The organism is Mesobacillus jeotgali, assembly GCF_031759225.1.
GTDB classification, from domain to species: domain Bacteria; phylum Bacillota; class Bacilli; order Bacillales; family Cytobacillaceae; genus Mesobacillus; species Mesobacillus jeotgali_B.
In genome coordinates this window covers 1,052,501-1,110,171 of record NZ_CP134494.1, presented here as the reverse complement: position 1 = coordinate 1,110,171, position 57,671 = coordinate 1,052,501, and the positions used below count along the sequence as shown (strand labels likewise).

The 57,671-nt window shown below is 43.2% G+C and carries 53 protein-coding genes, 5 tRNA genes, 1 pseudogene and 1 riboswitch (1 of these 60 cut by a window edge); of the genes and pseudogenes, 16 read left to right on the top strand and 43 right to left on the bottom strand.

All coding sequences use genetic code 11. The annotated features are described in order from the left end of the window. Positions 1-471, top strand: coding sequence for a thioredoxin family protein (locus RH061_RS05525; protein WP_311074501.1), 471 nt, complete (start codon positions 1-3; stop codon positions 469-471). A 58-nt stretch (positions 472-529) separates the two neighbouring features. Here RH061_RS05525 and RH061_RS05520 read toward each other — a convergent pair whose 3' ends face one another. Continuing rightward, positions 530-928 carry a YhcU family protein gene (locus tag RH061_RS05520; RefSeq protein ID WP_311074500.1) on the bottom strand — a complete coding sequence of 133 codons (399 nt, stop codon included), beginning with the start codon at positions 926-928 and terminating at the stop codon, positions 530-532. Positions 929-1,127: 199 nt separating this feature from the next. On the opposite strand from RH061_RS05520, the gene RH061_RS05515 reads away from it, so the two are divergent. Continuing rightward, positions 1,128-2,048 carry an RluA family pseudouridine synthase gene (locus tag RH061_RS05515; RefSeq protein WP_311074497.1) on the top strand — a complete coding sequence of 307 codons (921 nt, stop codon included), beginning with the start codon at positions 1,128-1,130 and terminating at the stop codon, positions 2,046-2,048. Positions 2,049-2,100: 52 nt separating this feature from the next. Here RH061_RS05515 and RH061_RS05510 read toward each other — a convergent pair whose 3' ends face one another. Both RH061_RS05510 and RH061_RS05505 read right to left on the bottom strand, forming a co-directional pair. Next, complete coding sequence (locus tag RH061_RS05510) at positions 2,101-2,358, bottom strand: GlsB/YeaQ/YmgE family stress response membrane protein (protein WP_311074495.1); 258 nt, start codon at positions 2,356-2,358, stop codon at positions 2,101-2,103. 434 nt (positions 2,359-2,792) lie between these two features. After that, a complete protein-coding gene (locus tag RH061_RS05505) occupies positions 2,793-3,623 on the bottom strand; it encodes an aldo/keto reductase (RefSeq protein ID WP_311076287.1) in 831 nt (276 codons plus the stop codon). 365 nt (positions 3,624-3,988) lie between these two features. Between RH061_RS05505 and RH061_RS05500 the strand changes: the two genes are divergently transcribed. Both RH061_RS05500 and RH061_RS05495 read left to right on the top strand, forming a co-directional pair. Next, a complete protein-coding gene (locus RH061_RS05500; protein ID WP_311074492.1) occupies positions 3,989-4,606 on the top strand; it encodes a DUF47 domain-containing protein in 618 nt (205 codons plus the stop codon). A gap of 12 nt (positions 4,607-4,618) precedes the next feature. Then, on the top strand, positions 4,619-5,617 hold the full coding sequence (locus RH061_RS05495; protein ID WP_311074490.1) for an inorganic phosphate transporter: 999 nt from the start codon (positions 4,619-4,621) through the stop codon (positions 5,615-5,617). Between the two features lie 101 nt (positions 5,618-5,718). Here the strand turns inward: RH061_RS05495 and RH061_RS05490 are convergent. The 3 genes from RH061_RS05490 to RH061_RS05480 form a co-directional block, all read right to left on the bottom strand. Then, positions 5,719-6,881 (bottom strand): IS3 family transposase gene (locus RH061_RS05490; protein ID WP_311074489.1). Its coding sequence is split into 2 segments (ribosomal slippage): positions 5,719-6,605 and positions 6,605-6,881, totalling 1,164 coding nucleotides; the frame shifts between segments, so codons are not numbered across the junction. A gap of 108 nt (positions 6,882-6,989) precedes the next feature. Continuing rightward, a complete protein-coding gene (locus RH061_RS05485; protein ID WP_311074486.1) occupies positions 6,990-7,373 on the bottom strand; it encodes a DUF302 domain-containing protein in 384 nt (127 codons plus the stop codon). 158 nt (positions 7,374-7,531) lie between these two features. Beyond that, the gene (locus RH061_RS05480; protein WP_311074485.1) at positions 7,532-7,714 is read right to left on the bottom strand and encodes an H-type small acid-soluble spore protein; all 183 of its coding nucleotides are present in this window, start codon (positions 7,712-7,714) and stop codon (positions 7,532-7,534) included. A 148-nt stretch (positions 7,715-7,862) separates the two neighbouring features. Between RH061_RS05480 and RH061_RS05475 the strand changes: the two genes are divergently transcribed. The 3 genes from RH061_RS05475 to RH061_RS05465 all read left to right on the top strand — a co-directional run bounded on the left by RH061_RS05475 (position 7,863) and on the right by RH061_RS05465 (position 12,416). Beyond that, positions 7,863-9,683: a dihydroorotate dehydrogenase gene (locus RH061_RS05475; protein WP_311074484.1), complete on the top strand. Its 1,821-nt coding sequence runs from the start codon at positions 7,863-7,865 to the stop codon at positions 9,681-9,683. Between the two features lie 703 nt (positions 9,684-10,386). Then, the gene (locus tag RH061_RS05470) at positions 10,387-11,688 is read left to right on the top strand and encodes an NCS2 family permease (RefSeq protein ID WP_311074482.1); all 1,302 of its coding nucleotides are present in this window, start codon (positions 10,387-10,389) and stop codon (positions 11,686-11,688) included. 152 nt (positions 11,689-11,840) lie between these two features. Next, entirely contained in the window at positions 11,841-12,416 is a 576-nt protein-coding gene (locus RH061_RS05465) for a YitT family protein (RefSeq protein WP_311074481.1), read from the top strand. 112 nt (positions 12,417-12,528) lie between these two features. On the opposite strand, the gene RH061_RS05460 is transcribed toward RH061_RS05465, so the two are convergent. The 8 genes and pseudogenes from RH061_RS05460 to RH061_RS05430 all read right to left on the bottom strand — a co-directional run bounded on the left by RH061_RS05460 (position 12,529) and on the right by RH061_RS05430 (position 24,680). Further along, complete coding sequence (locus tag RH061_RS05460) at positions 12,529-13,881, bottom strand: L-cystine transporter (protein ID WP_311076285.1); 1,353 nt, start codon at positions 13,879-13,881, stop codon at positions 12,529-12,531. 244 nt (positions 13,882-14,125) lie between these two features. Beyond that, positions 14,126-14,347: pseudogene (locus RH061_RS23080) on the bottom strand (glutaredoxin family protein); the annotation flags it as partial. A 210-nt stretch (positions 14,348-14,557) separates the two neighbouring features. Next, the gene (locus RH061_RS05455; RefSeq protein ID WP_311074480.1) at positions 14,558-17,002 is read right to left on the bottom strand and encodes an ATP-binding protein; all 2,445 of its coding nucleotides are present in this window, start codon (positions 17,000-17,002) and stop codon (positions 14,558-14,560) included. Next, positions 16,980-17,360, bottom strand: coding sequence for a response regulator transcription factor (locus RH061_RS05450; RefSeq protein WP_311076284.1), 381 nt, complete (start codon positions 17,358-17,360; stop codon positions 16,980-16,982). Before RH061_RS05450 ends, RH061_RS05455 begins: the two co-directional genes overlap by 23 nt. Then, positions 17,360-20,611 carry a hypothetical protein gene (locus RH061_RS05445; protein ID WP_311074478.1) on the bottom strand — a complete coding sequence of 1,084 codons (3,252 nt, stop codon included), beginning with the start codon at positions 20,609-20,611 and terminating at the stop codon, positions 17,360-17,362. Before RH061_RS05445 ends, RH061_RS05450 begins: the two co-directional genes overlap by 1 nt. Beyond that, on the bottom strand, positions 20,608-22,011 hold the full coding sequence (locus RH061_RS05440; protein ID WP_311074476.1) for a glycosyltransferase family 2 protein: 1,404 nt from the start codon (positions 22,009-22,011) through the stop codon (positions 20,608-20,610). Before RH061_RS05440 ends, RH061_RS05445 begins: the two co-directional genes overlap by 4 nt. Further along, entirely contained in the window at positions 22,008-23,054 is a 1,047-nt protein-coding gene (locus RH061_RS05435; protein ID WP_311074474.1) for a HEAT repeat domain-containing protein, read from the bottom strand. Before RH061_RS05435 ends, RH061_RS05440 begins: the two co-directional genes overlap by 4 nt. Then, positions 23,055-24,680 (bottom strand): GGDEF domain-containing response regulator, encoded by a 1,626-nt coding sequence (locus tag RH061_RS05430; RefSeq protein ID WP_311076283.1) that lies wholly within the window; start codon positions 24,678-24,680, stop codon positions 23,055-23,057. A gap of 295 nt (positions 24,681-24,975) precedes the next feature. Between RH061_RS05430 and RH061_RS05425 the strand changes: the two genes are divergently transcribed. Beyond that, complete coding sequence (locus RH061_RS05425) at positions 24,976-26,250, top strand: ATP-binding protein (protein WP_311074472.1); 1,275 nt, start codon at positions 24,976-24,978, stop codon at positions 26,248-26,250. Between the two features lie 15 nt (positions 26,251-26,265). Here RH061_RS05425 and RH061_RS05420 read toward each other — a convergent pair whose 3' ends face one another. Further along, positions 26,266-26,445, bottom strand: coding sequence for an H-type small acid-soluble spore protein (locus RH061_RS05420; RefSeq protein WP_311074470.1), 180 nt, complete (start codon positions 26,443-26,445; stop codon positions 26,266-26,268). Between the two features lie 78 nt (positions 26,446-26,523). Beyond that, positions 26,524-27,555 carry a sporulation integral membrane protein YtvI gene (ytvI, locus tag RH061_RS05415; protein ID WP_311074469.1) on the bottom strand — a complete coding sequence of 344 codons (1,032 nt, stop codon included), beginning with the start codon at positions 27,553-27,555 and terminating at the stop codon, positions 26,524-26,526. Between the two features lie 181 nt (positions 27,556-27,736). Here ytvI and RH061_RS05410 point away from each other — a divergent pair, with 181 nt between their 5' ends. Together RH061_RS05410 and RH061_RS05405 are read left to right on the top strand one after the other, a co-directional pair. After that, positions 27,737-28,354 (top strand): DNA-3-methyladenine glycosylase, encoded by a 618-nt coding sequence (locus RH061_RS05410; RefSeq protein WP_311076282.1) that lies wholly within the window; start codon positions 27,737-27,739, stop codon positions 28,352-28,354. An 11-nt stretch (positions 28,355-28,365) separates the two neighbouring features. Continuing rightward, entirely contained in the window at positions 28,366-28,893 is a 528-nt protein-coding gene (locus RH061_RS05405) for a D-glycero-alpha-D-manno-heptose-1,7-bisphosphate 7-phosphatase (RefSeq protein WP_311074468.1), read from the top strand. Positions 28,894-29,313: 420 nt separating this feature from the next. Here RH061_RS05405 and RH061_RS05400 read toward each other — a convergent pair whose 3' ends face one another. From RH061_RS05400 to RH061_RS05375, 6 genes are all read right to left on the bottom strand, one after another. Continuing rightward, positions 29,314-29,859 carry a 2-oxoacid:ferredoxin oxidoreductase subunit gamma family protein gene (locus RH061_RS05400; protein WP_311076281.1) on the bottom strand — a complete coding sequence of 182 codons (546 nt, stop codon included), beginning with the start codon at positions 29,857-29,859 and terminating at the stop codon, positions 29,314-29,316. Then, entirely contained in the window at positions 29,859-30,617 is a 759-nt protein-coding gene (locus RH061_RS05395; protein WP_311074466.1) for a thiamine pyrophosphate-dependent enzyme, read from the bottom strand. Before RH061_RS05395 ends, RH061_RS05400 begins: the two co-directional genes overlap by 1 nt. Then, complete coding sequence (locus RH061_RS05390) at positions 30,614-31,678, bottom strand: 3-methyl-2-oxobutanoate dehydrogenase subunit VorB (RefSeq protein WP_311074465.1); 1,065 nt, start codon at positions 31,676-31,678, stop codon at positions 30,614-30,616. Before RH061_RS05390 ends, RH061_RS05395 begins: the two co-directional genes overlap by 4 nt. A gap of 16 nt (positions 31,679-31,694) precedes the next feature. Further along, a complete protein-coding gene (locus tag RH061_RS05385) occupies positions 31,695-31,925 on the bottom strand; it encodes a 4Fe-4S binding protein (protein WP_031307999.1) in 231 nt (76 codons plus the stop codon). Positions 31,926-31,939: 14 nt separating this feature from the next. Continuing rightward, positions 31,940-32,617 carry a nucleotide-binding protein gene (locus tag RH061_RS05380; protein ID WP_311074463.1) on the bottom strand — a complete coding sequence of 226 codons (678 nt, stop codon included), beginning with the start codon at positions 32,615-32,617 and terminating at the stop codon, positions 31,940-31,942. 158 nt (positions 32,618-32,775) lie between these two features. After that, positions 32,776-33,096 carry a hypothetical protein gene (locus RH061_RS05375; RefSeq protein WP_311074462.1) on the bottom strand — a complete coding sequence of 107 codons (321 nt, stop codon included), beginning with the start codon at positions 33,094-33,096 and terminating at the stop codon, positions 32,776-32,778. Between the two features lie 993 nt (positions 33,097-34,089). After that, a riboswitch (purine riboswitch) is annotated at positions 34,090-34,191 on the top strand. A 104-nt stretch (positions 34,192-34,295) separates the two neighbouring features. On the opposite strand from RH061_RS05375, the gene RH061_RS05370 reads away from it, so the two are divergent. Beyond that, positions 34,296-35,588, top strand: coding sequence for an NCS2 family permease (locus RH061_RS05370; RefSeq protein ID WP_311074460.1), 1,293 nt, complete (start codon positions 34,296-34,298; stop codon positions 35,586-35,588). A gap of 44 nt (positions 35,589-35,632) precedes the next feature. Here RH061_RS05370 and RH061_RS05365 read toward each other — a convergent pair whose 3' ends face one another. Together RH061_RS05365 and RH061_RS05360 are read right to left on the bottom strand one after the other, a co-directional pair. Then, entirely contained in the window at positions 35,633-36,541 is a 909-nt protein-coding gene (locus RH061_RS05365; RefSeq protein WP_311074459.1) for a Gfo/Idh/MocA family protein, read from the bottom strand. A 97-nt stretch (positions 36,542-36,638) separates the two neighbouring features. Beyond that, positions 36,639-37,484: a DegV family protein gene (locus RH061_RS05360; RefSeq protein WP_311074458.1), complete on the bottom strand. Its 846-nt coding sequence runs from the start codon at positions 37,482-37,484 to the stop codon at positions 36,639-36,641. Positions 37,485-37,689: 205 nt separating this feature from the next. Between RH061_RS05360 and RH061_RS05355 the strand changes: the two genes are divergently transcribed. Continuing rightward, positions 37,690-38,355: a phospholipid phosphatase gene (locus RH061_RS05355; protein ID WP_311074457.1), complete on the top strand. Its 666-nt coding sequence runs from the start codon at positions 37,690-37,692 to the stop codon at positions 38,353-38,355. Between the two features lie 14 nt (positions 38,356-38,369). Here RH061_RS05355 and RH061_RS05350 read toward each other — a convergent pair whose 3' ends face one another. Next, positions 38,370-38,597 (bottom strand): thioredoxin family protein, encoded by a 228-nt coding sequence (locus tag RH061_RS05350; RefSeq protein ID WP_311074456.1) that lies wholly within the window; start codon positions 38,595-38,597, stop codon positions 38,370-38,372. Positions 38,598-39,102: 505 nt separating this feature from the next. On the opposite strand from RH061_RS05350, the gene RH061_RS05345 reads away from it, so the two are divergent. Both RH061_RS05345 and RH061_RS05340 read left to right on the top strand, forming a co-directional pair. Further along, positions 39,103-39,933 (top strand): aldo/keto reductase, encoded by an 831-nt coding sequence (locus RH061_RS05345; RefSeq protein WP_311074454.1) that lies wholly within the window; start codon positions 39,103-39,105, stop codon positions 39,931-39,933. Positions 39,934-40,423: 490 nt separating this feature from the next. Then, positions 40,424-41,389: an NAD(P)H-dependent flavin oxidoreductase gene (locus RH061_RS05340; protein ID WP_311074452.1), complete on the top strand. Its 966-nt coding sequence runs from the start codon at positions 40,424-40,426 to the stop codon at positions 41,387-41,389. A 35-nt stretch (positions 41,390-41,424) separates the two neighbouring features. Here the strand turns inward: RH061_RS05340 and RH061_RS05335 are convergent, their stop codons facing one another. The 4 genes from RH061_RS05335 to RH061_RS05320 form a co-directional block, all read right to left on the bottom strand. Then, positions 41,425-42,195: an NRDE family protein gene (locus RH061_RS05335; protein WP_311074451.1), complete on the bottom strand. Its 771-nt coding sequence runs from the start codon at positions 42,193-42,195 to the stop codon at positions 41,425-41,427. A 79-nt stretch (positions 42,196-42,274) separates the two neighbouring features. Then, positions 42,275-43,489 carry a NupC/NupG family nucleoside CNT transporter gene (locus tag RH061_RS05330; protein ID WP_311074450.1) on the bottom strand — a complete coding sequence of 405 codons (1,215 nt, stop codon included), beginning with the start codon at positions 43,487-43,489 and terminating at the stop codon, positions 42,275-42,277. A gap of 270 nt (positions 43,490-43,759) precedes the next feature. Continuing rightward, positions 43,760-44,698: a DNA-binding transcriptional repressor DeoR gene (locus RH061_RS05325; RefSeq protein ID WP_311074449.1), complete on the bottom strand. Its 939-nt coding sequence runs from the start codon at positions 44,696-44,698 to the stop codon at positions 43,760-43,762. Positions 44,699-44,916: 218 nt separating this feature from the next. Further along, positions 44,917-46,434, bottom strand: coding sequence for a glycine betaine uptake BCCT transporter (locus RH061_RS05320; RefSeq protein ID WP_311074447.1), 1,518 nt, complete (start codon positions 46,432-46,434; stop codon positions 44,917-44,919). Between the two features lie 349 nt (positions 46,435-46,783). Between RH061_RS05320 and RH061_RS05315 the strand changes: the two genes are divergently transcribed. Further along, positions 46,784-47,587: a C39 family peptidase gene (locus tag RH061_RS05315; protein WP_311074446.1), complete on the top strand. Its 804-nt coding sequence runs from the start codon at positions 46,784-46,786 to the stop codon at positions 47,585-47,587. Between the two features lie 80 nt (positions 47,588-47,667). Here RH061_RS05315 and yhbH read toward each other — a convergent pair whose 3' ends face one another. The 9 genes from yhbH to queG all read right to left on the bottom strand — a co-directional run bounded on the left by yhbH (position 47,668) and on the right by queG (position 56,011). Continuing rightward, a complete protein-coding gene (gene yhbH, locus RH061_RS05310; RefSeq protein ID WP_311074445.1) occupies positions 47,668-48,837 on the bottom strand; it encodes a sporulation protein YhbH in 1,170 nt (389 codons plus the stop codon). Positions 48,838-48,966: 129 nt separating this feature from the next. Then, on the bottom strand, positions 48,967-49,635 hold the full coding sequence (locus tag RH061_RS05305; protein WP_311074443.1) for a hypothetical protein: 669 nt from the start codon (positions 49,633-49,635) through the stop codon (positions 48,967-48,969). Further along, entirely contained in the window at positions 49,632-49,943 is a 312-nt protein-coding gene (locus RH061_RS05300; protein WP_311074441.1) for a hypothetical protein, read from the bottom strand. Before RH061_RS05300 ends, RH061_RS05305 begins: the two co-directional genes overlap by 4 nt. Positions 49,944-49,989: 46 nt before the next feature. Next, the gene (locus RH061_RS05295; protein ID WP_311074439.1) at positions 49,990-50,172 is read right to left on the bottom strand and encodes a hypothetical protein; all 183 of its coding nucleotides are present in this window, start codon (positions 50,170-50,172) and stop codon (positions 49,990-49,992) included. A gap of 85 nt (positions 50,173-50,257) precedes the next feature. Continuing rightward, the gene (locus tag RH061_RS05290; protein ID WP_311074437.1) at positions 50,258-52,153 is read right to left on the bottom strand and encodes a PrkA family serine protein kinase; all 1,896 of its coding nucleotides are present in this window, start codon (positions 52,151-52,153) and stop codon (positions 50,258-50,260) included. A gap of 337 nt (positions 52,154-52,490) precedes the next feature. Beyond that, positions 52,491-53,240 (bottom strand): oxygen-insensitive NADPH nitroreductase, encoded by a 750-nt coding sequence (gene nfsA, locus RH061_RS05285; RefSeq protein ID WP_311074436.1) that lies wholly within the window; start codon positions 53,238-53,240, stop codon positions 52,491-52,493. A 57-nt stretch (positions 53,241-53,297) separates the two neighbouring features. After that, complete coding sequence (gene trmL, locus RH061_RS05280; RefSeq protein ID WP_167831988.1) at positions 53,298-53,777, bottom strand: tRNA (uridine(34)/cytosine(34)/5-carboxymethylaminomethyluridine(34)-2'-O)-methyltransferase TrmL; 480 nt, start codon at positions 53,775-53,777, stop codon at positions 53,298-53,300. A gap of 90 nt (positions 53,778-53,867) precedes the next feature. After that, the gene (locus RH061_RS05275; protein WP_311074434.1) at positions 53,868-54,764 is read right to left on the bottom strand and encodes an amidase domain-containing protein; all 897 of its coding nucleotides are present in this window, start codon (positions 54,762-54,764) and stop codon (positions 53,868-53,870) included. Between the two features lie 89 nt (positions 54,765-54,853). After that, a complete protein-coding gene (gene queG / locus RH061_RS05270) occupies positions 54,854-56,011 on the bottom strand; it encodes a tRNA epoxyqueuosine(34) reductase QueG (RefSeq protein WP_311074433.1) in 1,158 nt (385 codons plus the stop codon). A 105-nt stretch (positions 56,012-56,116) separates the two neighbouring features. Between queG and RH061_RS05265 the strand changes: the two genes are divergently transcribed. Further along, positions 56,117-56,785, top strand: a complete 669-nt coding sequence (locus RH061_RS05265) for a B3/B4 domain-containing protein (RefSeq protein WP_311074432.1) — start codon at positions 56,117-56,119, stop codon at positions 56,783-56,785. Positions 56,786-57,187: 402 nt separating this feature from the next. Here RH061_RS05265 and RH061_RS05260 read toward each other — a convergent pair. The 5 genes from RH061_RS05260 to RH061_RS05240 form a co-directional block, all read right to left on the bottom strand. Then, a tRNA-Gly gene (locus RH061_RS05260) sits at positions 57,188-57,261 on the bottom strand. 52 nt (positions 57,262-57,313) lie between these two features. Next, positions 57,314-57,398: transfer RNA gene (locus tag RH061_RS05255), tRNA-Leu, on the bottom strand. A gap of 42 nt (positions 57,399-57,440) precedes the next feature. Continuing rightward, positions 57,441-57,515: transfer RNA gene (locus RH061_RS05250), tRNA-Cys, on the bottom strand. 9 nt (positions 57,516-57,524) lie between these two features. Further along, positions 57,525-57,599, bottom strand: a tRNA-Gly gene (locus RH061_RS05245). 5 nt (positions 57,600-57,604) lie between these two features. Further along, positions 57,605-57,671: transfer RNA gene (locus RH061_RS05240), tRNA-Gln, on the bottom strand (it continues 8 nt past the right edge of the window).

Genomic DNA, 57,671 nt, shown 5'->3' with positions numbered 1-57,671 from the left:
TTGAAAAAGGTCATTATTTTTCTAGTAATCATCATTGGTTTATTTGCAGCATTATTTTTCCTGAATAAAGCACAAAACGAGGAACAAGCCGAAGGAAATCCATACGGCAAGGACACGCTTCACCCAGAGACGGTCAAACAGCTGGATGACCCAAACTATCAAAACATCGTCCTGCCTGATGAGCTGGATAAGAAGCTTGAAAACGGCGAGGATGTTACGGTTTACTTTTACAGTCCAACATGCCCTCACTGTGTCCGTACCACACCAATTGTGGCACCACTAGCACAGGAGATGGATGTGGATCTTATTCAATACAATCTTCTTGAATTCGAACAGGGCTGGAATGACTACGGAATCGAATCAACTCCAACCATCGTCCAGTACAAGGATGGAAAAGAAGTCAACCGAATCGTCGGCTATCAGGAGGAAGCAACTTTCGAAGATTGGTTCAACGAGAACACATTGAAGTAAATACAAAAACGCCTGCGAATCGCAGGCGTTTTAATTTGTTTTTGATAGTAGTTTTGGATTATAACAGCAGTCTATTGGCGGCTTTTGTGTAAGTACTGATATAATCAAGATGAACATGCCTCGAATCAGAGAATTGACTGTAATTAAACGGGAAACAAATTCCGTAGTCTGTCAATGTCTGGACATTTTTACGGAACATCGACTGATATTTTTCAGGAATATGGCCAGACTCCAGAATAGAGATCAATGTCTGCATGCTCGTGATCACCTGGAATGCATCGCCAAGTGTACTGAATCTCTCGAACTGTTCGGGTCTCGTATGTAATACTTCAAGCCTTTCAAATTCATGAATATCTTCGTCCGTAAAGTATAATGGAAAAATATCAGTGTAAAAATACTTTGCCAGTTCTACTACTTTCTCTTCTTGTCCGGGTGTAGACGCAAATACAATTTTCAATGATCGACCCACCTTTATTTACCCTTGTAATCTATTCGTAATATATATACCTAGAATAACATATTCATTCCAATTAACTGGGTGGTAATTATGCCCATGCATGCGGTAAAAGTTGACAGATTCTCTCGTATGAAAACGTGGTTTTTTTGAAGTACTTCACCTAATCCAATAAAAAAATCAATCAAGTCAGGAGATCAGTATGATACACACTACTAAAAAAGGCGAATGGTGTGAACTCGTCATCCCCGCTGAATGGGAAAGCCACACTCTTGAAACACTTTTCAAGGACTTTTGGAAAGCACCGAAAAAAATGGTCCATCTATTTAGGATGGAAAAGAACGTCCTGATCAACGGCCAAGTTCCAGATTGGACAATCCCCCTCAAAAAGAGTGACCGCTTAAGCATGAAGCTTTTTACTGAAGAAGAGCAGACTGTCAGCCCTGAATACTTGAATGCAGATATCATCTATGAAGATGACTATCTGATTGTCTTCAACAAGCCAGCGGGCATGGATACCCATCCAAATGTAAGCGGCCAGGGCGGTACCCTTGCGAACGCAGCTGCTTTCCATATGCTGTCCAATGGTGAAGGCAACCGGCCGCGACATATCCACAGGCTTGACCGCGAGACAACTGGTGCCGTACTTTTTGCCAAAAATCCGCTCATTACAGCCATTCTTGATAAAATGCTGGAGGAACGGAATATCAAAAGAACCTATTTGGCTTTAGCCGACGGAATCATCCATCAGAAAAAAGGGACAATCAATAAACCAATCGGCCGGGACCGTCATCACCCAACCAGAAGAAGAGTATCGGAGACAGGCCAGCAGGCCATCACTCACTTCAAAGTATTGGACAAAATAAAGCATGAAAACCTTACGCTTGTACAATGTTCACTCGACACCGGCAGGACTCACCAAATTCGTGTGCACTTCAGCTCAATTGGGCACCCGCTTGCTGGAGATGCACTATACGGCGGAAGCGATACATTTCACAGGCAAGCACTGCATGGTGTGAAAATGGAATTCACCCACCCGTTCACACAGGAAAAAATAATATGCCACGCACCTTTTATCGACCAACCGCCCATATTTCTTAACATCGATCCTTATGAGATTTAAAAAATTCCACAAAAAAATCCTTCCGTTTTGGAAGGATTTTTTATTATTACTATTAGTCAGCTTTACGCATGCTCTTCATTACAAGGCTGACGATGAATACTAATGCAATCGCACCGATCAATGCCGGAATAATCGCAAAGTCAGCAACTACAGGTCCCCAGTCTCCTAAGATTGCTTGTCCAATCCAAGCACCTACGAAACCAGCGATGATGTTACCGATAATACCGCCAGGAATATCTCTGCCCAAGATCAATCCTGCTAACCATCCAATAATACCACCAATAATTAATGCCCAAAGAAAACTCATCATAATGTAATTCCTCCTTAAAAGTAGATGTATTTTACAAGTAGTAATAGTGCTAAGGGGTTTCACACCCTTTAAAGAGTTCAAACTGCAGTGAAATAAATTTAGCCTATGCTGATTTGATTTGCTTCCCGGGAGCTAACCAGCTTGCTCTAACCTTATCTTACCTCAGAAACCATGGTGTTAAACCAGGTTGTTCTGCAGTCTAACAAGCAGAGTCTACGATGTGAAATCATGTTGTTTTCTGCTTGTACACCTACATTACCACCCCTGGATTATTTTAAAACCTACCAGGATTCAATTAATCCTCTAACAGCTTTCAGCATGCAGTTTTTCTCTTTCTTTTAATGTATCCATTTTCACAAATAAAAAACGGACTGATTGCAATTCAGTCCGTCTTAAAAAATTTATTGTTTAGCATTTGGTTTGCCAGCTGCACCTCAAAAATCAATATGGTCAGGATCGGCTCCAAAACGCTGATCCTTATTAAGTCCATTGATCTCTTCCATTTCTCTTTGGTCGAGCTTAAAATCAAATAGCTCTGCATTTTCCTTTAACCTTGATGGTGTGACAGATTTAGGGATCGGGATAATTTGATTTTGCAGATGCCATTTTAGTATAACCTGAGCCGGTGTCTTGGCGTGATGTTGCGCAATCTTCCCTAGAACAGGTTCATCAAGAAACCTGCCTCTGGACAACGGGGACCAAGCCTCTACTTTGATGTCATGTTCCTGGCAGAAATTGCGCAATTCGACTTGCGACAGCAGCGGGTGGAGTTCGACTTGATTGATTACTGGCTTTTCTTTGCCATGGCTTAGAAGATCCTGCAAGTGGTGTATTTTAAAATTGCTGACACCAATTGCCTTCACCCTGCCTTCCCTGTACAGCTGCTCAAGAGCACGCCATGTGTCCAGATATTTGCCTTTTACTGGCCAGTGGACGAGATATAAATCCAAATAATCCAGCCCTAACCTGTCCATGCTTTCATCGAAGGCTTTCAGCGTATTTTCATACCCCTGTTCAGAATTCCATACCTTCGTAGTGATAAATAACTCTTCCCTCGGAATACTGCTATTGCGGATCGCTCGTCCAACACCTTCTTCATTCTGGTAAAAAGAAGCTGTATCTATGAGCCGATATCCAAGGTCAAGCGCCGTCTGGATTGTTTCCTCAATTTGTTGCCCATCCTCAACCTTATAGACCCCAAGGCCAAAAGCCGGGATTTTCACACCGTTATGTAATTCCACCGTATCAAAAATACTCACCGTGATCTCCCTCCTTTTACATCCATTGTATCCCTCAGCAAGGTTGAAGACAAATCAAAACGGCTGCCATCCAGACAGCCGCTAAATCTATATAAACGGCTCATCGGCCGAAGTTTTCTTTTTGATTAATGTTTAAGTTCCCGGCAAAAAATTGTCCTAAACAGCCGGACAATCCATTTTTTCAAAATGGGCTCGTTCCTTTGAAAGTTGGGATGTAAATCCATGATAACGGGAATGAAACACTATGCTTTTCCTTGGAGATAACAACAATCATGAATTTTTTTCATCAAACATCTTCTTATTTCGACAATAATAAGCTAAAATTAATTTCGCTTATAAAAATGAAAAAGGTTAAATGTGGAGGTTATATTATGGTTTTCCGCAAAAAAGACAAGTTTGCAATTTTGCTCACGGACATTTCCGTGAATCTTAAAGAGAGCAGTGAGTATTTTGCTGATTACAAACTGAACAATGCAAGCGACTTAAAAATCTTCACGGAAAAAATGAAGGATATGGAGACGAAGGGTGACAATCTGATCCATGAAGTGATCATGGAACTGAACAATGCCTTTATTACTCCTATAGAAAGAGAAGATATCCTTGCCCTTTCAATGACAATGGATGATGTACTTGATGGCATGGAACATTGCGCGAACCTGTTTGACATGTATTCGATCACAAAAGCAGACAACTTCATGATGGAGTTCGTGGCAGCAATCAAAAGTGCTTCCTTTGAGATTGAGCAAGCCGTCCAGCTATTGACTACTAAAAAACTTAAGCAGGTAAGGGATCATGCAATCCGCATTAAAGACCTGGAGTCAAAGTGTGATGGTGTACTTCGCCAATCCATCAAACACCTATTCTCGGTCGAAAAAGACCCGATCAGGATCATTCAGTACAAGGAGATTTATGAAGGTCTTGAAGAAATCGCAGACAGCTGCCAAGATGTTGCAAACACACTTGAAAGCATCGTCATGAAAAACGCGTAAGGAGCCTGAGAAATGGATGTAGTTTTTATCGTAACAGTATTGATTGTTATTGGGGCTCTTGCATTTGACTTCATTAATGGTTTTCACGATACAGCAAACGCGATCGCCACTTCTGTATCAACAAAAGCTCTTAAACCTCGCCACGCTATTATCATGGCTGCCATCATGAATTTTGTTGGTGCCATGACTTTTACTGGAGTAGCCAAAACCATTACTAAAGATATTGTAGATCCTTTTACACTGGAAAATGGATCCATCGTGATTTTGGCCGCATTGATTGCTGCAATTTTTTGGAATTTATTGACTTGGTATTATGGAATACCAAGCAGCTCTTCACACGCAATTATCGGTTCTATTGCCGGTGCTGCTCTAGCAGCCGCAGGATTTGATGCCCTGAATTACAATGGTTTCTTGAAGATTCTTCAAGCATTGATCATTTCACCGCTTCTTGCATTTGCAGTAGGATTCATTGTTTATAGTATTTTTAAGATTTTATTCAGGAATAACAACCTCACAAGAACGAACCGGAATTTCCGTTATTTCCAGGTTGCTACCGCGGCATTGCAGTCTTTTACACACGGAACGAATGATGCACAAAAAGCCATGGGGATCATAACCATGGCATTGATTGCGAATAATTATCTCACTACAAGTGACATTCCATTCTGGGTTCAATTTTCATGTGCTCTTGCCATGGGTCTTGGAACATCAGTTGGCGGCTGGAAAATCATCAAAACTGTAGGCGGAAATATCATGAAAATCCGTCCAGTGAACGGTGTGGCAGCAGATCTTACAGGTGCCCTGATCATCTTTGGAGCAACTTACATTCACTTGCCTGTAAGTACTACGCATGTCATTTCTTCCTCCATTCTTGGTGTGGGCTCTGCGCATCGAGTTAAAGGCGTGAAATGGACAACAGCTCAGCGCATGATCATTACATGGGTGATTACATTGCCAATCTCAGCCACTGTTGCGGCTATTTCCTACTTTATACTGAATGCTATTTTTTAAAAAAGATATTTAGTCGTTTGTTGACTACATTATGTACGACCTTATAAAAAGCCCAAGGAATTGAACTTACCTAGCTAAATGAGACAAACATAAAACACCCTTTAGGCTGCCTTTCTTCCATACTCTTTGGGAGTAAGGTAGCCTAATTTTTCTTGTATTCTTTCCTCGTTATAATGTTTTATAAAGTTATCCACTTTCTTGACGACTTCAATATTGGGCAAGGAATTAAACTTACAGTATTGAAATTCCTCACTCTTTAAATTTGAATGAAACGATTCAATCACCGCATTATTCCAACAGTTTCCCCGTCTGGACATACTGCTTACCAAATTGCGTTCTTTCACGAGATTCTGAAAGGCATAGGAAGTATAGACACTGCCTTGATCGCTATGAATAATGACATCTTCTGGCTGGTTGCGCTTCTCCAATGCTTCCTTTAATGTATCGATTACAAGGGGCGCCTGTTGGTGGTTATAAAGTTTATAAGTAACAATCTCATTATTGTACAAATCCAAGATTGTAGAGAGATACAAAGTGATGCTTCCATACTGAATATAGGTAATGTCGGTTACCCACTTTTCGTTCGGTTTCGAAGCGGAAAAATCCCTGTTAAGAAGGTTTGGGGCAATCACTTCACTTTCTCCCTGCGACTTCCACTTTCTCTTTGGTTTCACTTTGCATTGTAGATGATGCTTCTGCATGATTCTTTGGACTGTATTCCGGTTCAGGTTAATCTTATGTTCATGTTTTAAGATGGCCTTTATTTTGCGGTGTCCATTTCTGTATTTCGTGTCTTTGCAGATCTGAATAATGAGGTCTTCATGTACATTTTTATGTTCCCTTATACCTTTAAGCCAGCGATAGTAAGTAGAACGGGGAACGCTTAAAACGCCCAGAATTGCTTTAACAGTATATTTCTTACCTAATAGTTCAACCAGTTCGATTACTACTCTTTTATCCACTCCTTTTTCATCGCCAAATACTTTTTTAAAATTTCATTCTCCATTTTCAAATGGGTTAGCTGATTATTTAGTCGCTCGTCTTTAGTGGAAAATTCAGGACCGTGTCCATATGAGTACTGCTTTCCGATTGGCTGGTCAAATCGATGCATCTGGCCATCTCGATACCATTTCATCCAAGTTTTAATCTGAGTGGTATTCTTAATCCCATACTTCTCCATAATCTCTTTGTTCGTTAATTTTCCTTCGATCTTTGCCTTAACTACCGCCCATTTGATTTCTCCTGAATATACGTTTTTGCCCACGCAAAAACACCTCCGATAAATGTTCTGTTTACAGTTTAACATTTAGGAGGTGTTTTATATTGTCTCAAATGATTAGGTTAGTCCAAATTTTCCTTGGGCTTCCTTGTTCTATTTAATATTGTCTATTGCACCGATCAGCCGTTTTTCAATGTCTGCCGCAATGGTTTGCAGTTCATCATTTTCAACAAATTTAATCAGTTCAGTTGGCTTAGGCAAGCCGACCTTGGTCTTATCGTTCTCTTTGTACACGACAATTTTACAAGGGAGAAAATAGCTTACGATCGGATTCTTTTCAAGTACTCTTTTCGCCTCATGCGGATTGCATACTTCAAGGATGATATAGTCACCGTCAAGCTCCACGCCTTTACCAGCTAAAGTTTCCTTCATATTCAGGGACCAAAGGACACCGAACTTCTCCTCTTTCAAACTTGCTTCAAGTGCAGATACTGCTTCATTCATTGACTTGTCCACTTCAATTGTATGATGGAACATTTTCATCTCTCCTTTCGATTTTAAAAGAATACCTCTCTTTCAAAGCGGATAAACCACTATAGGTATTATAAATATTGTGCCATAGAGAAAAACCGCCGTACACTATTTTGCACTCCGGCGGTCATTAGGGTCCTATAGTCTTTTTTCAGGATATATGCTTACGATCTCTCCTGCAGCTCTGAGATTTCAACAGTTGTCCTTTCTTCCAGCGGCCCGCGCAAATGGACAGTAGCAGTGCGTCCGTCCTCATTTAAATGATCAATCCACACAGATGCACCATTATATACAACATCGATTTCTGCCGACGAAGACAGTATTTGCTTTATACGATTCAAATCCATTTCTGTTACCTCCGCAATCATTTTTTCTCCACTATTTTAGCTAGAAGCTTTTCTTTTTATTCGCCCCTGAAAATTAAATGAGCTAACTGCCACGAACATGATTATTTACGATAGAATAAAAGTAATGCCATAAATACTGGAGGTCATTATGCCTGATTGGTCCTATCACCCATTATTTAAACCATGGCTGCCTCTTTTACCTGGAAACGCAGGACGGGAATTCATCCACCGAGGGATGTCCTTCCTTTCTCAAATTCCTGGAGGGAGGCCATTTATCGAATTCCTTGGGCATATGTCTCCCTCGGAAAAATTATCGCGTACCCTTTTTGGGCTTCATTTTGACAGTCCGGTCGGATTAAGCGGAAAGATTGACCCAAAATTATCAGGAATCAATGTTTTCGGGAGTCTTGGATTTGGGGCAATTGAAGTTGGTCCGATCACCAAACTACCGAGAGGGCCAGGAACAGCTGCAGGCCTTTCAAAAACAAAAGATGCCCTGGTCCTGCCAGAAGAGACCGAGACAATTGGACTTATTGCCACGAAAAGCAAAATAACAAATACACGGACAGTCCCGATTTTAATTCGGCTAGAGGAACCGCTTCACATTGCCGAGCATTTGAAGGATACGGGCGATGCTTTCATAATCGAACTTGATCAAATACATAGCATCGATGATCTTTCATATATAAAATCACTCTTGGAAAACAAAGCTGTTCTTATAGCAATCAGCCATTCGATAGTAGCTGATCATCTCCCGAAGCTGCATGCAGCAGGCCAGCTTGCAGATGGCTTCATGATTGAAGAAGACTCTATCGTAACTGACGGGGAACAGGTCTTGCCTCTCCAGCAGACGGCCGGGATGGTTGATGCCGTAATGCGGATGAAAAAAGAATTCGATTTACCTGTCATTACCTCAGGGGGAGTTGTCCAGCCTGCTGATGCACTTGCCCTGTTTGAAGCCGGTGCCGAGCTAGTCTTCCTTTCCGGCGGCTATGTTGCCTCGGGGCCGGGGTTGCCTAAAAGAATCAATGAGGCCCTCATGGACGATCTGGGAGAAGAGCGCAAAGTGCTTCCTGGCTGGATCTGGTATTGGCTGTTTGGATTATTCATCCTGCTTGGAGGAGCAGTGGTCTTATTTTTCAGTTTCACGAAGGTCATCCTCTTCTATGATGAAGCCTTCATGCAAATGACCCGGCTTGAGTTGATGGCCTACAACCCCAATCTTTTTAAATTCATGTCACATGACAGGATGACTCTCGCAGGAACAATGATTTCCGGGGGATTCATCTACATGCAGCTGGCCCGCCACGGAATACGATACGGACTTCACTGGGCAAGAAGAGCATTCAACATCGGGGCCATTACTGGCTTCCTTGGCATCTTGCTTTTTCTTGGATTTGGTTATTTTGACTGGCTACACGGTTTATTCTGGCTCCTCCTGTTGCCTTTTTATATCGTGGGGTACAGAAAGACACGCCCAGCCAATCAATCGCCTTCTTCAAAAAATCGCGAAAACAGTCCTTCTTGGAAAAAAGCAGTATATGGCCAGCTTCTTTTTGTCATCCTTGGCTTCTCGTTCGTGATTGGCGGTATTGTGATATCGACAATTGGCGCTACAACTGTCTTTGTCGATACCGACCTGACCTATATTTGCATGACACCAGATCAAATGAATCAATTGAACGAGAAGCTGATCCCCGTCATCGCACATGACCGTGCCGGATTCGGCAGCGCACTCTTCAGCGTTGGGCTGCTAGTGCTGACGCTCTCGCTGTGGGGATTCCATGAAGGTTCAGCGTGGGTGTGGAGAACCTTCTTGTTCGGTGGAATTCCAGCATTTGCAGCAGGGCTTCTCACCCATTTCTATATCGGTTATATTGATTTTATCCACCTGCTTCCAGCCTATTTCGCACTTGCGCTGTACATTGCAGGCTTGGCGTTAACGAAGGATTATTTTAAAAAAAGATGACACATTATATACTGTAGACGAAACCTGGAAAAGGGGTATGTCTGCAGTTTTTTTCGGGAGAAATACGGCTTAAATGTCCTCACTCTGTAAATGGGGAATTCCAAAATATTACCTTTCGGCTTGATTGGTACCCTTAGGGGATTAATATTGATGCATTAGGGGATCGTTACCGTCGAACGGGACCCTTACGAAGAGGAAAATCCTCTCATAAGGGTATCTTTCACCTCGAACGGTACCCTTATGGAGAAGAGAATCCTCACATAAGGGTATCTTTCACCTCGAACGGTACCCTTATGAAGAAGAGAATCCTCGCATAAGGGTATCTTTCACCTCGAACGGTACCCTTATGGAGAAGAGAATCCTCACATAAGGGTATCTTTCACCTCGAACGGTACCCTTATGAAGAAAAAAAACTCGCATAAGGGTATCTTTCACCTCGAACGGTACCCTTATGGAGAAGAGAATCCTCACATAAGGGTATCTTTTACTTCGAACGGTACCCTTATGAAGAAGAAAACCGGTGCTTAAGGTTATCTTTCGAATCAATCCCCATCTTTAAGGGGAACATAATGCATGCTTACCAGTATAAACCCTCCCGTCTGTTATTATTTGATTTTCTTTAATTTCCCCCTTGTAAAACTCTCTAAAAACGAATATTATATTTATTGTGTTTAAAAATCGTTCGTATTTTTTGGAGGAACTCATGTTTAAATTAAAAGAGAACAACACGAATGTAAAAACAGAAATGATGGCTGGTTTAACGACCTTCTTTACGATGGTCTATATCGTGGTCGTCAATCCTATCATCCTCGCTGATGCCGGTGTTCCTTTCGAACAAGTTTTCACGGCGACAATCATCGCTGCTGTGATCGGTACGCTTTGGATGGCTTTATTTGCTAATTACCCTATCGCGATTGCTCCGGGTATGGGGCTTAACGCTTACTTTGCCTACTCTGTTGTTGGCAACCATCAAAACATTTCGTATGAAACTGCTTTCGCTGCAGTTTTCATCGCAGGTTTAATATTTGTTATCTTGTCTTTGACTCCTTTCCGCGAAAAATTAATCGAAGCAATCCCACCCAACCTAAAGCACGGTATCACTGCCGGGATCGGGCTGTTCATTGCTTTTATCGGCTTGCGCCTGACAGGAATCATCACCAGCCACCCTTCAAACCTTGTTGGACTTGGTGACTTGCATTCTCCATCTGCCTTGCTTGCTCTTGTTGGCCTTGCGATTACGCTTGTCTTAATGGTGCTAAAGGTTAATGGGGCTCTGTTCCTTGGAATGGTCGTTACCGCGATCATTGCCTTCTTTACCGGCCAACTTGAATTTAATCAAGGGTTTATGTCGATGCCATCTCTTCCTGAAGGAATGATTGTGCTGAATCCTTGGACAGCCTTGATGGATGTTATTCAGAACAGCTTATACGCTGTAGTGTTTTCTTTTATCCTTGTGACCATTTTTGATACTACTGGCACAATGATCGGCGTCGCTCACCAAGCTGGATTGATGAAAGGAAATACGATGCCTCGCGCTAGGGAAGCTTTGCTTTCCGATTCGATCGCCACTGCTGCTGGTGCCATGTTCGGGACAAGCCCGACGACAGCTTATATTGAGTCGTCTTCAGGTGTTGCAGCAGGAGGACGTACCGGGCTAACCTCACTGACGGTAGCTGGGCTGTTCATCGTCGCTGCTTTCTTCGGTCCGCTTGTAAGTGCAGTTTCCGGATTGTCAGCTATAACTGCTCCTGCATTGATCATTGTTGGAAGCCTGATGATGGGAAGCATCTCTCAAATCAGCTGGGATGAAATAGATGAAGCCTTCCCTGCTTTCCTGATCATCCTGAGTATGCCGCTTACATCAAGCATTGCAACAGGAATCGCACTTGGCTTTATTTCTTATCCTTTACTAAAAGTTGTAAAAGGGCAATGGCGTGAAGTCCACCCGCTGCTCTATGTTTTCGCAGTGCTGTTCTTTTATCAGCTTGCATTCCTGCCACACTAAGATATTGCTACAACAGGACCTGCCAAATGGCGGGTTCTGTTTTTTTATCCCCCTGATGGTTCCTTCATGAATATAACGCTTATATTCCGAGTTCTAACGCTTGTCTTTCTACATAAAAATAATGGGAGAAGGGACAAGGCTGGTGATCTCGAATGCTGGGTAAAATTCTTGCTGTACTTGTAGGAAGCATACTGCTTGGAGTTGGCGTGAATGGATTTTTGGTCCCTCACCAACTCCTGGACGGCGGCATGATTGGGATTGGATTGATCATTCATTATTTTCACGGGTTTCCCACGGGTCTTACGATGATCCTCCTGAGTATCCCTCTTTACGTTTTGGCATGGATACTGGAACGGAAATACTTTTTTCACAGCCTGAATGGTTTATTGGTCTCAAGCTTCTTCATCGATTTGTTCGCACCTGTTGAAAAAGGAATCCATCTTGGCATAATCCCAAGCGCAATCCTCGGAGGAGTATTGGTCGGCTGCGGAATTGGCTTGATGCTCCGCTATGAAACGAGCACTGGCGGGACTGATTTATTAGCTCAATTGGTTCAAAAGTTTTTTCCTGTTAATGTTGGGATCTTGATTTTCCTCATTGATGGAATTGTGGTTATGTCGGGGTTAAAGGTGATTGGCATGGAAAAATTCATCTATTCCCTGCTTACGATCGCCTGTGTGGGTTTGTTGACATCTTTGTGTGTGATTAAAAAGGATATTGTTCATTGATTTTCTTCCGGATATAAGTCAATGCAAAAAAGCCAGCCAAAGTTATCCCTTGGCTGGCTTCTGCTGTTTCTTTATCTCAATTATACGCCCTGTAGTGCTTGCACTTTTCTAATTAAGCTTCTGCTTCGATCTTTTGATTCATATCTGTATAGACGGATGAATCGATTTCTTTTGTGATTCTGCTTGTCAGGATGCCTGAAGTCATCGAGCCGCTTACATTTACTGCGGTACGTCCCATATCAATTAGTGGTTCAATTGAAATCAGCAATCCGGCAAGTGCCACTGGCAGATTCAATGCTGATAGAACGAGAAGTGCAGCGAATGTGGCGCCCCCTCCGACTCCGGCAACTCCGAAGGAACTGATCGCTACGATTGCAATGACGGTTGCGATGAACGACGGTGTCAGCGGGTCAATACCAACTGACGGTGCAATCATGACTGCGAGCATCGCTGGATAAATCCCTGCACAGCCGTTTTGTCCGATCGATAGGCCGAAGGATCCGGCAAAGTTTGCGATTCCTTCTGGAACTCCAAGCGAGCGCTGTGTTTTAACGTTCAATGGCAGTGCCCCGGCACTCGTTCTTGAGGTGAAGGCAAACGCAAGCACCGGAAATGCTTTCTTCACATAAGTGACCGGATTCAAACCGGCAATGGTCAATAATAACAAATGAATGATGAACATGATCGCTAGCGCAACGTAAGAAGCGACTACGAACTTACCTAATTTCAGTATTGCATCGAAATCACTTAAGGCTACAGTCTTCGTCATGATCGCCAGGACACCATATGGAGTCAGTCTCAGGATCAGCGTAACAACCCTCATGATGACGGCATAGAATGCGTCCACAATCTTGGCAAAAAGCTCTGCCTGGTCAGGTGATTTTCTTCTGACTCCAAGGTAGGCAATCCCAAGGAACGCTGCAAAAATCACAACTGAAATCGTTGAAGTTGGCCTTGCACCAGTGAAGTCAAGGAAGGGGTTCGCAGGCAAAAGGTCCAGAATTTGCTGCGGCATTGTACGCCCTTCGATTCCTCCATACGTTTCCTCTAGCTTCTCTGCACGTGCCTGTTCTGCCTCACCCTGAGTAATTTGCACCGCTTCAAGGTCGAAACCGACTGCAGTAGCAATCCCCACAGCAGCCGCTACAGCCGTCGAGCCAACCAGCAAGCCGAGAATCAATGTAGAGATTTTACCAATGTTATTTGTCAGCTTTAGCTTCGTGAAGGCTGCCAAAATGGATATAAATACGAGTGGCATTACGATCATTTGTAAGAACTTTACATATCCGCTTCCGACAATCGAGAACCAATCGGTACTCTTGGCAAGGATTTCAGAACCTGCTCCATAAATGAATTGCAGCGCGAAACCGAAGATAATCCCGATTCCTAATGCAATGAATACTCTTTTAGAAAATGATACATGTTTCTTTTGTAAGTAAAATAAAACAGCAATAATGCCCAGCATGATTGCAATATTTAGAATCACTAATCCAGTGGTCACTGATTTTCCCCTCCTAAGTATCTTTCTCGAATAATATATTACATGTATTCTGATAAGTCAACTCGGAATTAAAATATTTGTCCTCCTTCTCATAGATTTATATATTATAATTTATGTTGCTCTGGATGGTTCCATGCTAGTGAAAATTTTGACTCCAATATAAAAAGGTGTCCAAAAAATACATGGACACCCTGAGCCTGCCTCTCATTCACTTCAATTGCTCAACCAGTTTCTCTATTTCCCTCCTGTTATTTTCAAATCCGATCAAAACCTTTTTGTCCTTCAAGAAATAGAGCTTCTTGCTTGTGAAAATAAATGCAGGAACAATCGCAGTACCCGTCACTTCTTTAAGCTTTTTCTCCTGTTCAGGTTCTCCCTGGACATTGATTTCTTCATACTCTACCTTATTCTGCGAAAGAAACTCCTTCGCGTCCTGGCAGTCTGTTCACATTGGCCTTGTGAATAAGGTTAATGAGGTTTTTGCCATAGAGATTCCTCCTCTGCTTTGTTTCAGTACAAATAGTATATCTCCTGCCCTCAGCGTACATCCACTATTTCGCCTGCAATCCCTTTTAACCTGCCTGCCGCAACAGAAAAGACGGCATTTCTGCCGCCTTTACTCTTTCCCCCTGCATTCAGCTTAAACCGTCTGGCTGTCTGAAACAGGGAGAGAGATGGTGAAAGTACTTCCTTTTCCAAATTGTGATTTAACGCTTATATCTCCACCGTGATCATGGATGATTTCCTTCACAATGGCAAGCCCCAGGCCTGTCCCTCCAATGGACCTGCGATCAGAATTATCCACTCGATAGAACTTTTCGAACAGCCTATCAAGGGCTTCAGGAGGGATCCCCAGGCCTTCATCCTGGATTTCTATCTTAACCCGGCCGTCTTTTTCAAAAACAACCACCCCGACCCTGCCGCCTTCCGGTGAATATTTTATTGCATTATGGATCAGGTTTGTCAGTGCCTGCTCTAATTTTCCGGCATCCCCGATGACAAAATCACGGCCACCCAGGAACTCAAGGCTTAATTCATGGCTTTCTGAATGGACCTTCTGAAGCTCGATTACCTTCTTGATGATTAGCAGCATGGCCAGCTGTTTTTTCTCGTACTCCTGCTTTCCTGATTCCATGCGCTGTATATCAAGAAAATCATTGATTAAATCAGTCAGCCTTCCTGCTTCATTGTGAATAGTTGATAAATATTTTTTCTGGCGGTCGAGTTTTAACTCTCGGTTTAACATTAATTCGGTAAAGCCAAGAATGCTGGCCAGCGGTGTTCGGAGTTCATGGCTGACGGTGCTGACAAATTCGGATTTGATCCTGTCTACCTCGAATTCTTTTGTTATATTGCGATGTACGAATATTGTGCCCAACTTCGTATTTCCATCGAAAAGTCCTTCACAATATACCTTGAATACCTTACCTTCTTTATTTTTATAAATGAATTGCTCCTCGTTAGAAGAATATTTTTCCTGACTGGCAACTTCTGATTTCAGGAAATTAATGAACTCACCAGCCTCTTCAATCGAATCCTCCAAAAGGACAATCCAGTCGGCCCATGAACACCCATCCATTTCTCGAAGCTTTTCCGGGCAGCGGAATAGCTCACAGAACTTTTTATTGACCTGGAGAATTTTCCCCTCCGTATTGACTAACTGGACACCCTCCTGAATTGTGTCAAGGATATCCTGGTTCAAGCGTCTGGCTTCTTCAGATGCTTGATATAAGTTAACCTTGTCCATCGCAATGCCGACATTTTTGGCCATTGCCTCATACTCTTCCATCAGCCGGTTATCAAAAGGCGCATCATTGCGGCTGAATGCCATAACGGCAATCAGTTTCTTCCCTGATAAAAAGATCGGGATATACAAGTCAAATGAAAGGAGGTTTTCCGTATGGAAACCTTTCTCTTCTTCCGCTGCTTGCCTTTTCATGGCAAAAGGCTTTCGGTCCATCTTCAGACGGTCAACCACTCCACTGAATAGAAGATTGTTAAGGAACTGTCCGACTCCTCCAGGTGATATCCCATATGAAGCGTATGATGAGTCTTCGATAAATGCGATGATCCCTTTTTCGGCACCGATGATCGGGCACATATTCAGGACGGCACTTTCCATAACCTCTTGCTTATCAAGAGAATTAGCCAATTTGTTTATCAGCTCATTCCTGCTGCTAAGCTTCTGCTCATTGTTTTTTACAATTTCAAGAGCCTCCTGAAGTTCCAGCTGCTGCGCATGAAGCTCATCCTGCTGGGCCACTAGCTCTTCGTTTTGCGCAAGCAGATTTTGTTCGTTTTCCTGGATTCCCTCTAGCATGCGATTGAAGGCGATCGATAGTACTCCAAGTTCATCATTACGGTCTTTTTCGACTTCTATAACCGCTTCCCTGCCATAGGCAATCTCATTGGCAGCTGCCGCAAACCCTGCAAGCGGCCTGGCAATCTCGCTGAACATCAGCCTTGTGATCCGCAGCAGGACAATCAGAAAGGCGAGCACAAACACAACAAAACCGAATTGGACATAGGACTGGATTTTCTTAAGTTCATCAAAATTTGCATCGATTTGGTCATTGATTGCCTCATTATATTCGTTGATGTCTGCCATGAAGGCCTCGATTTTATTTGTTGCTCCTTCATTCGCAGCGGCTTTGACGGCCTCAATATTCCCTTTTTCAAATTCTCCAAGATTTACAGGCAGAGCTTCTGTAAAATAATATTCTCTGAACTTGTCAACCTCATTTAGAAATGACTGATCTTTAAAGTCTTCTTCCATTTCTTCAAGCTCTTTCATAGAATCCAGGATCTGCGGCTCCTGCTCAAGAGCGTTATCCTTCAAATTTTCCGAACCATAGGCAAAATAACCGCGGACATCCATGAAGGCCTGTAGAAAAGCTTCTTCCATATCCTGAACTAGACGTTCTTTGTCTTCAAGCTGTCTGTTCTTAGAAGTATATTCTTCATTCAGCTCGTAAAAAGAATACAGCAGGAGTCCAGCCAGCAGCAAGAATGCGCCAATGAAAACCCCCATCAGGAAAATGTATCGACGGACTATGCTATTCTTATTGAATTGTATTTTTTTCATTAAGTATGTCTCTCACTTTTCCCAATAGTTCAAGCGGGCTGAATGGCTTGGCCATAAAATAATCAGCCCCTGCTGCAATCACTTGTTCCTGTTCTGAAAGCTGGCTTTTCGCTGAAAGCATCATGATCGGGACATCCTTATTGATGCCTTCCTGCCTTATTTTGACGATGACTTCGAGACCTGAATATACCGGCATCATATAATCAAGCACAATCAAATCATATTTTCCATCCTTCAAAAGATCCAGCGCTTCCTGGCCGTCTCCAGCTTCAACCACCTGAAAATCTTCATCTTCAAGTGTATCAGTAATCAGCATTCTTAAAATTTCTTCATCCTCAGCCAGCAAAATTCTTTTCATCAATTGTTTTCCTCGTCCCCTGCTTTTTCAAAAGTTTCTTTCATGATGTTATAGGATTTTTTCAGCCGTTCATAATACCGCGGTTCTTCCCAACCCTTCCATTCGTAGAAGAACATGCTGTCTATTTTGGATTGACTCTCGGGCAGTACAGTAATATTTTCTCCTGTTGAAACCAATGCTGCAGCCACACCGATTCCATCGATGTATTCACTTCCAGACAAGCCTGTTTCGTAAAGATTGGCGATGATCTCTTTCGTACTTGGATCCTTAACATTCAAAAGCTGCCATGGAATCCTGATTTCCACGGTCCTATTATCGTCGCTAATACTTATATCGGTCAGCGAATCAAAACTTTCATCTTCCGGATTTCCAGTCCCTAACTCCAGTTTGCCTGTCTCATATGACTGAAATGGCACTTTCCTTCCACTTTCAGGAAGAACCATCTCCTTGTTGAGCGCAAGTCGAATTGGATGAAACATCCCATTGTTTTTTTCGTCAGCCTTTTTTACCTCGGGAATCATTTTCAACGTTTTCCCGTACTGATAGTAGAACAAGTCATAATAACTGTCGACAAGGATTCTTGACTTCTCTGGCCCTTTAAGTTCTATGATAAAATCAATGCCTTGTTCAGAGTCCATTTCCTGACCATCATCCAGTAGGACGCGGTGCTGCCCCTGTCCTGGAATGGTATCAAGGAAGAGGTAGGCGAATTGCTCTTCCCAGTCAAAAGCATCCTCAAGGTCAAGCCTGAAATAGACGGATGATTCATCAGAGGTTGCAAACACACTCTTGATTGCCCCGGTGTTCGAATCACTTAGAGGCTTAATCCTTTTCTTTTCCCAGTCACCTTTTCTTCCATCCACAAGCATAGGCAAGCTTTTTTTGCCCGGCTCGAAGCTCAATAGTCCAAAATTTTGTTCATTCGTTTGGCGATTAGACCAAAACGGCCGGCGGTTTGGATTATCATAATCCATCGTGTTCCATGTCCGTTTGAACCATTCATCCTGCCATGCGAACACTAGCCCTCCAGCAGCACCTTCATCAACCATTGAATTGAACATGGAACTGTTCATTTCACCCTGCTGCTGCTCATTCAAAGAGCCCTGGTTCATTCCAGAATCATTTTTATGGGTCTGGCCTCTTGACGAAGGGACACCGAATTCCGCGATCAGGACTGGCATTTCATGGGCTTGGATCAAATCTCTCAAATAACCGGCATAATGATTCGTTCTTCCCTGCTGATCCTTGTAATTCTGATAGCTTTCATCATAGTTCAAAAAGTCCGGATAGTAGGGGTAAACATGATACGAGGCAAACATTCCGGCTTTGAACTCTTTATTTTTTTGTATATGGTTTGGATTCACTGAAACCATGTCTTCCGTTTCAAGCGGTTCACTCGGATGCTCCAGTAAATCGGTCGTAACCCAATTCGTGAAGCTGATACTGTGCTGCCACCGATAGTGCTGTGTTTCGTAGCCAGCTGTATATTCCATCATAGCTGCAAGCCAGTTTTCAAAAGGCTCTGCATTTTCCGTCCTGAAATAAGTCCCAGAGAATGGCTCCATCCCATTATTGATAGTGTTCGTGCTCAGGACAGCTCCTGGATCCCACTCTATTCCTATGATGAATCCCAGAACGTATGGGGAAATATCGTATTCATATTTTCCGGATGCATGGCCGGGGCTTGGTGCTATATCTGCATTTCCATGAACAATATCCACCATTTGCTTAAGCTCGCGCTTGAAATCCTTCACTACTTCCTTGGAAAAAGCATTCTGGGTTTCGACAATGATTTCTTCATTCACCCATGCACCATGGAACAAATATAAAGGTTCTTTTGCCAGCTGATTATATTCGTAGAAAGCTTGATAGAATTCAGGAGGATGCAAAGTGTAAATCCGGATCGCATTCGCATTCATACTGCCAATCAACTTGAACCAGCGGAAGTACTCCTCCTTGGTAATAGCCGCTTCACCAGGAAAGGCCCCCGGCTTGCCCATTCCGATGTTAGCGCCTTTTATCAGGATGTCCTCCCATTTACCATTCTTTTGGATTTGAATCGAATCAGCCGAGTTGCTGCTGTAATACCGGATTTCCCCAGCAGTGGCAACTTCAAGGTCTGCTGCCTTCCCGGATGATTCATGTAAGCCATTTGAAAGAATCTCTTTTATCATCGGTACATAGGCTGACCAGTAAAAAGACCGTTTTCCTTCGACGGCTTTTTTCCAGGAAGTTAACCCTTTAGTTTGGTAGATATCCGGAACCTCTGCCTCATCTGCATAATCTCCGGCAAAATAATAGGCTGAATATTTTTGATTTTGGTGATAAATCACAGCAGGAAACTGGTCTGGAATCCCGTAACCCGCCATTTCAGTTCTGGCCTCATCCTTGATAGGCAAGTGATAACTGGCCATCACCTCATTAACATCCAATGGCTCAACGATATCGAACCAATAGGTGTAGCTTGTATCAAGGTCAGAGCTGAAATGCTCCTTCCCATTTTCGGTTAGCTTGAAATCCAGTCCTTTACCTGAAAGCTTTGTTTGGTCAAGAACAGCCACATAATCTTCTTCATTGACAAATACTAATCCCGGACCGGAAAAATCCCATTCCTTGTTCTGCGATTCATATTGAGTGATGATCCAACGTGGGACTTCATTTCCTTCAAGCTTCGTGAAATATCGGCCCGTCCAGCCACTCCAGCGGACATTTAGCAGATTGGTCATTTCCTTCCTTGCCGATTCTTCAGTCGGGCTCCCGAAGGTGTTGAATTCTGAAATCAAAGTCTTATTCCCCTCTAGCAGCTCTCTCTCTAACACTTTGACATCTTCAAGCTGCAATCCGCCATACAGCTGTTTCGACCTTTTGCCGGTTTCATTTTCACCGTGGAACTCTTCTTCATACACTCCATACAGATCTGCTAGATAAATGACATTATATTGGTCCAGATTTTCAGGAATTGTTTCTCCGGAAAAAGTGTCATGATTCAAATGCTTGAATCCGATATAGTCTGAAGCAGCCGAATAAGGGCTGCCATCAGACTTTATATACTTTTCATTGTTCAAAACCCAGGTTAGTCCTTTATGTTCCCGATAGTCCTTATCCGGTACGGTTTTATCGACTATCAAAATATCCAATGTTTCTTCCGGTTTCAATTGCCAGAGCCAAAAAGGGCTTGAGAGGACAGATACTGTTAAAAAAACAAAGCCCAGGACGAATACATGAGAGTGCTTGTCGAAAATTGATTTCATTGTGATACACCTTTTCTTTTCATTTCACCCCAGCCGCTTTCGCCCCGGATCATTTGCCAGACACCCTGGCAGCGCCAGAACACTGTGAGAGGCCGATACCAAATCGTTTCTGTTAATGAATAGAGGAATAGCTTAAGCAAATCAGATATTCTGGGATATTTTCTAAGGCTCCATTCTTCCAGCAAAATCGCGAATGCTGAAAAGATCGATCCATACAAACAGGACAACAGGAATATTAATATCGCAAACTCAAGATAAATTCCTCCTGCAAACAAGGAAATGACGATATAAATATAACCTGAAAGCTCGACGATGGGCCCGAGGAATTCCACTATCCAGAAATAAGGAAAGGAAACGAATCCAATCAATCCATATTTCGGGTTGAAAGTCAGCTTCCTGTGGATCCACAGGCTTTCAAACAGCCCTCTATGCCATCTTCGCCTTTGCCGCTTCAAATATTTCGTGCTTTCCGGAACCTCCGTCCAGCAAACCGGGTCCGGCACATACACAATCCGTTTCTTTTGCTTTGTTTCTTTCAGTAGCCGATGGATCCGGACTACAAGCTCCATATCCTCCCCGACCGTATCGGATCGGTATCCTCCAGCCTGTACCACCCAGTGCTTGGAGAAGACACCAAAGGCACCTGAGATGATCAGCAGCAAATTATGTCTGCTCAGGCCAATCCTTCCCATCAAAAAGGCCCGCAAATATTCGATTACCTGCATGATCACCAGTGGATTTTTGGATAATCCAATTTTAAGAACTTCGCCATTCCTTATTTCACATCCATTGGCAATACGGATGCTTCCGCCAGAGGCAATAACTTCTTCGTTTGACTCGATGATTGGCTTCATCACCTTTAAGAACGCATCTCTTTCAAGGACTGAATCACCATCCAGGGAACAAACATATGGATAATGTGAAAAGTTCAGTCCGGTGTTCAGTGCATCTGCTTTTCCCCCATTATCCTTGTCAACCAGGTACAGATTAGGAAGTATTTGAGACTGATAAACTTTTTTTATGTGTTTAGAGTGAACCTGCCTGCGGATCACTTTCTTGATTTCCTTCATCTCATACTGCTCAATCAGGACGTCCACTGTCCTATCAGAGGAACCATCGTTCACTACAATAATTTCAAATACCGGGTAGTTAATACTGAGCAGTGAGCGGATACTGTGGACAATCCCAGCCTCCTCGTTAAAAGCAGGCACAATGATGGAAACTGGCTTTGTATAGATATCCTCAGCATAATCGCCAAAAGACTTCTCCCGATCCAGCCTGTATTCTTTTCTTAGCTGAATGACGGATATAAGCATGACAACAGAATAGAAGGTGATGACGACAATCATATAGATTAAAATGAACCATGAAAAATAAACACCGATGTCCTGCAGATTCATGATTGATAGACTCCTTTATTCATCCATTCCCATGCCATGTCTTTCGCAAAGGAATCGCTGCTTGAATCAATGACCTGCTGAAGGATCTTTTTGCCTTGCGGGAAACGAGTGATGGATTGACCTGCCTGGGAACGCACCCACCATGATGGATCCTGGAGAAGCTGTACCAGTCCATGAATGGCTTCATCACACTTCATTTCACCAGCTAATCTAGCAGATAGCATCCGTTCTTCCCAATTCGGCGAACTCAATAAAGGGAGGAAATTTTTCGCATTGTTGGTATGGCCAATTGCTGCAAGAGCCTTCAAGGCCCGAACCCGCTCCTCTCCACTGCTGTTGGAAAAAGTAGATTCAACAAAGTTAAGGTAGGCGAGGTTCTTTTTCAACCCTACAAGATCAATGATGGCGAATTTTAATTGAAGCTGACTGGAATGATACCCGAGCATGAATTGTTCCAGGCTTTTTTCATCAAGCCTGGAGAGGATGTTTCTGTACTCCAGATAGGAAAGTTCTTTATATTCTTCCGTTACTAATCTGTATATTTCTTTATCCTGAATTTGAGCCAGAAAAGACAATCCCTTTATTTTTTCCTCTTTCGTCACCCTTCTTCGCTTCAGCATGGCTTGAATGTCTTCCTTTACGCTTTCCATATGAAATGCCTCAATATGAAAAAGGGCATTCATTCTGGTGCTCCATCTGTAGCTTGACAAAGCCCTTCGATACCCCTCGCCCAGCCTGGTTTCGGCCAGCAGATTCAGGTTCTGCTTCTCTTCAGTTCCTTCGAGGATGTCCGAATAATGGCTGAGGAGTTCTTCCATAGCCAGCTTTTTCGCTTTCGTATCTGCCTGTAATGACCGCAGGAAATCTCCCGTCAGGATGGAATGAAGGAGCTTATCATTCATCTTGGTTTTATTTTCCTCGACTTTTTTTCGAAGCCGAATCTCCGCGGCCTTCCTGGCGATCAGGTAGAATAGCAATAACAAAAGGATGCCCATCAGCCACTCAAAGACCGTCAGTAAAAACTTGATATCATCGTGTATCATCTAAAACATCCTTTTGATCAGCCTTTGGATTCTTGCCTGCAGTTCCGTTATGCTGAAAGGCTTTGTCACATAATCATCAGCACCAAGCTTCAATGCCCGAGCGATATCATATTCCGACTTTCTGCCAGTTAGCATCAGGACATGGACCCCGCTGGATTGAGGACTATTTTTAACCTTGTCCAAAACCTCGATTCCATCCATGACAGGCATGACACCATCGAGAATGAGAAAATGCTTGCCCTTCTCGGTGAGACGCTCTGATTCAAAAAACTTCTCTCCATTTTCAAAGGATTTGATATTTAACTCTACTTTTTCGGTATCAATCGTTTGGAGGACCCTGACCAGTAGCGTACGGATAATCGCATCATCATCAATGACAGATACATGGAGAATGTTATTTGCGGGCTGATCGGATACATTGGCCCCCTGGACTCTTGAACGTCCTTTTCCCTTTGCTTCGTAAAGGGCATGGTCGGCCATTTTCAGGATATCCTGGCTTGCTTCGGCCGGATTATCTACCATATAGACCCCTGCCGAAAAGCTGAGATGAAAAGTTTTGCCTTGTTCGTCAAACTCCATTGACCTAAATTGATCCAAAATCCGGTTGATCACGTCGATTGCTTCTTGGCAGTTTGTCCTTGGAAGCAGGATGACAAATTCCTCTCCTCCATATCGGAAGATAATATCGCTGCCTCTAAGGTTTTTTTTCAAAAAGTCAGCAAAAGCTTCGAGCACTTTATCACCGGTGAGATGACCATATGAGTCATTTATATTTTTAAAATAATCGAGGTCCAAAAGGGCGATCGAGAATACACTATTTGACCGCTCCAGCTCTTTTAAATAACGCTCAAGTAAATCGAATAGAAATCTTCTATTATACACCTTTGTCAATTCATCAATCAGGACAGATTCGTCAAAGATTTGCTTTCTCTGCAATTGCCTCTTGATCCGGACACCGAATTCTTCCAAGTTAACAGGCTTGCCAATAAAGTCATCAGCTCCCATTTCATATGCCTTGATTCTCGTTAGACGGTTATTTTCAGTGCTGAGGATCACTTTCGGAACAAATTGTTTATGATTATGCTGCTGGATGTTCTCTAAAATCTGAAACCCGTCTATTTCAGTAAAGTCGATATCGATGACCAGACAATCTGGTTGAAGGTCATAATAGAGTGAGAGTGCTTTCTCCGGGTCTGAACTCGTCATCACCATCCAGCCATTCTCCTCCAGTGCTTCTTTCATGAGGATCAGCATCGAGATATCCTCACAAACCATTTGTACGACAGGAAGTTCAGTATCCGATGGTTCAGCTATTTTCAAGTCTGTTTCCTTGAAATGTTCGTACTGATAACTCAGGCTGACGAGTTCGAACAGAAATTCCCTCAGCTCGCACTTTTCCCATTGTTCCTGTGATTTCAATTCAAGCTGATCCAGAAGCTTTGAGGCAAGATGATAGAGCCCGCCTAACTGGATTGTTCCTGCCGTACCTTTCAATGAATGCAAAAAGCTATAAACATCTTCGTTTTTGATTACATCTGTATTGTTCAAATCAAACCATTCGGAAATCTGTGCTTTCATCTTTTCAAACAGGAGATTCTGGTATTTTTCAATCGCCAATTTCCACACCTCAATATTAAGTGGCAACAAGTTTTGTTTATACTAATTTTAATTTTAATCTAGCACATAGATGATTATAAATCATCCTTTGGTTTGCTAGTAAAACTTTCTTGTTTTCAATCCTTTTAAACTTGGTGCTTCTCAACAAGGATCAAAAACCAAGTTTCCTAGTCGAAACAGCAAAAAATAGAAACGGCAGACAACTTTTATGTTAAAGTAAAAGTAATATATTTGAATAATTTGTCTTTTCAGCGAATTTATTTTTGATGGAGTACGTTGCTCCTTGTTGACAGGAGATTAAACTATGGACCAATTAACCATTCTTGTATTGAATCTGATCTTCATCCTGTTTTCTACATTTGTGTTCCAATACATTCTCATTAACAAATATACAAATTTATATAGGAAGCACGCCAAACTCTTCGTTATTGTCCTAGGTGGAATTCAGATCCTCTTTTGTATGTCTTTCACGGTGATTGGCAGTGCTGATTTCATCTTTGACCTCCGATTGATCCCTGTTGTCGTCGGTGGCTTGTATGGAGGTCCGGTCGTAAGCATCCTGCTTTTCATCATAGTTGCAGCCGCAAGGATACCCTTTGGTGGTAACGGTGTGTGGATCAATTTTTTCAATATGCTAACGATCACCATTTTAACCATTTACCTGTCCGGAAAGTTCAGGTCTTTCCCGCTTTCCAGGAAGTTATATACTGTTGTGGCAATCGCCCTTTCCTATACGGTCCTCATTTTCCTGATGAAGGCGGCGGTGTTTGACGACCTGTCAAAGTTTCAATTCATGCTCCTATACGGCCTGGCCCTTTCAGGCGGGATTTTTATTGTTACTTATTATATTGAGATCATGAGACAGAACCAACTTTTACATAAAGCTGTATTAAAATCTGATAAGATTGAAGTCGTGTCCCAATTGGCTGCGAGTGTCAGTCATGAGGTCCGTAATCCGCTTACGGTCACACGTGGTTTTTTGCAAATGTTGAAAGATCCAAGCATTGATGAGGAAAAGAGGCTTTATTATTTGAATACAGCCATTGATGAACTGGACCGTGCAGAAACAATTATCAAAGATTACCTTAATTTCGCAAAGCCACAATCGAATAAGGCATCATTGATCAGTGTTAAAGAAGAAGTAGAAAAAGCTCTTGAATTAATCCTGCCTTACGCCAATCATTTCTCGGTAAATATAAAAAAGGATTTAATGGCAGGAATGAACATCTCCGGAGAAACTGTCAAATTCCATCAATGCATACTCAATATCATCAAAAATGGTATTGAAGCAATGCCAAACGGCGGTGATCTTGTGATCAGCTGCCGGGAGATGGCAAACAATCATGTATCGATAACCATTGAAGATACTGGATGCGGCATGTCACCGCAGCAATTAGCCAAAATTGGCGAGCCTTATTTTTCAACAAAGGCCGAAAAAGGTACTGGACTCGGGATGATGGTCGTGAATAACATCATTCAGGAAATGGGCGGTACGATGGATGTAAAAAGCAAACTTAACGAAGGCACCATATTTAAGATCACATTGCCGCTTTATGATACAGAAAAACGGGAGACGTAATATTCTCCCGTTTTCCTATTCCTCTATTAAATTCAAGACTGGAACGTCCCTTTCTACATCAGGTTCCGATTTAGAATAAATCCTCGCCATTTTGCTTTTCTCATCTACATGCTGGATAATGACTGGCGTTCCATCATACGTCACATTGATCATATCTGCTGACTCAACGATTTCTTTCGCCCGGCCTACATTCATTGCTGAGTTCCTCCTTCTTGGTAACAAACATAATTTATGCTTAATCATGTTCTGCTATCCAAAAAAACGGCTTAGAAATTAAATCCTGAAGTTGAGTCGAATCACATTCGCTTTTCTTAAAGTGTCGTAAATAATCACGATGATCGGACCGATAAAAATACCGGCAATCCCGAAAAGCTTGAGTCCAATATACATGCTGACCAATGAGGCAAGCGGTGATATGCCCAGGTTGGTTGAGTAAATCTTTGGCTCGATCACCCTGCGGACAACAGTAATGACCAGGAACAGGATGATCAATCCGATTCCTAAAAAATGATTATCCTGTAAAATGGCAATGACAGCCCAGGGCACAAGAACAGACCCTGTTCCAAGGATCGGCAGAATATCGACAATGACAATCAATAATGACAGCAGTCCTGTATATTTAACACCCAGAATGCTCAGGCCCGCCATAGCCATGATAAAGGTGACGGCACTCAAGATCACCTGGGCTTTTAAAAAGCCTATACCCGCCTTGTTTAACTGGCTTCCAACAAGGAAGACCTTCTGCCTGGTCTCTTCTCTTAAGTGAGACTCCAGCTTCATTTTTATATTAGGAAGTTCAAGACTGAACAAGAATAACGCAATAAGATAAACAAGAAATTCAATCATGAATCCTGGTATGGCCGTCAGTAAGTTGATTGTGCCGGCTATGAATTGCTGTAAAAGAGAATCAAGTGTATTAATATTCGTTTCAATCGTCGTCTCGATTTGGTCTGTGACTTCATCAGGGAAGTTTTTGGAATAAAATTCCCACTTGCCCATCATTGGAAGTATGGCCGTCCTGTAAATATCCCTGACGAATGTAGGAGTTCGCTCAGATAAGGATACCGCCTGATGAGCAATCATTGAGACAAGATTATATCCAATCACACCAAGGAAGACCACATAGCCGATAAAGATACCAATCACAGCCTGTAGACGCTTAAATGAAAATCTTTTGATAATCCATTGAACCAATCCTTCGAGCATGACTGCTGTTAGCATAGCAAAAATGAGCGGAAGGCTATATGGTACAAGGAAAAAAATTATTACAGCAATCACTGCAATCAATAGCCATTTTTTCCACATATTATTGATACTCCCTCTAAGGTAAAAAATAAAACATTAGCTTTAAAAATACTATATACCATCTTTGGTTTCTCCGCTAATTTTTTTCATTAGTACTTTTGGGCAAAATTAATGGGTGACTCCTTCATCTGGAGGGTATAAAGGTTAAAAACAGTTAGCAGGAGGTATTATGTCAGAACATATGGGGAAATTTCAGGCACTTGGCATTGAATTTTATCAACAGCCTACCCTTGAATTGGCTGTTTCCTTGCTTGGATGCACTTTGGTGAAAGAATCTGAAGAAGGAACAACTGCAGGGATAATCGTGGAGACGGAAGCCTATATTGGCCCGATGGATCAGGCAGCACATAGTTATAATAATCGCAGGACAAAGAGGACGGAGGTCATGTTCCACCGGGCCGGACTTGCTTATACTTATGTCATGCATACCCATATTCTATTCAATGTAGTCAGTGGAAAAGAAGGCAATCCAGAGGCTGTGCTGATTAGGGCAGTGGAACCACTTGAAGGCCAAGATCTAATGGTCAGGCGGCGAGGCATGGAGGTATCCCCCAATCTCACCAATGGTCCCGGGAAGCTGACAAAAGCAATGGGCATAAAGATGTCGGATTATGGGCATCCCTTAACAGAGAAACCGCTATACATCACCGGAGGGTTCGTGCCTGAAAGCATTTCATCAGGCAAGAGAATTGGAATCGATAACTCCGGGGAAGCAAGAGACTATCCATGGCGCTACTGGATCACCGGTAACCGCTATGTTTCCCGGCACCAGAATGCTGAAAAAATCATCCTGAACTGAGGGGGATCAAAATGAAGAAAAAAGCCATTTTCCTGGACAGGGACGGGGTCCTTAATGAAGTACTGTCCCACCGGGTTAAATTCGTCAACCGGCCGGAAGACTTATACCTTCTAGAAGGGGCAGCAGAAGCCGTTGCAGAATTGAGCAGGGCTGGCTATGAGATATTCGTCGTCACCAATCAGGGTGGCGTTGGCCTTGGATTCCTAAAGGAAAAGCGCCTTCAGGAAATCCATGTACATATGATTAAGATGATCAAGGAGCATGGCGGCCATATCAAGGAGGTTGCTTACTGTCCCCACAAACCGAAGGAAGGGTGCGAATGCCGCAAACCCAACCCCGGAATGCTGATTGACCTTGCCAGCAGGCATAATCTTGAATTGACAGGAAGTGTCATGGTCGGCGATCACGAACGTGATATCGAAGCCGGCAAAAAAGCTGGCTGCAAAACAGTCTTCATCGGGACGGAAGAAACAGCTGCCGATAAGAAAGCCCCTTCCCTCCAAGCAGCCGTTCCGTTGATTTTAGAGCTCTTGGAGTAAGGGTTTCACATCATGAATGAAGTGTTGGTTTTAAGAAATACAAACTGGTTTTTGCATGAACATTAGCAATTGAATAAGCATGCAAAAAGCTCAGTAAAGTGGTGCGGAGCCAGACCATCAAGTTGTGCTGAAAATAAGCGGAGAAATTTCGCTTATTACGAAATAGCATTGAATATAGCTTAAATAGGCGGAAAGATTCTGACTAATAATCAAAAAGCGCAAATTCCCGTGATTTTTCTTTGCTTAGCCGGAAAACCTCCGCTTATACACCCCCAACTCGGCTCGATTTTGCAGTCTAACCGGAAATCTCCGGTTATTATATAAAAAAGCAGTCCGAATTCATTTGGACTGCTGCTTTGATCGTTAAGGGAAATCCAGATTAACCTGATGTATTTGTTTATGCTCAGCTAGTACTCTGTCCTATATTGCCGCTATGTTGGCTAAAGACCGGCCGAGTTCGAGTGCCTGGCGATTGATTTCCAAAAGAGAGTGCTTTTCCGGAGAAAGCACTTTTTTCAATGCTTCCAAAATGGAGTCATCAGACAGTATGCCTGTTTCCTCCAGGAACGCTCCAAGCAGGATCATATTTGCGACTTTTGGATTCCCTAGCTCGTTCGCCTTGTCGGTTGCATCAATATTTAAAACTCTTATATCAGTTCTTTCTGATCCTTTTGAAATCAAAGATGAGTTCACTATTAATAACCCGCCAGCTCTGACCATCGGTTCAAATTTTTCATATGAAGGGTTATTCAGCACGATCGCTGTCGTCGGTCTGGAAACGAGCGGAGAACCTACCTGTTCCTCGCTGACAACGACTGCACAGTTTGCAGTTCCCCCTCGCTGCTCGGGACCGTATGAAGGCAGCCATGATACAAACTTTCCTTCCTTCATCCCAGCATAAGCAATCAACTGGCCCATCGACATGACTCCCTGGCCGCCAAAGCCGGCAATCAATATTTCCTCCATCAACGAACATCCCCCTTCTGTGCATCCTTATACACACCAAGAGGATAGGCAGGTACCATATTATCCTTTATCCAATCCAGCGATTCATTTGGATCAAGTCCCCAGTTTGTCGGACAACTGGAAAGGACTTCGACCATAGAGAAACCGAGTCCTTGCTTCTGTGTTTCAAATGCTTTGCGGATTGCTTTCTTCGCTTTGAGGATGTTCGGTACATCATGCGTTGAAACTCTTTCAATATAGGCTGTTCCATCAAGGGTTGACAGCATTTCGCTCACCCTGATCGGCAAACCCTGGATGCTCCCATCCCGGCCGAATGGAGTCGTGGCCGTTTTCTGGCCAACCAATGTTGTCGGCGCCATTTGTCCTCCAGTCATTCCATAAATCGCATTATTCACAAAAATGACAGTGATGTTTTCACCTCTTGCAGCAGCATGGACAGCCTCGGCAATTCCAATTGAGGCAAGGTCGCCATCTCCCTGGTAGGTAAAAACAAAGCGGTCAGGCAAAACGCGCTTGATGCCTGTTGCGACAGCCGGGGCTCTGCCATGGGCAGCTTGGGTCATATCACAATTGAAATATTCATAGGACAGGACAGAGCATCCAACAGAAGCGACTCCAACTGTATCCTCCAGAATCCCCATTTCCTCGAGTACTTCGCCTACCATCCTGTGGATGATTCCGTGCGTACAGCCGGGACAATAGTGCGTCTGGTTATCCGTCAATCCGGATGTTTTCTCAAACACGGTCTTCATTATCATACCTCGACACCCCCTGCCAGTTTGATTATTTGGTCATAGATTTCCTCCTGCGTAGGTACGACCCCGCCAGTACGGCCAAAGAATGAAACCGGGGCCCGGCCCTCGACAGCAAGCCTGACATCCTCAACCATTTGGCCTGCACTCATCTCTACTGATAGATAGCCCTTTACCCTGTCACGTGTTTCAATGAACGGCTGCTCAGGGAATGGCCAGAGCGTGATCGGCCGGATCATTCCGATTTTCAGTCCGTCCTTCCGTACTTTATTGATTGCATTCATGGCAATCCTTGCTGCTGTTCCGTAAGCAGTTACGATATAATCAGCATCTTCGGTTTCAAATGTTTCGTATCTGGATTCATTTTGCTTGATCAAGGCGAATTTTTTCTGTAAAAGTTCATTCCGTTTTTCAAGCGCATCGGCATTCAATTCAAGGGATGAGATAATTCTAGGTTTTCCATCACCGCGGGTACCGGTCGTAGCCCATTCCTTCTGTTCCGGCTCTCTTTCACTTAGCTCTTTGAACTCAACAGGTTCCATCATCTGTCCGAGCATGCCGTCTCCTAGCAGGATGACGGGCGTCCGGTAGCGGTCAGCGATATCAAACGCCGCTTCTGTCAGGTCAATGATTTCCTGTAATGTGGACGGAGCCAGTACAGGCGTATGATAATCACCATGGCCTCCTCCTTTTGTCACCTGGAAATAGTCCGATTGCGCAGGCTGGATATTGCCAAGTCCAGGACCTCCACGGACAACATTCACAATCAGGGCCGGCAGTTCTGCACCAACCAGATAAGAGATTCCTTCCTGCTTCAGGCTGAAACCCGGGCTCGATGATGATGTCATTACGCGCACACCGGTTCCGGCCGCTCCATATACCATATTGATCGCTGCAACTTCACTTTCCGCCTGTAAAAATAACCCGCCAACCTCGGGAAGCCTTCTGGCCATATAGGCAACGAGCTCACTCTGCGGTGTGATCGGATAGCCGAAAAAATACTTGCAGCCCGCATGGACAGCAGCTTCCGCGATGACTTCGTTGCCCTTCATAAGTACTTTCCCCATTGTCAAAACTCCTTCGCTAAACAGATTTCCTTACCTTTTCTGGCCTATAGACAGTGATGACCGAATCCGGACACATTTGGGCACATTTGCCGCAGCTGATGCAATTTTCCTGGTCTGTCACAACTGCCGGCCGGTAGCCTTTTTCATTCAAGTAATCAGCAAGATAAATCACATTGGTTGGACAAGCATTCACGCACAGCTTGCATGATTTGCAGGTTTCCTCGTTAAAAACAACTCTCTGCTCCACCACTTTTGCCTCCTTTACATTTCCCATGGCAATTTTAAATACCTCGTAACTACTTTCACCGGGGATTCCGTCTCGATTCCGGCAATTTCAGCTGATAGATGCTCGGGCACCATCGTGGTCAACAAAGGAATACCCAATTGATCTGCCAGCTCCTTGCTTAACGCCAGCCCCTTTTCAACATCCTGAATGGTCGTCTCCGATCCTACATTGGAGTTATTGATGATTCCTGTGATTTTCAGCCTCGAGGCTGCCTCGATTTTTTGCAATGTCTCCACCGCCCCCTCCAGAGTACTGACATAAGGCCGGTTGGCGTTCAAGATAAACAACACCTCAAGCTTCATATCTTTCCAATCGTTATAAAATTGCCCTAAAGCTGTTGCTCCATCTTTATCCCCGCCAGCATCGACGATCAGCTTATATTCCGGGTCATAAATCACCCTGCCCATATCTCCAGGAACAATCGGCAAATCTGCAGCAGCAAGCCTTTCAGCCGGTGCAATCAGTTCTATTCCATTCTGGTCAAAAATTTCGCGGGCGTCCCGCGCACGATAATATGGATTCACAATGTCCAGGTCTGCCACTGCCGTCCTGGCATTCGTTTTCTTTGCCTCCAAAGCTAGATTAATGGATATCTCCGTTTTACCGCTGCCGAAATGGCCTGTAATGATGGTGATGTCCGCTCCTTTTTTCACCGGTTCCCTCCTCCCTGTTGAAAGCGTTTTCATTTTATGTCAACTCCATTATATAAATTTCTGCATGTCTTCTCTTTGATAAAAGTCACGTTTTTCGTAAAAAGTGTTTGAAATCAACTTAAAAAAGGAGCTCCAAGAAAGAACTCCTTTTTTAAGTATTATATAGCAAAGCTCAGAATCACTTTTTGCGGCATGTCCTGTTCTTCATACACATCTTTTCTCAATCTCTCGCAAGACGGCATCTCATAAGAAAAATCTTCTACTGCTTCAGGTATCAACCCTTCCGCTTTCAGTGTATTAAACACCTTTTGCATCGCATCATCTGTATCCAGGCAATCTTCAGAACCTTCATATTTAAAACAATCAACGCATGTTTCCACGATATTTGCATCAATCTGTTCCTGTATAAATACTAATTTTGCGCCAGCCATCTTCTCAACTTCACGATTTTCCAATTCAATAATCGTCGTTACGTTCATTATTGGCACCTCCATTTGGATTACACTATCATTATAGTAAGTTAATATCCAAACAGGGGGGTTTTGATATTTAGTTCATTTTTTATTCACATATTCTCGTCAAAAATTTGTCAAAAACTCGTTAACAAAGGGATTTCCGATACCCTAATAGGGATACATACGAGGCGATTCCCCGAACCACTTATAATGATATCGCACACAGCGATACTCTTTTCTTTTGACAGCTTTTCTCGCTTTCTCCTCAAACCTGTCTTAAGTTGGGCCCTGCTTTTGACAGCTTTTCTCGTTTCTCCATAAAACCTGTCAAAAGTTTGCTCTTCTTTTGACAGCTTTTCTCGCTTTCCCCTCAAACCTGTCTTAAGTTGGCTCTTCTTTTGACAGCTTTTCTTGTTTTCCCCTCAAACCTGTCTTAAGTTAGCTCTTCTTTTGACAGCTTTTCTTGTTTCTCCATCATACCTGTCAAAAGTTCGCTCTTCTTTTGACAGCTTTTCTCGTTTTCCCCTCAAACCTGTCTTAAGTTAGCCCTGCTTTTGACAGCTTTTCTCGTTTCTCCATAAAACCTGTCAAAAGTTTGCTCTTCTTTTGACAGCTTTTCTCGCTTTCTCCTCAAACCTGTCTTAAGTTGCCTCTTCTTTTGACAGCTTTTCTTGTTTCTTCATCAAACCTGTCAAAAGTTTGCTCTTCTTTTGACAGCTTTTCTCGTTTTCCCCTCAAACCTGTCTTAAGTTGGCTCTTCTTTTGACAGCTTTTCTTGTTTTCCTCTCAAACCTGTCTTAAGTTGGCTCTTCTTTTGACAGCTTTTCTCGTTTTTCCCTCAAACCTGTCTTAAGTTGGCTCTTCTTTTGACAGCTTTTCATGTTTTCCTCTCAAACATGTCTTAAGTTGGTACAAAATAACTTCCGCCAACCTAATAATCAGAAAACAACAAATAGATAAACTTTATGAATTGCAATTGACCTGGCCATGAATCACGTGATACTATCTCTAGTATTATTTAAATCTATAATCTTTCCTTGTATATGTTCGAGAATATGGCTCGGACGTTTCTACCATGCTACCGTAAAAGGCGTGACTACAAGGGACTTTAATATTTGCTATTCTTTTTGGCATCTATTTGTCCTTTGTGGTACTCCGGCAGCATGAACTGCCGGAGTTTTTTTGTTTTCAGCATAAATCAAACAACCAGGAGGACAGCACACATGAAAAACTTTTTCCAGTTCGCTGAACGAAATACAAATTATAAACAGGAAACACTTGCCGGCATCACGACATTTTTGTCGATGGCGTACATTCTTGTCGTCAATCCTTTAATCCTCAGCCAGGCTGGAATGGATAAGGGGGCTGTTTTTACAGCTACTGCTTTGTCTGCGATTATTGGCTCGCTGCTGATCGGCCTGCTGGCAAATTTCCCGATTGGAATTGCTCCAAGCATGGGCTTGAATTCATTTTTCACTTTCACCGTCTGTATCGGCATGGGAGTTGAGTGGCAAGTCGCCCTTACCGGTGTATTCATCGCTGGTATTCTTTTCGTCATCCTCAGTCTATTGAAAATCCGCGAAAAAATCATCAATGTCATCCCTCAGGATCTTAAGCATGCAATTGCTGGAGGAATCGGCTTTTTCGTCGCCTTCATCGGTTTGAAAAATGCGGGGATCATCATTGGCAGCGAAGCAACATTCGTCTCAATCGGCGACCTGACATCAGGCCCAGTCCTGCTTGCCCTGTTCGGCTTCATCATCAGTGTGATCATGATGGTTCGCGGAATCAGCGGCGGCATCTTTTATGGAATGGTGATTGCCACCATCATTGGCATATTCACTGGCTTGATTGAAAAGCCAACAGCAATCGTCGGGTCTATTCCTGATATTTCACCCACATTTGGTGTCGTCTTTAACCATTTGGGAGATATTTTCGCTCCAGATGTCCTTGCCGTCATTTTCACATTCTTGTTTGTCGCGTTCTTTGATACTGCCGGAGCCCTTATTGCGGTAGCCAGCCAGGCTGGTCTTTTGAAGGACAATAAAATTCCCAATGCAGGCCGCGCACTTCTTGCGGATGCGGGTTCTGCGGTAGCCGGTGCAGTACTTGGCACCTCCACAACGGCATCATTCGTCGAGTCATCGGCAGGCATCGCTGTCGGCGGGCGGACAGGTTTCACTTCAGTGATTATTGCGGCTTGTTTCGGGGTGGCGATGCTCTTCTCGCCGATCCTGTCTGTTATCACACCTGAAGTAACCGCCCCGGCACTTATCATCGTCGGTGCATTGATGGCAACTGAAATCAGTAAAATCAACTGGAACAACCTTTCTGTGATTATCCCATCATTCGTGACAATCATCATGATGCCGCTCACTTCAAGTGTCGCAACAGGAATCGCTCTCGGCTTCATTCTTTACCCATTAATGATGGTCGGCATGGGTAACCAGAGAGAAGTCCATCCGATCATGTATGTACTTGGCTTCTTGTTTATTAGTTATTTAGTATATATTTAAAATAAGCCCCGACACTCTATGTAAGAGTTCGGGGCTTGTCTTTTTTAAAGTGTCTCTAATTCTTTCACGATTCCCTCGCAAATTTTTTGCGTCTCCAGAGAATCCTTCGCTGTTATTAAAGGTTCTTTATCGTTGCTGACGGCCTGGATAAAGTCAAAAACAATCTGCTCGAAGCCGCGCTTGTGAAGGGTTGGCTCCCAATCGCTTCCTCCCAGCTTTGTTTCAGACTTATTTTCTTGCAATAAAAGCTCGGATACATTCAAGGCTGTCCGCTTTTCATTTGGTTGGAAGACCTCAACCCTTTCCTCGACCACACCGCTGTCACGGTTCATGATGCCGATTGCAATGCCCTCTTCCGCCTGCAGCTGAATGACTACATGATGCAAAAAAGCACCGTTTTTCTTTCCAGTCACATTGACGCGCTTGATTTGATAGGGAAATAAAAATCTTAGTGTATCCACCACATGGATGAAGTCATCGAGAATGAAATGGCGGATTTCCCCGGGCAGGCTCTTCCTGTTTTTCTGCATGATCACCATATTTGGTTCCTTCAACTCCGCCAGTTGTTTATAAGCCGGTGCATATCTTCGGTTAAAGCCAGTCATCAATATCAAGCCTTTTTCCTCAGCTAGCTCTGTCAACTCCCTGGCTTTTTCATACTCATAGGCAATCGGTTTGTCGACATACACATGGATTCCAGACAAGAGCAGTTGTTTTACAATGTCATAATGTGATTCAGTTGCACTGTGTACAAAAGCTCCCTTAATCCCACTCTCAATCAGCTCATCCAGACTTAAATGAAGATGGGAAAACCTGTACTTGGCACCTAGATTTTTCAGCCTTGCAAAATCGCGCGTGAAAAGATGGAACTCAATATCCCCCTTCTCCGCAAAAATTGGCAGATAGGCTTTTTGCGCAATATCCCCTAAACCAATGACGCCAATCTTCAGCATATGTATTCCCCCTGTAGGTTTGTTATTTCCAGTGTACACAGGAACCTGGCCATAAAAAAGGAATCAGCCTTCGCTTAGACTGATTCCTTTTTACTTACTATTCATTGATCCAGGCGAGGCCGATGGTTCCCTGCCCTGTATGGGTACCGGCAACCGGGCTGAATGTAGTGGTTGTGAAAGATACTTCAGGAAAACGCTGTTGAAGTTCAGCACACCAATCCTCAGCCAATTCCTTTACGTTGCCATGGATGACACTGGCTTCCTTCACATTGACTGAAGACTCTTCAAAAATTTGAAACAGGCGCTCTTTGACCTTTTTTTCTGTCCTGATTTTATCAAAAAGAACTACCTTGCCATCATCGAACCTGACAATCAGCTTTAATTTGATCAAGCTGCCGATAATCACCTGAGTGGTCGATAAACGGCCGCCCTTATGCAGCTGCTCTAAACTGCCCGGTGCCATGTATAAATTGGCCTTATCAGGAAGCGTTTTTAAATATGAAACAATTTCTGCATACGACTTGCCTTCCTTCTGCAGTTCAACGCCCTTTTCAACCATGCGCCCCAATGGGTAGGAACCTATTTTAGAGTCAATTACATCGACTTTGAAATCGACCATGCTTGATGCTGCGACAGATGATTGGAAGGTTCCTGTGAGTGCGCTCGAAGCGTGGATGGCAATCGCATGCTTGTACTGCTCCTTTAGCTTCTGGTAAAGTTCCACAAACTCCCCGATCGCAGGCTGGGATGTTTTAGGAAGGACTTTTGATGCTGCCAGCTTTGGATAGAAATCCTCTGCAGTGATGTCTACACCTTCCAGATATGATTCCTCACCAAAAATAATACTTAAAGGCACAACGTATATATGGTTATTTTTTATGAATTCTTCAGTAAGTCCAGATGTGCTGTCGGTTACCCATGCAATTTCATTTAATGTCGTCATGATTTCTCCTGTTCTTCGTCAAAAATATCGGTGTATATGCTTACATTTCTCATGATATATGAAGATGCCTTATAAGACTATTAGTAATTTTTAAGAATACGATTTATTTGTTAAAAACAATGAAAAAGTTAATAACATGGACACATGTTTCTCATTCCTTTAAAAGGGAAGAATGGTAACAAACCTGACTGGAGGTAAGTGACTCATGGACCCTTATATCTACGGATTATATTCCCTCGCCTACTTGTTTTTATTCCTGTGGGGACTAAAATTATCCGTCCAGTATGGATTTTTTTCGTGGCTGAATGTTCTTTTGCTCGTTACCTTCGGCTTGATATATGACAATCTTGTCCTTTCGATGGGGAGCATAATTGGAGAAGGCCCCTTTTTAGAAGGCTTAAATGGGATGCGTTACTGGTTTCACGCATTCTTTACCCCACTGCTGATTTTATTTTCAGCAGCAGCAGTCAGGAAGACAGGGATTCACTGGCTAAAGGAACGCACAGGACTTATCCTGACAGGAGCCTTCACCCTTGCAATGGTTATCGCGGAACTTATACAAAACACCCTCGGCTTGGAGCTTGAGCCCGCCCGCAATTACGGAGTATTAAGCTATGAATCAACTGGTTCACATGGGCCTCCAATCATGATCATTGGCGTAACCGTTGCTTTGCTGATTGCAGGGGTTATCCTCTGGAAAAAATTGAAGTGGAAATGGATGGCCGTCGGTGTCATATTGATGGGAATCGGCAGTGCTGTGCCAATTCCAATTGATAGTGACGCCGCCACGAATGGCTTCGAATTAATTTTACTGATTTCATTATGGGCGACTAAGGCTTTCCTTGATAAAAGATCAGAACAGGCCGTGTGAAGGCCTGTTCTGATTTAAAATAACCCCTTCACTTCCTGCGCCGACAATTGTTTTCCCGCAGAAACAACTTTTTCATCAATGACCAAAGTTGGAGTACTCTTCACCTTATACTTTGCGATTTCCTTCTTGTCTTCCACCAGTTCAACTACCGCTGCGACTCCCGCTTCACTTACAGCAGCATTAATACTCTCTTCAAGACTTTTGCACTTTTCGCATCCAGGACCCAACACTTTGATGATCATAGACTTCGTTCTCCTTTCACTTTTAAGCAATTTCCATTACCTATATATCTTGAATTTACCCTGATTTTAAAAATAAAAGTCCTTTTTTGACAGCTTTTCTGTTAATCGGGCCAAAGCTGTCACGATTCCGGCGTTTTCTTGACAGCTTTTCCGTTAATCGGGCCAAAGCTGTCACGATTCCGGCGTTTTCTTGACAGCTTTTCCGTTGATTGGGCCAAAGCTGTCACGATTCCGGCGTTTTCTTGACAGCTTTTCTGTTAATCGGGCCAAAGCTGTCACGATTCCGGCGTTTTCTTGACAGCTTTTCCGTTGATTGGGCCAAAGCTGTCACGATTCCGGCGTTTTCTTGACAGCTTTTCCGTTAAATGAAACGAAGCTGTCAAGAACCTAACAGGATGAGCCATCTTTTAAAAATAGCTCCTATAGGAAAGTCCAATTACTTTTTACCAAATAAAAAATATGAGAAAATAACTATGCAATTGAATTGATAAAGGAGGCGTATGATATGCCACAAAATCTCCAGGATACAACGACATTACATAATGGTGTCAAAATGCCATGGTTTGGGCTTGGTGTGTTCAAGGTTCAGGAAGGATCTGAAGTTGTAGAATCTGTTAAAGCGGCGCTTGGAAATGGCTACAAGAGCATCGACACCGCGGCGGTTTACAAGAACGAGGAAGGCGTGGGACAGGCGATCAAGGAAGCTGGTATTCCGCGTGAGGAATTGTTTATTACGACAAAGGTCTGGAATGCTGACCAGGGGTATGAAACAACGCTTCAGGCATTTGAAGCAAGCATGGACAAGCTGGGCCTTGACTACCTTGATCTTTACTTGATACACTGGCCAGTTGCGGGCAAATATAAGGAAACGTGGAAGGCTCTTGAAAAACTATACAAAGACGGCCGAGTGCGCGCAATCGGTGTTAGCAACTTCCATGTTCACCATCTTAAAGACTTGATGGCCGATGCTGAAATCAAGCCAATGGTCAACCAAGTCGAGTATCATCCTCATCTGGCCCAGACAGAGCTGCTCCAATTCTGCAAAGCCGAAGGAATTCAAATGGAAGCATGGTCTCCTTTGAAGCAAGGGGAGCTTTTATCAGAACCAACGATCGTCGAAATCGCTGAAAAACACGAAAAATCACCAGCACAAGTGATTCTCCGCTGGGATTTACAAAACGAAGTGGTCACGATTCCTAAATCGATCAAGGAACACCGAATTATCCAAAATGCAGATATTTTCGATTTTGAGCTTACGGCCGAAGATATGGACCGTTTGAATAGCCTTAATAAGGATGAGCGAGTAGGCCCTGATCCGGATAATTTCGATTTCTAAAAGGCTCTGTAATTACGGTATGTTGATTTCACTGTTTGAATAATAAACGGACAAATTCCGCTTAAATTGGAACCGACCCCTATTTTCCTTCAAAATAAGGGTCGGTTTTCCGTCTATTTCATTCAAATCGTTTGATTTGTCTTATTTATAGGAGTTAACCGGAATATGTACGCTTATTTCTGCTCCAAAAACACCATCTACATATAATAGTCGGGAATCTTCCGCTTATCTCTGCATCAAAAGCATCCTCTGCCAAAAATTCTTCTTCTTATGAATTTCATTCCCACACTAAAATCAACAATGAATGATTAACTGGGCTGATAATTATACAAGGATGAGTACGCAGAATCAGTTTCTGCGTCTTTTTTCATCCAAGAAATCATCACCAAATATTTATACCTAAATATAGTATCAGGTGCTAAAAATCACATCTTTTTAAATCTCTCCATGTTAAACTGCAAAGGAATAAATTCAGAAAGGGGTTTTTAGTATGGATTTCCCAAAGCTTAAAATTGGCCATATGGCACCAAGTGTCCCAATTATGCAAGGTGGAATGGGGGTCGGTATCTCGCTTAGCGGTTTGGCATCAGCGGTTGCCAATGCTGGCGGAATTGGCATCATATCCGGAACAGGGATCTCGGTTGAAGAGATGGTGATGCATATCCGGAAAGCCAGGGAGCTGACACAGGGTAATGGGTACATTGGTGTAAACGTATTGTTTGCGATGAATGATTTTGCAGAAAAAATGAAAGCAGCTTTAAATGAAAAAGTTGATTTCATTATTTCTGGAGCGGGAATCTCAAGGGATATGTATTCCTGGGGGAAGCAAGCGAACATCCCAGTCATTTCAATTGTTTCCTCTGCCAAACTAGCCAGAATTTCCGAACGCCTGGGTGCTGCTGCTGTGGTAGTGGAAGGATTCGAGGCAGGAGGGCATCTTGGGACTGATAAGCCCCTTTTTGAGATTCTTCCTGATATTGTTGAGTCTGTGTCCATCCCGGTGATCGCTGCCGGTGGTATCATGACGGGCGCTGATATCGCGAAGGCTTTGTCCCTTGGAGCTTCTGGCGTCCAAATGGGCACAAGGTTTGTTGCCAGTGAGGAATGTGACGCTCCGCAAAGTTTCAAGGATAAATACGTTTCAGCCACTGAAAAAGACACACTGCTGGTGAAAACAACAGTAGGTTTGCAGGGGCGTGCCATAGCCAATCATTTCACCAAGCTAATCACCACCTCAGATAAACTCAGAATCAAAAAATGCAGGGATTGCCTGAAAAATTGCTCCTATCAATTTTGCACACTGGACTCTCTGCTCACATCCAAGGACGGCGATGTAGAAAATGGCCTGGTATTCGCTGGTGCCAGAGTAAGTGAAATAAAAGACATATTACCTGTCCGTACAATCATTGAGAACTTAAGGTTGGAATATAAAACAGCCTCTCTTAACTTAGCCTAAATAAAAACCAGACAACCGCAAACGTGGTTGTCTGATTATTTTTCAAGTGTGATTGTAAATTGCTGGGTCGAACTCTGGTTATTTGTATGAACACGTTCATGAAAATGGATTTCGCTCTCGTTCATTAATATGACGGTCGAGCTTCTCGTCCCGTATCCTTCACTTTTTATGAACATCGAAGACAGTAGTCGTTCCCATTCCAGCGACACCCCCGTCGATGGCAGCAAGTGATCCGGAGCAGGGTCCGTATTTTCCAAATGCTCAAATAACATGTTAACCAGATCAGGCTGTTCTTTTGAAATGATGCTGGCAAGTCCTGCTTTTCCGCGTTCTACCTTTGGCCAGTCAGTATTAAGCAAGTGGTTGCTGACCCCATGGACACCTGGTTCCACCTTTTGCAGCGGGCCTCCGCGGTTGGAATAATAATAGAGCTCTTCCGTATTCCCTGCCAAAAGATTATAACCCGGATATTCATGATGGCGATTGGTCAGCTCCAGTAAATACGGACGCGGATTGTCTGTCCCTTTTAAAAAATCCGCCACAAGCTCCCCACGTGTTTTTTTTCCAGCGGTTTGTTCACCTGGATCACGATAATTTGTCAGGGCGGCAAACCTGCCTGAAGCAGTCACGCCCATCCATGTTCCCATTTTTTCAAGATCACGGCCTGCAAGCAGTTCAGGTGTTTCTTCCCAAAAGTGAGCTGGCGCGGTTTCCCGAGCATATGCTTCATCCCTGTTAGCGGCAACGATCAGCTTATACTTTGGATGTGCATTGTAGGCAAATAAAATCAAACACACATTCATCATCACAGCTTTCCGTTCAATTTACTCTATTATAACTCAAAGCAAAAAAAGAGAAGGAGCAAGTCCCTCTCTTTTCCTCATTTTATAGAAGCATACCTGCCATAGCAGCGCTCAATAATGACGCAAGCATACCAGCAATGATCGATCTTACACCCATTCTCGCGATGTCAGCACGGCGATTCGGAGCGAGGCTTCCAAGTCCGCCAAGCAGGATTCCCATGGATGAGACGTTTGCGAATCCGCAAAGTGCAAAACTGATGATTGCTACTGTTTTAGCAGATAATTGTTCGATTTGTGGTCCGAATGAAGAATAGGCTACAAACTCATTCAGGATTAACTTTTGACCGATGAATCCGCCAGCCTTTACTGCTTCATCCCAAGGAACACCGATAGCGAATGCAAGTGGAGCGAATACATAGCCAAGGATTACTTCAAGAGTCAGGTTATCGGCTCCGAAAAATCCTGCAATGAATCCAATAATTCCGTTGATCAAGGCAATCAATGCGATGAATGCAAGCAACATTGCACCAATATTCAACGCTAACTGAAGACCTGTGCTTGCACCTCTAGCTGCGGCATCAATTACGTTTGCTGATTCTGTGTCTTTTTCCATCTTGAGTTCATCAGTTGACTCTGACTTCTCTGTTTCCGGAATCATGATTTTAGCAAGTACCAAACCTGCTGGAGCAGCCATGAAGCTTGCCGCAAGCAAGTATTCCAATGGAACACCTAATAATGAGTAACCTATCAAAACAGAACCTGCTACAGAAGCCAAGCCCCCGACCATGATTGCAAAAAGCTCTGATTGAGTCATTTTCGCGATGTAAGGCTTAACAACAAGCGGTGCTTCTGTCTGGCCTACGAAAATGTTGGCTGCAGCTGATAGTGATTCTGCCTTGCTCGTTCCCAGTAATTTAGAAAGCGCTCCGCCAAGGATCTTGATGATCACTTGCATGATTCCAAGATAATAAAGAACTGAAATTAAAGATGAAAAGAAAATAACAACAGTTAATACTTGGAAAGCGAACACGAAGCCAATATTCTCAGCCTGGAACAATCCGCCGAACAGGAATTGCACACCAGCATCTGTATAGTTTACGATTTCATTGACTCCAAGTGAGAGCTTTTCCAGGGCAACCTTCCCTGTTTCCCATTTCAGTACACCAAAAGCAAAGATGAACTGGATTGCCAATCCGCCTAGGACTGTCCGTAAATTGATGGATTTCTTATTATTTGAGAAAAGAAAAGCAATTCCCAGAACAACAGCAATCCCCATCAAACCCCATAAGATATTCATTGTGACCCACCTCTTGTTGTGATATTTGTGGAAATGTTGTTAACGTTTACAAATGCTACGAAAAAAATTTCATTAAAACGTTTACATTTGTTTAACTTGAACTTTCTATAGCAAATATATCAGAGATAAAGAACTTTTGTAAATAAGTTTTTAAACAAATGTAAAATGAAATTTATCCCTTTTCATCTTTTCGACAAAAATACCCGCAAGGTCTCAAACCTATCGGGTATTTGTTTGTTTCATATGGCTTTTCCTCTATTCCCCTATCACTTACTTATCTAACAAAAACTTTGCAGTAAATTGGTCCGTTACAAGCACATTTGTATATTTCCCCTTCAAAGCTCCATAAATACCATCTATTTTTTGTGCCCCGCCCGCAACTAAAACTGAATACTTCTTCTTCTTTAATTCTTCAAGTTCGATGCCCAGGGTTCTCGCATTAAGGTTTTCGTTGCAAACCTTTCCTTCTTTATCAAAGAACCGTGAACAAATATCACCGACGGCTTGGGAATAAATGACTTGCAAGTCTTCTTCTGTAAAGTATCCTAACTGGAACAATAAAGATTCAGACTTGATTGGTCCGATTGTATAGACCGCAATGTTCGATTGCTTCCCCATTTCCAAGATTTTTTTAATATGCCTGTCCGCCTCCATCGCTTGTTTGACCACGACATGGTCAACGATTGCAGGCAGCGGCAGATGATGTGGCGCACTATTGAAGGCTTTGCCGAATAAATAAAGTATCTCATTTGCATACGTATTCGTTTCAGAATGGCTTACGCCGCCCTTCAGCTGGACGACCTTTACATTCTTGCACGGTTTCTGTTTAAGCTCCAAAGCAACATGATAAAGCGTCGTTCCCCATGTAACACCAATAATATCATCATGCTCTACTACTTCATTCAGAAATGCGGCAGCTTTCTCCCCGAGATACGTTTTAATCACACTGTCCTCATATTGAGGGATATGAGTCACTATTGCCTTTTTCAAGCCAAACTTTTGCTCAAGCTGTGCCGACAAATTTTCTACATCCTCTGTCGGATCCATGATTTTGATATCGACAATCCCCTCCTGTTTTGCAATTTGGAGGAACCTGGATACTGTGGGCCTTGAAACTCCCAGCTCTTTCGCAATATCATTCTGATTATAATCAAGCAAGTAATATAGCTTTGCTGCTTCGATTACTTTCAATAATTTATCTTTTTCCATTCGTAATCACCCTTGGTAATGACTTAAATTCATTACAATCATTTTAGCAAAAAATTCGAATGAAAACATTTACATTAAAAAAAAGAACAAAACGTTCATAAATTGCCACAGCTTTACAAAAGTTCAAATACTTTCGAACAATTAGATATACATTATAACCAGCCTGAATGAAAAAAGAGCCATCACTAATTGAATAGGGATGACTCCTTACTTACAAACTATTGAGGCTTACGTTTAGGAATTTTTCCGATTCCTAGTTCTTTCGCTTCTCGACTTAAGGCTTTTATTAGGCTTAGTGCCATTAAGGCCATAATGATGGAGAATGGCAGTGCAGCCACGATCATTGTATTTTGCAGAGCCTGCAGCCCCCCAGAATAAAGGAGTACCAGAGAAATAGCAGCCAGCATGATTCCCCATGTGAATTTGATTCTATTCCCTGGTGTCAGTGATCCATTGGTCGTCATCATCCCTAAAACAAATGTGCCTGAATCTGCCGATGTGATAAAGAATGTACCGATAAGGATCATTGCCAGGATGGACAATAATGAACTTAGAGGATAGTTGGCAAAAACTCCAAAGAGTGCTTCTTCGGTCGCTAGTTCGGAAATTTTCGCAATTCCTTCGTGCTCAAGCGTGATTGCTGAACCTCCGAAAGCAGAGAACCATAAAAAGCCAATCAAAGAAGGCACTAGCAATACACCAAATACAAATTCCCTGATTGTACGGCCTTTAGAAACTCGAGCTATAAAAATCCCTACAAATGGCGCCCAGGCAATCCACCATGCCCAGTAGAAGATAGTCCAGCCATTGATCCATGAACGGACTTCTTCATTTAATGGCGCAATCCGGAAACTCATCGCTGGCAAATTTTGAAGGTATGTACCAATTGTGTTGGTAAAGAGGTTCAGGATAAACTGGGTTGGTCCCAAAAACAGCATTGCCACTAACAATAATGCGGCAAGTATCATGTTTACATTACTTAAAATCTTGATGCCTTTTCCAAGTCCTGTCCAGGCAGATATCATGAACAATACTGTTACGATCAGGACAATAAACAATTGAGTTACAAAACCAGTAGGTATTCCAAACAGGTAAGAAAGCCCCCCGTTTATTTGTACAGCTCCAAATCCTAAAGTTGTTGCCACACCGATTACAGTTGCGACAACCGAAATCACGTCAATTACTTTTCCAGCTGCCCCATTTGTCTTGTCGCCTAAAATCGGTCCAAGGGTCGCACTAATCAATCCTGGTTTACCATGTCTGAAATTGAAGTAAGCCAGAACCAGTGCAACTATTCCATAAATGGCCCATGCATGGATGCCCCAGTGGAAAAACGTGAATCTCATTGAATCCCGGATAGCCTGGTCAGATCCTGCCTCCACTCCGGTTGGTGTTGAGACCATATAATGGCTGATTGGTTCAGCAGTGCCCCAGAAAACCAGCCCTATTCCCATACCGGCACTAAAGAGCATTGCATACCAAGTAAGGGTGGCAAATTCAGGCCGGTCATCCTGCTTCCCAAGTCTGATCTTTCCCAGTGGACTGATCAAGAAATACAGACAAACAATGACAATTGCAGATACAAGAATTAAATAATACCAGCCAAAAGTATCAGTAATGAATGCCTGGATATTTGCTGTAACTGATTCAAGTTTATCTGGAACAAACACACCGAAAAGAACCATCAATAACAAAATTCCTGTCGATATGAAAAAAACAGATGAATCCTTTTTCATCAAAAAACTCCCTTCTACAACTTTTGCACTTAATACCCTAACACAAATTTTTGTTTTTTTGAAAGAATGTACTCATAACAGAGATAGTATTACCCAATACATCCAAAAAAATGAATGTCTTAGATCCATTTTTACATTGGGCTTCCCTACAGAATCAACTATTAAATTCCCCTATATTTTTCCCAAAAACCTCAATTTATCGATTATCATTTTTCAGTACTGACAGGCAGCCTGCCTTTTTACCAACAGATTTCCAATATCATTCTATTAGTCTATTGAATCCTTGTCGAATTTTGGTTAAACTTGTATTGATGGCCTACATGAAGGAGAAATGTTAGGAGAAGATATTTTGAATAAAAAATTACTTATTAGAACACTATCCCTTGGAGGCATTTTCCTGGCTACCTACTTGGGAGCGGAGAATTTACGATCGATTGAAAATCCAACGGCAGAAACACAATCATCAGTTGCACCTAAAATCACCCGAACGGAAGAACATTCTGTGACCAAAACTACTGCTGATAAAAAAGCCCTGGAGAATTTCATCAATACTGAGGAGAAAAAAATGATCGAGGGGGTCCCGCACGTCAGTCAGCTCCCAGAATTACAGCGCGGTTGTGAAGTGACCAGCTTAACGATGCTTTTACAATATGAAGGAATCTCAGCCGATAAAATGACCCTGGCAAAGCAAATACATAAAATTCCTTTCCGAGACGCAAATTATATTCGTGGCAATCCGTATGATGGCTTTGTGGGGGACATCTATACCTTCAAAAAGTCTGGATATGGCGTATACCATGGTCCTGTAGCAAAGCTTGCAGAGAGCTATCTGCCCGGTAAAATCATGGATATTACTGGACAATCCATTGATGCAGTTTATGAATTGATTGACTCTGGATCTCCGGTATGGGTCATCATCAACTCCACCTTCGCGCCTCTTCCCGAATCGGAGTTTACCGTTTGGAAGACAAATAGCGGTGATGTAAAGATTACTTATAGAGAACACAGTGTCTTGATTGTCGGATATGACGAGGATTCCATTTACGTTAACGACCCTCTTGCCAGCGGCGGGTATAAAGCTGTACCGCGGACATCATTTGAAAAAGCATGGGTTCAAATGGGCAGCCAGGCAATTGGAATTGATAAACAATAGATTGGTATTATAGGAGTCTTCCCCCGAAAAGTGGGTGGAATAGGAAAATCGGCAGGAGATTCATCCTGCCGATTTTTAAATTAAGCATACAATTTGTTTTCTTCCTTTTTAAAAAAACTTTTCATCGAGTGGAATACATCGGCTTTCTGCTTGAGGATATAGTAACGGAAGTTTTCGTCTTTAATGTTTTTATACGCGGACATTAGGGTCGAGTGGCGGTTGTACTGATTGACTTCTCCATAGCCAAACATATTGGAGACCTTCATCAGCTCTTCTACTAGCTTCACACAGCGGGCATTGTCAGAGGTCAGGTTATCACCATCGGAAAAATGGAACGGATAAATATTAAACTTGCTAGGGTTATATTTTAAATCAATAAGTTCTAATGCTTTTCGATACGCGGACGAACAGATTGTACCTCCGCTTTCCCCTTTTGAGAAAAAGTCTTCCTCGGAAACTACCTTTGCTTCTGTATGGTGAGCGATGAATTCAATTTCGACTGTTTCATACTTGGAACGAAGGAAGCGAGTCATCCAGAAGAAAAAGCTTCTCGCCATGTATTTTTCCCACAGTCCCATGCTTCCGCTCGTATCCATCATCGCAAGTACAACGGCCTTTGAATCTGGCTTCACGACCTCATTCCAGGTCTTGAACTTCAAGTCCTCCTTGTAAATAGGGTGGAAGGACGGCTTGCCGGTCATCGCATTCCGCTTGTAAGCAGACATCATCGTCCGCTTCTTGTCAATATTGCCCATCAATCCAGTCTTCCTGATATCGTTGAATTCAATATTTTCAACGAGATGCTCCTGTTCTTCCTTCTTCTTCAGATTTGGAAGCTCCAGCTCCTTAAATAACGCTTCTTCAATTTCCATCATCGATACTTCTGCTTCATAATAATCTTCACCGGCCTGGTCCCCTGCGCCTTGCCCTTTTCCCGGACCTTGCTGCTGCCCTGAGCCATCACGGGCGACGACATCACCTACCTTACTGTCTCCGTTCCCCTGGCCGACGTGTTTGTTCTTATCATAGTTATAACGGATTTTGTATTCATCCAGTGACCTTATCGGAATCTTGACGACATCCCTGCCGTTGGACATGATAATATTCTCTTCAGTGATCAAATCAGGCAGATTGCTCTTGATTGCTTCCTGCACCTTTTCCTGATGGCGCTGCTGGTCATCATGTCCTTTGCGGTGGAGGGACCAATCTTCCTGGGAAATCACAAACTGGTGACTGCTTTCATCGGTCATTTTCAACCCCTCCTTTGAATTTTCATTTTGACAGTAACACAATTCACCATATCTTCATACAATAACCCGATGGACTTTACCCTTGTGGGAATTGTAATTACTCTATCTTATGCAGGAAGACAAAATAATTTACAAATAATTTTGACAATTAACCTTTTCTCCTATGACTGGACAAGCCCATTTTATCTTGTAAACCTTTTGCGCATTATTGTCCTTTTGTATATGTTCTTTTCCACGGATAGTTACAATATTGTCCTCCCCAGCGGTAGATATGGCAGGCATGGACGACTCTACCTCTGTATCCGGTGAAACTGTTTCGAAGTTGAACTGCGTTCGGACAGCTTTTCTTCTGTACCCGCTGAACCTGTCCGAAGCTGCATCGAGTTCGGACAGCTTTCCTTCCGTGACCGCTGAACCTGTCCGAAGTTGCATCGAGTTCGGACAGCTTTCCCTCCGTGAACGCTGAAACCTGTCCGAAGTTGCATCGAGTTCGGACAGCTTTTCCTCTGTACCCGCTGAACCTGTCCGAAGCTGCATCGAGTTCGGACAGCTTTCCCTCTGTACCCGCTGAACCTGTCCGAAGTTGAACTGAGTTCGGACAGCTTTTCCTCTGTATCCGCTGAACCTGTCCGAAGTTGAACCGAGTTCGGACTGCTTTCCTTCCGTGAACGCTGAACCTGTCCGAAGTTGAACTGAGTTCGGACAGCTTTTCCTCTGTACCCGCTGAACCTGTCCGAAGTTGCATCGAGTTCGGACAGCTTTCCCTCCGTGAACGCTGAAACCTGTCCGAAGTTTCATCGAGTTCGGACAGCTTTTCCTCTGTACCCGCTGAACCTGTCCGAAGCTGCACCGAGTTCGGACAGCTTTCCCTCCGTGACCGCTGAACCTGTCCGAAGTTGAACTGAGTTCGGACAGCTTTTCCTCCGTGACCGCTGAACCTGTCCGAAGTTGAACCGAGTTCGGACAGCTTTCACTCCGTTACCGCTGAATCTGTCCGAAGCTGCACCGAGTTCGGACAGCTTTCCCTCTTTTACCGTTGAACCTGTCTGAATGACCACTGAGTTAACTTCGAAAGCCAGTAGCAAGCTCCAATCATGTTGGAGCATATCGTCATTTCTGCAAAAAAAATAACCTCTGCATATTCAGCAAAGGTTATTTCTTTTCATTCGATGTATCAAATTGGATTGGATCTGGTACTTTATCATAATCCTCTTTCAACACTTCACCTGTTCTTCGGTGTTCCATTTGCTTTCCAAGATTATCAATTTCTTCTTCATTGCGAGCCATGGAACTATTTTTGGGGACATAGTTTTTTGGCAATTCATTTTTAGCCATTTCAATCACCTCTTGCCTGTACTATTCCCGCTATCAGCGTTTTATAAACTTTAAAGGACCTGCAATCTGCAGGTCCTCACTCTGACTATCTATTTAACAGACTTCCAACATATCGCAGCAATTCATTTGCTGAGGTAGAGTTATACCCATGCTCATCAATCAATCTCGCAACTACGTTATTGATTTTCTTCAACTGCGTCTCATCAGGTGTCTTTGTAGATGTCGTGATTTTGACGACATCCTTCAGGTCAGCAAAGAGCTTTTTCTGGATTGCTTCACGCAGGCGATCATGAGAGTTGTAATCGAACCTCTTGCCTTTACGCGCATAGGCAGAGATCCTGATCAAAATCTCTTCACGGAAGGCTTTCTTCGCATTTTCGGAGATACCGATCTGCTCTTCGATCGAGCGCATCAGTTTCTCATCCGGATTGATTTCCTCACCAGTCAGCTGATCACGCATTTTCGCCTTATTGCAATACGCCTCAACATTATCAAGGTAATTATCCATAAGCGTTTTGGCTGACTCTTCATAAGAGTAAACAAATGCCTTTTGTACTTCCTTCTTGGCGATATCGTCATACTCTTTCCGGGCAATCGAAATATAGTTCAAATAGCGCTCTCTTGTCTCGGCCGTAATTGATGGATGCTGATCAAGACCTTCCTTTAGTGATCTCAGGACGTCTAATGCATTAATCGTTTTGACTTCCTTCCTGATGATTGTGGAGGAAATCCGATTAATGACATAACGAGGGTCAATACCACTCATACCTTCATCCTGATGCTCTTTTTTCAATTCCTCAACATCAGCTCTATTGTATCCTTCGACACTCTCGCCATCATAAAGCCTCATCTTCTTGATCAGGTCAATATCGCCTTTTTTCGGATCCTTCAGGCGAGTCAGTATCGTGAACATCGCAGCCACCCTCAGAGTATGCGGCGCGATATGGACATCGTTTACATCGCTTTCCCTAATCATCTTGTCATAGATTTTCTCTTCTTCGGACACTTTTAAATTATAAGGAATCGGCATCACGATAATCCGTGAATGCAGGGCTTCATTCTTTTTATTGGAGATGAATGAGCGGTATTCCGTTTCGTTCGTGTGTGCAACAATCAGTTCGTCGGCACTGATAAGCGCGAAACGTCCTGCTTTGAAATTGCCCTCCTGCGTCAGGCTCAGCAAATGCCAGAGGAATTTCTCATCACACTTCAGCATTTCCTGGAACTCCATCATCCCGCGGTTTGCCTTATTCAATTCTCCATCAAAACGGTAGGCACGCGGATCAGATTCAGAACCATATTCCGCAATTGTGGAGAAATCGATGCTTCCTGTCAAATCGGCAATATCCTGGGATTTCGGATCTGAAGGACTGAATGTGCCAATCCCTGTCCGCTTATCTTCAGAGAAGAAAATTCTTTCCACTATGACATCTTCAATCCTGCCGCCATATTCCTGTTCAAGCCTCATCATATTAAGTGGCGATAAATTCCCTTCAATCCGGATGCCATATTCATCATAAAAATCTTTGCGCAAATGATGTGGAATCATATGAAGTGGGTCTTCATGCATTGGGCAGCCTTTGATCGCATAAATTGCTCCTCTATCTGTATGCGAATACGCCTCCAGCCCCCTTTTCAGCATTGTCACCAGAGTCGATTTACCGCCGCTTACTGGTCCCATCAGCAATAGAATCCGTTTTCTGACATCGAGCCTTTTCGCAGCTGGATGAAAATACTCCTCAACTAGTCTTTCCAATGCTTCTTCAAGTCCGAATAACTGTGAATTGAAGAAGGAATAGCGCTTTTTGCTTTTATCATTTTCAATCCCTGCGTCCTTGATCATATTATATACACGCGAATGTGCCGATTGAGCAACCCATGGCTGTTCCTTCACAATTTCAAGATACTCCCTGAACGTCCCTTCCCATTTCAGCTTTTCTTCACCCTGGCGATACATTTCAATCTTTTTTAAAATATCCATATGGACCTCCCCATCTAGCGTTATCAAGAGACGATTAATAAATTCTATGCAGCAAACAATTTGAACATGCGTAAACGTTCCGCTTGGATGATTGTCCTTTTTTAAGTCTTCAATGAAAAAATAAGCCCATCCTTCACAGTTGCGATATAATAGGATATAATGAATTCTATATGGACAAAACGACAAAACAGGGAGGCTTACATACATGAAACTCATTCTTATAATTGGCGTTACAGTAGCATTCTTGGCTGCAATCTTCACTTCAGGTTACGATGATAAGCCGGGGATCACGAAAAAATAAAAAGCTGCCGATTGGCAGCTTTTTACTTTTCTATCATTATTTTTTATTCAGATTCTGTTTTTCTACAAACCCCTTCATGTACATCCTCGATTTCCGCCCAAGCATTTTTGCCATCTGGCCAGTCCAGGTGTCCTCACGTTTTCCGCCTGTTCTTTCACGGTAGTATTGCGAAGTAACCGCATTATAATCGTCGAGCTGCTTTTCAAACAATGCCCGGTCTTGCTGATACTCATTTTCCATATACACATGCTCGAGCGGCAGGCGCGGTTTCAGGTCCGTTTCCTGGTCAGGATAGCCTACTGCCATGCCGAATAGAGGGATTACATGGTCAGGTGTCTTCAAAACTTCCTTCACAGCTTCCAGATCATTGCGTATCCCGCCAATATAGCAAATGCCTAGCCCCATAGATTCGGCTGCGACAGCAGCATTCTGGGCCGCCAGTGCTGCATCGATCAAGGCAACCATGAATTTTTCTGTGCTTTCTATCGAGTCATCCAGATCTGTACCTTCCAACTCCGCTATGACCTTATGGCGATGGAGATCTGCGCAGAACACAAAGAAATGTCCATTGGCCGCAACATAAGCCTGGTTCCCGGCAATTTCAGCCAGCTTGTCCTTCTTATTTTGATCCGTAACCCCAATGATCGAATAGGCCTGGATGAAGCTTGAAGTGGATGCCGCCTGCGCGCTCTTTACAATGACTTCGATCTGCTCACGATCGAGTGCCTGATTTTTAAAATTTCTTACTGAGCGATGGTTAAGAATTGTTTCAACTACCTGGTTCATTTGTAACAGCTCCTTTCCTCATTTCCCATACCAAAAAGGAGGCCGCAAATTGGCCTCCTAGTATTTACGCAAATCGCGATAGTCCTGCTGTCTAAGCGCTTCATAAATCAAAATCGCGGCCGTATTAGACAGATTTAATGAACGAATATTTTCATTCATAGGCAGCCTCAGGCATGTTTCCATATTGCTCTCAATCACTTCTTTTGGCAATCCTGTTGTCTCCCTGCCAAAAATAAAGAAGAAATCCTTTTCGGTTGCACTATAATCAAAATCGGAATGCGCCTTTTTTCCAAATTTGGTCACATAGAAGAATTCTCCACCCTCGTTCTGTTGATAAAAATCCTCAAGCGAATCATAGTAGTGAATCTTCACATGCTCCCAATAATCCAAACCTGCCCTCTTCAACATCTTGTCATCCGTCGAGAACCCTAACGGCCTGATTAAGTGAAGCTCGGTATCCGTACCAGCACATGTGCGCGCAATATTGCCAGTGTTTGCTGGAATGAGCGGCTGGTATAATACAACATGCAATGCCATGACTTTCACCTCTAATAAAAACTACAACTATTATACCACTACACTCCTGCACAACAAAAGAAATGGCGCTGCAGCATGTTCGCAAAGCCATTAATTATCCTCGGAATCATCTGTAATCGTAAAAAACTTGTATTTAATATTCGGGGTATAGGCAGTTGAATCCTCATACGCCCAGTATCTCATTCTGCTGTTATACGTATGGGCATTGACCAGCGGCATGCCATCAGCATCATGACCTGTCACAATGGTGGTATGGTCGAAACGTCCATCCCCCTCAAAATCATAGCAAATGACATCTCCCAGCTTCAGCTTTTCTGCACTGTTCACTTCTCTTCCCCTCAAGCCCAGCTTGGATCCTGGGATGTGCCAGCGCATCGCATTGGCGACAGACCAGCTGAAGCTCCAATTATCATCCTGCATCCACCAGCCATTGCTGCGGTTAGGATACCCTCGCATCGGCGCTCCGCCCTGATGCAGGCATTGAGAGATATAATTGGTACAGTCGACCTCGAACTTCTTATAGGCAGGGTTAAAATCATTCCACCATCTTTCAGCATATTGAACGGCCTTCAGCCTGTCATATCTGAAACCCTTCCTCTCCTGCTCTTCCTCCCTCTGAGCAAAAGCAGGCAATATCCCTTCTCTGTCGTCATGAGAACCCTGGTTCTCTTTAAGCTTTTCATCCCTCACAAGCACACCCTTGTAAAATTCAGCCTGTCTTTTCTCTACCTCTTCCTCCATGTAAAATAAACCACGGTGCTTAATTAAATATTGAAAGTGCACCTCATATAACACTGCAGCATTTTCCTTCTCTTCAACCTTCTCTTTAACCCTGCCATTTGCCTTTGCTTTTACAATTTCAGCAGACCTGTTGGCAAAGCTTTGTTTTTTCAGCTCTATAGCTGGACACTCGTGCAGCTGATTTCGCGGCATGGAAACACATTGAAGGACACGCTGTTCCAGAAGTTCCTGCAGTTGTTCACGCATGTTCATCTCTCCCTTCACCTTTCATATTTATGAAGAGTTCCAGATTTTCACGCATAAAAAAAGAATGGATTTTGCGAAATCCATCCTTCCTACACAGTTATATTCGAATCTGAGTTATCTTTGTAAAACTCCATGCCCTTATTGATCTCATTTAGAACTTCTTCATCCATCTCAACAGCAGAAGCTAGCTTCAGAGCCTCCAACGCCTCAGGTCCGCCAATCTTGCCAAGCGCCCATGCTGCGGTCCCTCTGAGTACAGGTCTTGGGTCATTCTTCATTACCATGGTCAAATCAGGTATTGCCGTTTCATCCTTATAATGTGCAAGAGCAATAATTGCATTACGCTGGATAGGCTTTTTCCCCCGCCATGACCCAGATACATGTCCGAACTTTTCTTTGAACTCTCGATTGCTTATGCTTAGCAAAGGTTTAAGTAGCGGCTTCGCAATCTCAGGGTCTGGTTCCATTTCTTCATGGAAGTGAAAATCCTTCCCTTTGTTCTCAGGACAAACTGTTTGGCAAGTATCACAGCCATACAAGCGGTTTCCAAGCTTTTCACGGAACTCGTCTGCCAAAAAGCCCTTAGTCTGTGTCACGAATGCAATGCATTTTTGAGCATCCAGCTGCCCACCCTGTACAAGTGCGCCTGTGGGACAGACATCCACACATTTATTGCAGCTGCCACAACGATCCTCCATTGGTGTGTCGGGTTCAAACGGAATATTCGTGATCATCTCACCCAAATAAACATATGAACCGAACTCCGGTGTAATGATTGAACAGTTCTTGCCGCTCCACCCTATACCTGCCCTCTCGGCTACTGCCCTGTCAACAAGTTCGCCTGTGTCGACCATCGACTTGAACCTGGCTTCAGGTACCTTCAAAGCAATGTAATCCTCCAGTTTTTTCAGTCTGTCCCTGAGGACCATGTGATAGTCTGTCCCCCATGAAGCACGGCAAAAGATACCCCGCCGTTCCCCCTTCTTGCTGACAACCTTCGTCTTCATCTTAGAGGGATAAGCGAGAGCAATCGAAATGATGGATTTAGGACGGTCAAAAATCAGGCCAGGCTCTGTTCTCTTCTCAATATCTTTTTCCTCGAACCCGGATTGATATTGGAGTTCCTGCTGCCTGTATAACCTGACCTTCATCTCTTCAAAGGCAGATGGGGATGCAAAACCAATTTTATCGATGCCAATCGTTTTGCTGTAAGCTATAATGTCATTCTTCAGGCTTGCTGTATCCATTTGGGTTTCCTCCTTTCTGCTTGATATCTATATTGGAATCCATAAATTTAAAAGCAAATTACTTTTATGATAAACTATTTTAAAGCAGATTTGGAGGTGGAATCAATGGAAATTCAAGTTTCCAAGACAATATGTGATCTGGTTCCCGGGTTTTCAGTCGGGATCATCCAGTATAGAGACATCCAGGTTGACGAGTCTCCGCAAATGTTAAAAGGCAGGCTCCAGCTTTTCCAGGAATCTATTTACTTCGACCTTCTGGAAAAAAACGTAACCGATCTCGAAGGCATCAAAGAATGGCGTGCAATATTCAAAACAACTGGAAAGGATCCAAACCGCTATAGACACTCAGCGGAAGCCCTCTACCGCCGGATTGCAAAGCAGAATTATCTCCAACCTATACATAGTGCGATTGATTTAAATAATTTCTTCTCACTTGAATATCAAATACCAATTGGCGTTTATGACAGTGATAAGCTAATGGGGAATGTAACGATTAAAATAGGTAAAGAAAACGAAGAATACACAGGTTTGAATGGACGTACCAATAACATGGCCAACCTGCTGATCTCTGCGGATGAACAAGGACCATTTGGCAGCCCATTTGTCGATTCGGAAAGGACAGCCGTAACTGAAAAAACAACAAATGCCCTGCAAATCGTCTATTTAAGACCTTCTTCTTCCCCAGAAAGTAAGCAAAAAATGACTGAGTCACTCATGAACATGTTTATCCAAATCCATGGCGGATCAGGCACATATAGAATTTTGGGATGCTGATGCATCCTTTTTCTTTTGGTGTGATGATCATTCATTGGTGATGATCATGGAGGATGAGTATCATAAGCGGAGAATTTCCGGCTATTGTATATAGAGGATGTTATAAAGGGCAATAAGCGGAGTTATTCCGGCTATTGTGTATAGAGGACGCTTATGAAGCTAGAATAAGCGGAGATATTCCGGTTACCTGTTAAAAACAAGACAAAAAACAACGAATTGGATGAAATAAACGGAAAAACGACCCTTATTCTTAAGGAATTTAGGGTCTTTTTCAATTTAAGCGAAATTTTTCCGTTTATTTTACAAACACTATAAAAAACAAGATTCAGTTATGACATAGACAAAGAAAAAACGCAGCATATCGTTTTCTGGAAACGACATACTGCGTTAGTCACGTATGTATGGAGCGGGTGAAGGGAATCGAACCCTCATCATCAGCTTGGAAGGCTGAGGTTTTACCACTAAACTACACCCGCATACATATCTCTATGAAATAAAGAAAACAGGAGATCCTGTTTAAAATAAAAGTGGTACCGGTGGTCGGGGTCGAACCGACACTCCAGAAGGAACACGATTTTGAGTCGTGCGCGTCTGCCAATTCCGCCACACCGGCATATTAAAATGTCTTGCTTTCTTGCTGCCACTAAATCATTAGTGGAGGCGGCAACCGGATTTGAACCGGTGAATAAAGGTTTTGCAGACCTTTGCCTTACCACTTGGCTATGCCGCCATATACTTTTGGAGCGGAAGACGGGATTCGAACCCGCGACCCCAACCTTGGCAAGGTTGTATTCTACCACTGAACTACTTCCGCAAAAATGGCTGGGCTAGCTGGATTCGAACCAACGCATGACGGAGTCAAAGTCCGTTGCCTTACCGCTTGGCT

What these genes read in the sequence shown, in the direction of transcription:
- RH061_RS05515 (WP_311074497.1), top strand. Translation starts at nt 1,128, where the DNA reads ATGATACACACTACTAAAAAAGGCGAATGGTGTGAACTCGTCATCCCC.
- RH061_RS05510 (WP_311074495.1), bottom strand. Translation starts at nt 2,358, where the DNA reads ATGATGAGTTTTCTTTGGGCATTAATTATTGGTGGTATTATTGGATGG.
- RH061_RS05500 (WP_311074492.1), top strand. Translation starts at nt 3,989, where the DNA reads ATGGTTTTCCGCAAAAAAGACAAGTTTGCAATTTTGCTCACGGACATT.
- RH061_RS05495 (WP_311074490.1), top strand. Translation starts at nt 4,619, where the DNA reads ATGGATGTAGTTTTTATCGTAACAGTATTGATTGTTATTGGGGCTCTT.
- RH061_RS05485 (WP_311074486.1), bottom strand. Translation starts at nt 7,373, where the DNA reads ATGTTCCATCATACAATTGAAGTGGACAAGTCAATGAATGAAGCAGTA.
- RH061_RS05480 (WP_311074485.1), bottom strand. Translation starts at nt 7,714, where the DNA reads ATGGATTTGAATCGTATAAAGCAAATACTGTCTTCGTCGGCAGAAATC.
- RH061_RS05475 (WP_311074484.1), top strand. Translation starts at nt 7,863, where the DNA reads ATGCCTGATTGGTCCTATCACCCATTATTTAAACCATGGCTGCCTCTT.
- RH061_RS05470 (WP_311074482.1), top strand. Translation starts at nt 10,387, where the DNA reads ATGTTTAAATTAAAAGAGAACAACACGAATGTAAAAACAGAAATGATG.
- RH061_RS05465 (WP_311074481.1), top strand. Translation starts at nt 11,841, where the DNA reads ATGCTGGGTAAAATTCTTGCTGTACTTGTAGGAAGCATACTGCTTGGA.
- RH061_RS05460 (WP_311076285.1), bottom strand. Translation starts at nt 13,881, where the DNA reads ATGCTGGGCATTATTGCTGTTTTATTTTACTTACAAAAGAAACATGTA.
- RH061_RS05455 (WP_311074480.1), bottom strand. Translation starts at nt 17,002, where the DNA reads ATGAAAAAAATACAATTCAATAAGAATAGCATAGTCCGTCGATACATT.
- RH061_RS05450 (WP_311076284.1), bottom strand. Translation starts at nt 17,360, where the DNA reads ATGAAAAGAATTTTGCTGGCTGAGGATGAAGAAATTTTAAGAATGCTG.
- RH061_RS05445 (WP_311074478.1), bottom strand. Translation starts at nt 20,611, where the DNA reads ATGAAATCAATTTTCGACAAGCACTCTCATGTATTCGTCCTGGGCTTT.
- RH061_RS05440 (WP_311074476.1), bottom strand. Translation starts at nt 22,011, where the DNA reads ATGAATCTGCAGGACATCGGTGTTTATTTTTCATGGTTCATTTTAATC.
- RH061_RS05435 (WP_311074474.1), bottom strand. Translation starts at nt 23,054, where the DNA reads ATGATACACGATGATATCAAGTTTTTACTGACGGTCTTTGAGTGGCTG.
- RH061_RS05425 (WP_311074472.1), top strand. Translation starts at nt 24,976, where the DNA reads ATGGACCAATTAACCATTCTTGTATTGAATCTGATCTTCATCCTGTTT.
- RH061_RS05420 (WP_311074470.1), bottom strand. Translation starts at nt 26,445, where the DNA reads ATGAATGTAGGCCGGGCGAAAGAAATCGTTGAGTCAGCAGATATGATC.
- ytvI (WP_311074469.1), bottom strand. Translation starts at nt 27,555, where the DNA reads ATGTGGAAAAAATGGCTATTGATTGCAGTGATTGCTGTAATAATTTTT.
- RH061_RS05410 (WP_311076282.1), top strand. Translation starts at nt 27,737, where the DNA reads ATGGGGAAATTTCAGGCACTTGGCATTGAATTTTATCAACAGCCTACC.
- RH061_RS05405 (WP_311074468.1), top strand. Translation starts at nt 28,366, where the DNA reads ATGAAGAAAAAAGCCATTTTCCTGGACAGGGACGGGGTCCTTAATGAA.
- RH061_RS05400 (WP_311076281.1), bottom strand. Translation starts at nt 29,859, where the DNA reads ATGGAGGAAATATTGATTGCCGGCTTTGGCGGCCAGGGAGTCATGTCG.
- RH061_RS05395 (WP_311074466.1), bottom strand. Translation starts at nt 30,617, where the DNA reads ATGATAATGAAGACCGTGTTTGAGAAAACATCCGGATTGACGGATAAC.
- RH061_RS05390 (WP_311074465.1), bottom strand. Translation starts at nt 31,678, where the DNA reads ATGGGGAAAGTACTTATGAAGGGCAACGAAGTCATCGCGGAAGCTGCT.
- RH061_RS05375 (WP_311074462.1), bottom strand. Translation starts at nt 33,096, where the DNA reads ATGAACGTAACGACGATTATTGAATTGGAAAATCGTGAAGTTGAGAAG.
- RH061_RS05370 (WP_311074460.1), top strand. Translation starts at nt 34,296, where the DNA reads ATGAAAAACTTTTTCCAGTTCGCTGAACGAAATACAAATTATAAACAG.
- RH061_RS05365 (WP_311074459.1), bottom strand. Translation starts at nt 36,541, where the DNA reads ATGCTGAAGATTGGCGTCATTGGTTTAGGGGATATTGCGCAAAAAGCC.
- RH061_RS05360 (WP_311074458.1), bottom strand. Translation starts at nt 37,484, where the DNA reads ATGACGACATTAAATGAAATTGCATGGGTAACCGACAGCACATCTGGA.
- RH061_RS05355 (WP_311074457.1), top strand. Translation starts at nt 37,690, where the DNA reads ATGGACCCTTATATCTACGGATTATATTCCCTCGCCTACTTGTTTTTA.
- RH061_RS05350 (WP_311074456.1), bottom strand. Translation starts at nt 38,597, where the DNA reads ATGATCATCAAAGTGTTGGGTCCTGGATGCGAAAAGTGCAAAAGTCTT.
- RH061_RS05345 (WP_311074454.1), top strand. Translation starts at nt 39,103, where the DNA reads ATGCCACAAAATCTCCAGGATACAACGACATTACATAATGGTGTCAAA.
- RH061_RS05340 (WP_311074452.1), top strand. Translation starts at nt 40,424, where the DNA reads ATGGATTTCCCAAAGCTTAAAATTGGCCATATGGCACCAAGTGTCCCA.
- RH061_RS05335 (WP_311074451.1), bottom strand. Translation starts at nt 42,195, where the DNA reads ATGATGAATGTGTGTTTGATTTTATTTGCCTACAATGCACATCCAAAG.
- RH061_RS05330 (WP_311074450.1), bottom strand. Translation starts at nt 43,489, where the DNA reads ATGAATATCTTATGGGGTTTGATGGGGATTGCTGTTGTTCTGGGAATT.
- RH061_RS05325 (WP_311074449.1), bottom strand. Translation starts at nt 44,698, where the DNA reads ATGGAAAAAGATAAATTATTGAAAGTAATCGAAGCAGCAAAGCTATAT.
- RH061_RS05320 (WP_311074447.1), bottom strand. Translation starts at nt 46,434, where the DNA reads ATGAAAAAGGATTCATCTGTTTTTTTCATATCGACAGGAATTTTGTTA.
- yhbH (WP_311074445.1), bottom strand. Translation starts at nt 48,837, where the DNA reads ATGACCGATGAAAGCAGTCACCAGTTTGTGATTTCCCAGGAAGATTGG.
- RH061_RS05305 (WP_311074443.1), bottom strand. Translation starts at nt 49,635, where the DNA reads ATGAAACTTCGGACAGGTTTCAGCGTTCACGGAGGGAAAGCTGTCCGA.
- RH061_RS05300 (WP_311074441.1), bottom strand. Translation starts at nt 49,943, where the DNA reads ATGCTCCAACATGATTGGAGCTTGCTACTGGCTTTCGAAGTTAACTCA.
- RH061_RS05295 (WP_311074439.1), bottom strand. Translation starts at nt 50,172, where the DNA reads ATGGCTAAAAATGAATTGCCAAAAAACTATGTCCCCAAAAATAGTTCC.
- RH061_RS05290 (WP_311074437.1), bottom strand. Translation starts at nt 52,153, where the DNA reads ATGGATATTTTAAAAAAGATTGAAATGTATCGCCAGGGTGAAGAAAAG.
- nfsA (WP_311074436.1), bottom strand. Translation starts at nt 53,240, where the DNA reads ATGAACCAGGTAGTTGAAACAATTCTTAACCATCGCTCAGTAAGAAAT.
- trmL (WP_167831988.1), bottom strand. Translation starts at nt 53,777, where the DNA reads ATGGCATTGCATGTTGTATTATACCAGCCGCTCATTCCAGCAAACACT.
- RH061_RS05275 (WP_311074434.1), bottom strand. Translation starts at nt 54,764, where the DNA reads ATGCGTGAACAACTGCAGGAACTTCTGGAACAGCGTGTCCTTCAATGT.
- queG (WP_311074433.1), bottom strand. Translation starts at nt 56,011, where the DNA reads ATGGATACAGCAAGCCTGAAGAATGACATTATAGCTTACAGCAAAACG.
- RH061_RS05265 (WP_311074432.1), top strand. Translation starts at nt 56,117, where the DNA reads ATGGAAATTCAAGTTTCCAAGACAATATGTGATCTGGTTCCCGGGTTT.